The 57,671-nt window shown below is 66.0% G+C and carries 44 protein-coding genes; 27 read left to right on the forward strand and 17 right to left on the reverse strand.

Annotated elements, in window-relative coordinates; genetic code table 11:
• Positions 1–116: 116 nt before the first annotated feature.
• The 8 genes from yegQ to glyA form a co-directional block, all read right to left on the reverse strand.
• Complete coding sequence (gene yegQ / locus ACIPK7_RS27965; RefSeq protein ID WP_401091530.1) at positions 117–1,517, reverse strand: tRNA 5-hydroxyuridine modification protein YegQ; 1,401 nt, start codon at positions 1,515–1,517, stop codon at positions 117–119.
• Positions 1,518–1,948: 431 nt separating this feature from the next.
• Complete coding sequence (gene fdhA, locus ACIPK7_RS27970; protein ID WP_192435456.1) at positions 1,949–3,148, reverse strand: formaldehyde dehydrogenase, glutathione-independent; 1,200 nt, start codon at positions 3,146–3,148, stop codon at positions 1,949–1,951.
• Positions 3,149–3,468: 320 nt separating this feature from the next.
• Positions 3,469–4,326, reverse strand: coding sequence for a formyltetrahydrofolate deformylase (locus ACIPK7_RS27975; protein ID WP_081519116.1), 858 nt, complete (start codon positions 4,324–4,326; stop codon positions 3,469–3,471).
• Positions 4,327–4,421: 95 nt separating this feature from the next.
• A complete protein-coding gene (locus tag ACIPK7_RS27980) occupies positions 4,422–5,057 on the reverse strand; it encodes a sarcosine oxidase subunit gamma (RefSeq protein WP_192435455.1) in 636 nt (211 codons plus the stop codon).
• Positions 5,058–5,229: 172 nt separating this feature from the next.
• On the reverse strand, positions 5,230–8,250 hold the full coding sequence (locus ACIPK7_RS27985) for a sarcosine oxidase subunit alpha (protein ID WP_401091533.1): 3,021 nt from the start codon (positions 8,248–8,250) through the stop codon (positions 5,230–5,232).
• Positions 8,250–8,576, reverse strand: a complete 327-nt coding sequence (locus tag ACIPK7_RS27990) for a sarcosine oxidase subunit delta (RefSeq protein WP_138213629.1) — start codon at positions 8,574–8,576, stop codon at positions 8,250–8,252. Before ACIPK7_RS27990 ends, ACIPK7_RS27985 begins: the two co-directional genes overlap by 1 nt.
• 13 nt (positions 8,577–8,589) lie before the next feature.
• Positions 8,590–9,840 (reverse strand): sarcosine oxidase subunit beta, encoded by a 1,251-nt coding sequence (locus ACIPK7_RS27995; RefSeq protein WP_401091535.1) that lies wholly within the window; start codon positions 9,838–9,840, stop codon positions 8,590–8,592.
• 114 nt (positions 9,841–9,954) lie between these two features.
• The gene (gene glyA / locus ACIPK7_RS28000) at positions 9,955–11,208 is read right to left on the reverse strand and encodes a serine hydroxymethyltransferase (protein WP_184595105.1); all 1,254 of its coding nucleotides are present in this window, start codon (positions 11,206–11,208) and stop codon (positions 9,955–9,957) included.
• A 237-nt stretch (positions 11,209–11,445) separates the two neighbouring features.
• Here glyA and ACIPK7_RS28005 point away from each other — a divergent pair, with 237 nt between their 5' ends.
• The 3 genes from ACIPK7_RS28005 (at position 11,446) to ACIPK7_RS28015 (ending at position 13,868) form a co-directional block, all read left to right on the forward strand.
• Positions 11,446–11,973: a hypothetical protein gene (locus ACIPK7_RS28005; protein WP_401091537.1), complete on the forward strand. Its 528-nt coding sequence runs from the start codon at positions 11,446–11,448 to the stop codon at positions 11,971–11,973.
• 64 nt (positions 11,974–12,037) lie between these two features.
• Entirely contained in the window at positions 12,038–12,718 is a 681-nt protein-coding gene (locus ACIPK7_RS28010; RefSeq protein WP_401091539.1) for a hypothetical protein, read from the forward strand.
• 106 nt (positions 12,719–12,824) lie between these two features.
• Complete coding sequence (locus tag ACIPK7_RS28015) at positions 12,825–13,868, forward strand: low specificity L-threonine aldolase (RefSeq protein WP_401091541.1); 1,044 nt, start codon at positions 12,825–12,827, stop codon at positions 13,866–13,868.
• Positions 13,869–14,097: 229 nt separating this feature from the next.
• On the opposite strand, the gene ACIPK7_RS28020 is transcribed toward ACIPK7_RS28015, so the two are convergent.
• A complete protein-coding gene (locus tag ACIPK7_RS28020; protein WP_138523208.1) occupies positions 14,098–14,415 on the reverse strand; it encodes a heavy metal-binding domain-containing protein in 318 nt (105 codons plus the stop codon).
• Between the two features lie 911 nt (positions 14,416–15,326).
• Between ACIPK7_RS28020 and fusA the strand changes: the two genes are divergently transcribed.
• Positions 15,327–17,375 carry an elongation factor G gene (gene fusA, locus ACIPK7_RS28025; RefSeq protein ID WP_401091543.1) on the forward strand — a complete coding sequence of 683 codons (2,049 nt, stop codon included), beginning with the start codon at positions 15,327–15,329 and terminating at the stop codon, positions 17,373–17,375.
• 235 nt (positions 17,376–17,610) lie between these two features.
• Here fusA and gbcB read toward each other — a convergent pair whose 3' ends face one another.
• On the reverse strand, positions 17,611–18,714 hold the full coding sequence (gene gbcB / locus ACIPK7_RS28030; protein ID WP_401091545.1) for a glycine-betaine demethylase subunit GbcB: 1,104 nt from the start codon (positions 18,712–18,714) through the stop codon (positions 17,611–17,613).
• A 426-nt stretch (positions 18,715–19,140) separates the two neighbouring features.
• Between gbcB and gbcA the strand changes: the two genes are divergently transcribed.
• From gbcA to ACIPK7_RS28075, 9 genes are all read left to right on the forward strand, one after another.
• Entirely contained in the window at positions 19,141–20,430 is a 1,290-nt protein-coding gene (gene gbcA, locus ACIPK7_RS28035; protein WP_401091547.1) for a glycine-betaine demethylase subunit GbcA, read from the forward strand.
• A 492-nt stretch (positions 20,431–20,922) separates the two neighbouring features.
• Positions 20,923–21,900, forward strand: coding sequence for a dipeptidase (locus ACIPK7_RS28040; protein WP_081519129.1), 978 nt, complete (start codon positions 20,923–20,925; stop codon positions 21,898–21,900).
• A gap of 125 nt (positions 21,901–22,025) precedes the next feature.
• On the forward strand, positions 22,026–22,556 hold the full coding sequence (locus tag ACIPK7_RS28045) for a DUF5943 domain-containing protein (RefSeq protein WP_401091549.1): 531 nt from the start codon (positions 22,026–22,028) through the stop codon (positions 22,554–22,556).
• 159 nt (positions 22,557–22,715) lie between these two features.
• On the forward strand, positions 22,716–24,776 hold the full coding sequence (gene dgcA / locus ACIPK7_RS28050) for a dimethylglycine demethylation protein DgcA (protein WP_401091551.1): 2,061 nt from the start codon (positions 22,716–22,718) through the stop codon (positions 24,774–24,776).
• Between the two features lie 183 nt (positions 24,777–24,959).
• Entirely contained in the window at positions 24,960–26,927 is a 1,968-nt protein-coding gene (gene dgcB, locus ACIPK7_RS28055) for a dimethylglycine demethylation protein DgcB (protein WP_401091553.1), read from the forward strand.
• A gap of 118 nt (positions 26,928–27,045) precedes the next feature.
• Positions 27,046–28,278 carry an electron transfer flavoprotein subunit alpha/FixB family protein gene (locus ACIPK7_RS28060; RefSeq protein ID WP_401091555.1) on the forward strand — a complete coding sequence of 411 codons (1,233 nt, stop codon included), beginning with the start codon at positions 27,046–27,048 and terminating at the stop codon, positions 28,276–28,278.
• A 108-nt stretch (positions 28,279–28,386) separates the two neighbouring features.
• Complete coding sequence (locus ACIPK7_RS28065; protein WP_401091557.1) at positions 28,387–29,163, forward strand: electron transfer flavoprotein subunit beta; 777 nt, start codon at positions 28,387–28,389, stop codon at positions 29,161–29,163.
• Positions 29,164–29,481: 318 nt separating this feature from the next.
• Positions 29,482–29,712, forward strand: a complete 231-nt coding sequence (locus tag ACIPK7_RS28070; RefSeq protein WP_138213642.1) for a hypothetical protein — start codon at positions 29,482–29,484, stop codon at positions 29,710–29,712.
• Positions 29,709–30,005 carry a cell division protein ZapA gene (locus tag ACIPK7_RS28075; RefSeq protein ID WP_192435442.1) on the forward strand — a complete coding sequence of 99 codons (297 nt, stop codon included), beginning with the start codon at positions 29,709–29,711 and terminating at the stop codon, positions 30,003–30,005. The genes ACIPK7_RS28070 and ACIPK7_RS28075 overlap by 4 nt, the downstream gene beginning before the upstream one ends.
• Before the next feature lie 285 nt (positions 30,006–30,290).
• Here ACIPK7_RS28075 and ACIPK7_RS28080 read toward each other — a convergent pair whose 3' ends face one another.
• Entirely contained in the window at positions 30,291–31,715 is a 1,425-nt protein-coding gene (locus tag ACIPK7_RS28080; RefSeq protein ID WP_081519137.1) for an aspartate ammonia-lyase, read from the reverse strand.
• Positions 31,716–31,926: 211 nt separating this feature from the next.
• On the opposite strand from ACIPK7_RS28080, the gene ACIPK7_RS28085 reads away from it, so the two are divergent.
• The 4 genes from ACIPK7_RS28085 to ACIPK7_RS28100 all read left to right on the forward strand — a co-directional run bounded on the left by ACIPK7_RS28085 (position 31,927) and on the right by ACIPK7_RS28100 (position 37,096).
• Complete coding sequence (locus ACIPK7_RS28085) at positions 31,927–32,841, forward strand: LysR substrate-binding domain-containing protein (protein ID WP_184597678.1); 915 nt, start codon at positions 31,927–31,929, stop codon at positions 32,839–32,841.
• 126 nt (positions 32,842–32,967) lie between these two features.
• Entirely contained in the window at positions 32,968–33,552 is a 585-nt protein-coding gene (locus tag ACIPK7_RS28090; RefSeq protein ID WP_401091560.1) for an RNA polymerase sigma factor, read from the forward strand.
• Positions 33,549–34,556 carry a FecR family protein gene (locus ACIPK7_RS28095; RefSeq protein WP_401091601.1) on the forward strand — a complete coding sequence of 336 codons (1,008 nt, stop codon included), beginning with the start codon at positions 33,549–33,551 and terminating at the stop codon, positions 34,554–34,556. The genes ACIPK7_RS28090 and ACIPK7_RS28095 overlap by 4 nt, the downstream gene beginning before the upstream one ends.
• A gap of 113 nt (positions 34,557–34,669) precedes the next feature.
• Positions 34,670–37,096: a TonB-dependent siderophore receptor gene (locus ACIPK7_RS28100; protein ID WP_401091562.1), complete on the forward strand. Its 2,427-nt coding sequence runs from the start codon at positions 34,670–34,672 to the stop codon at positions 37,094–37,096.
• A gap of 103 nt (positions 37,097–37,199) precedes the next feature.
• On the opposite strand, the gene zwf is transcribed toward ACIPK7_RS28100, so the two are convergent.
• Entirely contained in the window at positions 37,200–38,675 is a 1,476-nt protein-coding gene (gene zwf, locus ACIPK7_RS28105) for a glucose-6-phosphate dehydrogenase (protein WP_401091564.1), read from the reverse strand.
• Positions 38,676–38,765: 90 nt separating this feature from the next.
• On the opposite strand from zwf, the gene hexR reads away from it, so the two are divergent.
• Positions 38,766–39,650, forward strand: coding sequence for a transcriptional regulator HexR (hexR, locus tag ACIPK7_RS28110; protein ID WP_138213612.1), 885 nt, complete (start codon positions 38,766–38,768; stop codon positions 39,648–39,650).
• Positions 39,651–39,907: 257 nt separating this feature from the next.
• Positions 39,908–40,123, forward strand: a complete 216-nt coding sequence (locus tag ACIPK7_RS28115) for a PA3496 family putative envelope integrity protein (protein WP_192435437.1) — start codon at positions 39,908–39,910, stop codon at positions 40,121–40,123.
• Here the strand turns inward: ACIPK7_RS28115 and ACIPK7_RS28120 are convergent.
• Positions 40,077–41,012 (reverse strand): LysR family transcriptional regulator, encoded by a 936-nt coding sequence (locus tag ACIPK7_RS28120; RefSeq protein WP_401091603.1) that lies wholly within the window; start codon positions 41,010–41,012, stop codon positions 40,077–40,079. The two genes, ACIPK7_RS28115 and ACIPK7_RS28120, sit on opposite strands and share 47 nt — an antisense overlap.
• Before the next feature lie 226 nt (positions 41,013–41,238).
• Here ACIPK7_RS28120 and ACIPK7_RS28125 point away from each other — a divergent pair, with 226 nt between their 5' ends.
• The 3 genes from ACIPK7_RS28125 (at position 41,239) to ACIPK7_RS28135 (ending at position 45,284) form a co-directional block, all read left to right on the forward strand.
• Positions 41,239–42,654: an acetyl-CoA carboxylase biotin carboxylase subunit gene (locus tag ACIPK7_RS28125; RefSeq protein WP_024766119.1), complete on the forward strand. Its 1,416-nt coding sequence runs from the start codon at positions 41,239–41,241 to the stop codon at positions 42,652–42,654.
• An 11-nt stretch (positions 42,655–42,665) separates the two neighbouring features.
• Entirely contained in the window at positions 42,666–44,480 is a 1,815-nt protein-coding gene (gene oadA / locus ACIPK7_RS28130; protein ID WP_401091566.1) for a sodium-extruding oxaloacetate decarboxylase subunit alpha, read from the forward strand.
• 168 nt (positions 44,481–44,648) lie between these two features.
• Positions 44,649–45,284 (forward strand): c-type cytochrome, encoded by a 636-nt coding sequence (locus tag ACIPK7_RS28135; RefSeq protein WP_401091568.1) that lies wholly within the window; start codon positions 44,649–44,651, stop codon positions 45,282–45,284.
• Positions 45,285–45,417: 133 nt separating this feature from the next.
• Here the strand turns inward: ACIPK7_RS28135 and ACIPK7_RS28140 are convergent, their stop codons facing one another.
• Positions 45,418–48,390, reverse strand: coding sequence for an autotransporter domain-containing protein (locus tag ACIPK7_RS28140; RefSeq protein ID WP_401091570.1), 2,973 nt, complete (start codon positions 48,388–48,390; stop codon positions 45,418–45,420).
• A gap of 173 nt (positions 48,391–48,563) precedes the next feature.
• On the opposite strand from ACIPK7_RS28140, the gene ACIPK7_RS28145 reads away from it, so the two are divergent.
• Positions 48,564–48,905, forward strand: a complete 342-nt coding sequence (locus ACIPK7_RS28145; protein ID WP_192435433.1) for a zinc ribbon domain-containing protein YjdM — start codon at positions 48,564–48,566, stop codon at positions 48,903–48,905.
• Positions 48,906–48,972: 67 nt separating this feature from the next.
• Here the strand turns inward: ACIPK7_RS28145 and ACIPK7_RS28150 are convergent, their stop codons facing one another.
• From ACIPK7_RS28150 to ACIPK7_RS28160, 3 genes are all read right to left on the reverse strand, one after another.
• Positions 48,973–49,812 (reverse strand): acyl-CoA thioesterase, encoded by an 840-nt coding sequence (locus ACIPK7_RS28150; protein WP_401091572.1) that lies wholly within the window; start codon positions 49,810–49,812, stop codon positions 48,973–48,975.
• 78 nt (positions 49,813–49,890) lie between these two features.
• Positions 49,891–50,919, reverse strand: a complete 1,029-nt coding sequence (locus ACIPK7_RS28155; RefSeq protein ID WP_192435431.1) for a DUF5924 family protein — start codon at positions 50,917–50,919, stop codon at positions 49,891–49,893.
• A 323-nt stretch (positions 50,920–51,242) separates the two neighbouring features.
• Positions 51,243–52,151: a LysR substrate-binding domain-containing protein gene (locus tag ACIPK7_RS28160; protein WP_192435430.1), complete on the reverse strand. Its 909-nt coding sequence runs from the start codon at positions 52,149–52,151 to the stop codon at positions 51,243–51,245.
• A 204-nt stretch (positions 52,152–52,355) separates the two neighbouring features.
• Here ACIPK7_RS28160 and ACIPK7_RS28165 point away from each other — a divergent pair, with 204 nt between their 5' ends.
• The 4 genes from ACIPK7_RS28165 to ACIPK7_RS28180 all read left to right on the forward strand — a co-directional run bounded on the left by ACIPK7_RS28165 (position 52,356) and on the right by ACIPK7_RS28180 (position 57,628).
• A complete protein-coding gene (locus ACIPK7_RS28165; RefSeq protein ID WP_401091575.1) occupies positions 52,356–53,153 on the forward strand; it encodes a carbon-nitrogen hydrolase family protein in 798 nt (265 codons plus the stop codon).
• Between the two features lie 195 nt (positions 53,154–53,348).
• Positions 53,349–54,842 carry an aldehyde dehydrogenase gene (locus ACIPK7_RS28170; RefSeq protein WP_401091577.1) on the forward strand — a complete coding sequence of 498 codons (1,494 nt, stop codon included), beginning with the start codon at positions 53,349–53,351 and terminating at the stop codon, positions 54,840–54,842.
• A 172-nt stretch (positions 54,843–55,014) separates the two neighbouring features.
• Complete coding sequence (locus ACIPK7_RS28175; RefSeq protein ID WP_401091579.1) at positions 55,015–56,397, forward strand: aspartate aminotransferase family protein; 1,383 nt, start codon at positions 55,015–55,017, stop codon at positions 56,395–56,397.
• Positions 56,398–56,581: 184 nt separating this feature from the next.
• A complete protein-coding gene (locus tag ACIPK7_RS28180) occupies positions 56,582–57,628 on the forward strand; it encodes an ABC transporter substrate-binding protein (protein WP_401091581.1) in 1,047 nt (348 codons plus the stop codon).
• Positions 57,629–57,671: the final 43 nt, after the last annotated feature.

Below are 57,671 nucleotides of genomic sequence, written 5' to 3' on the forward strand. Positions count from 1 at the left end.
GTGCGACCAACACCGCGGACCTGCAGCTTGCCTCCCGTCGCTCTCACCTTCGAGCTTATCGAGCTTTGCAGACACAAGCGGACTCCGTCCGCGATAGCTTTCCGTCGGAGGCGGACTCAGCCGCCACACCCGCACTTTCCGCAATCGCTCCCGCAACCGCCGGCTGCCGCCGGTTCCCGGGCATCGCGGGTCGAGCCGCCCTTCAGGTTGCGCATCAGCAGCGCGTATTGCAGGTCCAGCTCCTCGGGCACCGGGAGGTAGACCACATGCCCGTCGCCGGGCGCAACGCTGATGGACTCGCCGCGGTTGCTCTCCAGCGCATCCAGGCGGAAGGTGCGGTTGCCCGCCGGGGTCATCAGCTCAACGCTGTCGCCCATCTCGAAGCGGTTCTTCACTCGCACCTCGGCGAGGCCGTTACGCCGTTCGCCGGTGAACTCTCCAACGAATTGCTGGCGCTCGGACAGCGAGTGGCCGTACTGGTAGTTCTGGTATTCGTCGTGCACGTGGCGGCGCAGGAAGCCCTCGGTGTAGCCGCGGTGGGCGAGGGACTCCAGGGTGTCCATCAGGCCGAGGTCGAAGGCGCGCCCGGCGACGGCGTCGTCGATGGCCTTGCGGTAGGCCTGGGCGGTACGGGCGACATAGTAGTGGGACTTTGTCCGACCCTCGATCTTCAGCGAATGCACGCCCATCTGCGTCAAACGTTGTACGTGCTGGATGGCTCGCAGGTCCTTGGAGTTCATGATGTAGGTGCCGTGCTCGTCTTCGTAGGCCTCCATCAGCTCGCCGGGGCGGTTGCCTTCTTCGAGCAGGACGATTTCCTTCGTCGGCGCGCCGATGCCCAGGGTCGGTTGGACGTCGCGCACCGCGTGGCCCAGCTCGTCCTCATGGGCGGCGTGGGTCTGGTATTCCCAGCGACAGGCGTTGGTGCAGGTCCCCTGGTTAGGGTCGCGGCGGTTGATATAGCCCGACAGCAGGCAGCGCCCGGAGTAGGCCATGCACAGCGCGCCATGGACGAAGACTTCCAGTTCCATGTCCGGCACGCGCTCGCGAATCTCGCCGATTTCCTCCAGCGACAGCTCGCGGGACAGGATCACCCGCTTGAGCCCCTGCTGGCGCCAGAACTCCACGCTGGCCCAGTTCACCGCATTGGCCTGCACCGAGAGGTGGATATCAACCTCGGGGAAATGCTGGCGAACCAGCATGATCAGGCCGGGATCGGACATGATCAGCGCATCCGGGCCGAGGGCGATCACCGACTCGACATCCTGCAGGAAGGTCTTCAGCTTGGCGTTGTGCGGGGCGATATTGACCACCACGTATAGGCGCTTGCCCTGAGCGTGGGCCTCGTGGATGCCGGTGGCGAGGTTGGCGTGGTCGAATTCGTTGTTGCGCACCCGCAGGCTATAGCGTGGTTGGCCGGCGTAGACGGCATCGGCGCCATAGGCAAAGGCGTGGCGCAGGCTCTTCAGCGAGCCGGCGGGGCAGAGCAGTTCGGGGGAAAACGGCGTGGGGAGCATGGCGGCGCAGCGGGTAGTGGGAAAAAGGCCGCCACTCTAGGAAATCCGGGGCTTGCGCGTGCTGAGCGAAGTCAACGGATGCGCTATCCGTTTCCCGCGACGTTTGCCGTCCTGCTCTTCATAAGGTGAGCCCGCTGTGATACCCATTCCTCGAATGGCGTTCCCGGGAAACTCGATATAGCAGCAAGTGCCTTCTCCTGATCGTTCGTGCCTTGGATTTCCCCCCTCACTTCGGAGCGGAGCGCGCAGCCAGGGCGGGGAAGAGCGCCGCCCCCGCGCAGAACTTCACCGGGGAGCGCGCCATGCCCGTGATCGCACGCATGGCGCGCTCCTCCAGGTCCATGCCGCGCGGGCAGAAAAAAAGGGAGCCTTGCGGCTCCCCTGGAGAGACGGCCGCGGAAGTGGAGCCGCGGCCGGGGGCGGGTGCGCCGTCAGGCGGCGCGGAACAGGTTGTGCGGGTCGATGACGAATTTCTTCGGAACGCCGGCGTCGAACTCGCCATAGCCTTTGGGCGCTTGGTCCAGGGTTATGACTTCCACCCCGACGACGTCGGCGATCTTGATGCGGTCCCACATGATTGCCTGCATCAGTTGGCGGTTGTACTTCATCACCGGGGTCTGGCCGGTGTGGAAGCTGTGCGACTTGGCCCAGCCCAGGCCGAAGCGGATGCTCAGCGAGCCCTGCTTGGCGGCCGCGTCCACCGCGCCCGGGTCCTCGGTGACGTAGAGGCCAGGAATGCCGATCTTGCCGGCCACCCGCACCACCCCCATCAGCGAGTTCAGCACGGTGGCCGGAGCCTCGTGCTGCGAGCCCGAATGACCGTGACCGCGGGCCTCGAAGCCGACCGCGTCGACCGCGCAGTCCACTTCCGGCTCGCCCAGCAGATCGGCGATCTGCTCGTGCAGCGGGGTGTCCTTGGACAGGTCGGCGATCTCGAAGCCCTGGGCCTTGGCGTGGGCCAGGCGGGTCGGGTTGACGTCACCGACGATCACCACGGCGGCGCCCAGCAGGCGGGCCGAAGCGGCGGCGGCGAGGCCGACCGGACCTGCACCGGCGATGTAGACGGTGCTGCCCGGACCGACGCCGGCAGTCACCGCGCCGTGGTAACCGGTGGGGAGAATGTCGGAGAGGCAGGTCAGGTCGCGGATCTTCTCCATCGCCGCGTCGCGGTTGGGCAGGCGCAGCAGGTTGAAGTCAGCGTACGGGACCATCACGTACTCGGCCTGGCCGCCGACCCAGCCGCCCATGTCGACGTAGCCGTAGGCGCCGCCGGCGCGAGCCGGGTTGACCGTCAGGCAGACGCCGGTGTGCTGCTCCTTGCAGGTGCGGCAGTGGCCACAGGCGACGTTGAACGGCACCGAGACCAGGTCGCCGATCTTCATGGTTTCCACGCCACGGCCGATCTCCACCACTTCGCCGGTGATCTCGTGGCCCAGCACCAGGCCTTCGGGCGCTGTGGTACGACCACGGACCATGTGCTGGTCGGAGCCGCAGATGTTGGTGGAAACGACGCGCAGGATCACCCCGTGGTCGATCTGCTTGCCTTGCGGGTCCTGCATTTTCGGATAGGGGATGTTCTGTACTTCGACCTTGCCCGGGCCGAGATAAACCACACCACGATTGCCAGACATACGCATTCCTCATTGTGTTTGTGGGTACAAAGGCGGGCCTTGCGGCTCGCGGTTCTGCACTGGGATGTCGTGTGTTGCGCGACAGGGCCGGGAATTGGCAGCCGGCGGTCTGTCGGTGTTGCTCGGTGCTTGGGAGCGGGCTCAGGACCCTCTCCCCAACCCTCTCCCTGAGGCGAGAGGGGGTTGTTCGGTACATCAGCTGGGCACCGGTTTCACCGGCCGCTCCAGACATGTAGGGCGGATGAGCTCCATCCATCCGCCGTTGGGGTGTCATGGCGGATAACGCCCGTGGCGTTATGCGCCCTACCGGGTCGGTGTCGTTACAGCACCACCGTCCGGTTGGCGTTCAGGAACACACGTTTCTCGATGTGGTAACCGACGGCCTTGGCCAGGGTCAGGCACTCCACGTCGCGGCCCTTGGCGATCAGGTCCTCGGGGTAGTGGGAGTGGTCCACGGGCTCGACGCCCTGGGCGATGATCGGGCCCTCGTCGAGGTCGTTGTTGATGTAGTGGGCGGTGGCGCCGACCAGCTTCACGCCCTTCTGGTAGGCCTGGTGATAGGGCTTGGCGCCCTTGAAACCGGGCAGCAGCGAGTGGTGGATGTTGATCGCCCAGCCGTCCAGACGGCGGCACAGCTCGGGGGACAGCACCTGCATGTAGCGGGCGAGAATCACCAGCTCGGCGCCGGTCTCCTCGATCACCTGCCAGACCTTCGCCTCCTGCGCGCCCTTGTCGTTGGGGTCGAGGGCGAAGTGGTGGTAGGGGATGCCGTGCCAGCGCGCCAGCGGTTCCAGGTCCGGGTGGTTGGAGACCACCGCCACCACGTCCATCGGCAGCTGGCCGATGCGCTGGCGGTAGAGCAGGTCGTTCAGGCAGTGGTCGGCCTTGGATACCATGATCACCACCTTGCTGCGGTAGCCCGGCGGGGTCAGTTCGACATTCATCTGGAAGGGCGAGACGCGGTCGGCGAGGCCGGCGCGGAAGGCGGCTTCGTCGAAGCCGTCGCCGGCGCGGAATTCGATGCGGATGAAGAAGCGCTGCGCCAGGCGGTCGTCGAAGGAGTGGTGCTCGGTGACGTAGCAGCTCTGTTCGAACAGGTAGCGCGTGACCACGTCCACCGTGCCCAGCAGGCTCGGGCTGTCGGCGGTGAGGATCCAGGTTTCGGGGGTGCGGCTCATGGTCAGGCTCCGAAGTTTTCCTCTCGCTGGAGAGGTTGGAGTGGGGCTTCCCTCACCCCGGCCCTCTCCCGGAGGGAGAGGGGGAAGCGCATTTCTTACGCCGCTACCTGCAGGCCGTACTCCGCACAGGCGTCCTGCAGCCACAGCCAGAAGTAGTCGGAGAAGCTGCGGCGCACCACCAGCTCCCAGGTGTGCTCGCCGGTATGGCGGATCACCAGCTGGGACTTGGCGAAATTGGTGCCCACCGCCTTGCCCACCGGGAAGTTGCTCGGGTGCACGTCGTACCCGGTGGACTTCATCAGCACTTCGCGGACCTTGGCACCTTCGAGCTCCAGCAGAGTCTGCCCGCCGCTGACGTTGATCACCGAGTAGTGCAGCTCTTCGCCCAGCGCCTCGCGCAGGCGCTGTTCAACGGCGAACTCCTCGCCGCCGGGGACAATCAGCAGCCACTCGTCCGGGCCGAGCCACTGCAGCGAGGTCTCGCCCTTGGCCACCAGGCCCAGGGCCACCGGCAGCTCCAGGCCCAGGGCCTTGTGCACGCCGCCGGCGAATGCCGGGTCGTGGGCGTCGCCACGCAGGGTCAGGTGGCCGAGGAATTTCTTCTCGCGCAGGGTCACGCCGGCGTTGGCCACCTTGCGTGCGGCGAGCTTGTCCAGCTCGGCGTGGTGCAGGGGCGATTCGGCCTGGATGCCGTCTGCGGGGCGCTGTTCGTAGAGATTGGCTTTGCTCATGTTCTGTTCACCTTGGGGGCGCTTATCGCCTGTTTCCCCTCACCCCAGCCCTCTCCCGGAGGGAGAGGGGCCCGAGCTGAGTGTGCTGTGAGTGTCGTGCTCGCCGGCGGCTCCGAACTGTCCCCTCTCCCTCTGGGAGAGGGTTAGGGTGAGGGCAGCCGGCGGCTCCGAATCAATCCACGTTCTGCCGTTCCCCTTTCGGGTCGTAGAACACCGAGCTGCAGATTTCCGCTTCGATCACGCGACCATCCGGCAGCGGGGCGTAGACCTTCTCGCCCAGGCGCTTGATGCCGCCCTTCACCACCGCCAGGGCAAAGCTGTAGCCCAGGCTGCTGCTCATGTAGCTGGAGGTGACGTGGCCGACCATGGTCGCGGGGATGCTGTGCTGCGGGGTGAACAGCAGTTGCGCGCCCTCGGGCAGCAGGTCCATCGGATTGGTGGGCTTGAGGCCAACCAGCTGCTTGCGGTCTTCGCGCTGGCAGTCGGCGCGGTTCATGCCGCGCCAGCCGATCCAGGAGAACGGCTTGGTGCGACCCACCGCCCAGCCCATGTTCAGGTCGTCCGGGGTGACCGAGGCGTCGGTGTCCTGGCCGACGATAATGAAGCCCTTCTCGGCGCGCAGGACGTGCATGGTCTCGGTGCCGTACGGCGTCAGGTTGTACTTGGCGCCGGCGGCGACGATGGCCTCCAGCACACCCATGGCGTAGTTGGCCTGGATGTTCACCTCGTACGACAGCTCGCCGGTGAAGGAGATGCGGAACACCCGCGCCGGTACGCCGGCGACCTTGCCTTCCTTCCAGGTCATGAAGGGGAAGGCGTCCTTGTCCAGGTCGATGTCGGTGACCTCGGCCAGCAGCTTGCGGCTGTTGGGGCCGGACAGGGTGAGGGTGGCCCAGTGGTCGGTGACCGAGGTGAAGTACACCTTCAGCTCCGGCCATTCGGTCTGGTGGTACAGCTCCAGCCACTCCATGACGCGCGCGGCGCCGCCGGTGGTGGTGGTCATGACGAAGTGGTTGTCGGCCAGGCAGGCGGTCACGCCATCGTCGAAGACCATGCCGTCTTCCTTGCACATCAGGCCGTAGCGGGCCTTGCCCACGTCCAGCTTGGTCCAGGCGTTGGTGTAGACGCGGTTGAGAAACTCGCGGGCGTCCGGGCCCTGGATGTCGATCTTGCCCAGGGTCGAGGCGTCCAGCAGGCCGACCGACTCACGCACGGCGCGGCACTCGCGGGCCACGGCGGCGTGCATGTCTTCGCCACGCTTGGGGAAGTACCAGGGGCGCTTCCACTGGCCGACGTCCTCGAACTCGGCGCCGTTCTTCACGTGCCAGGCGTGCAGGGCGGTGAAGCGCACGGGCTCGAACAGGTGGCCGCAGTGACGGCCGGCGACGGCGCCGAAGGTCACCGGGGTGTAGTTCGGGCGGAACATGGTGGTGCCGGTGTCGGCGATGCTCTTGCCCTGGGCGCGGGCGGCGATGGCCAGGCCGTTGATGTTGCCCAGCTTGCCCTGGTCGGTGCCGAAGCCCAGCGCGGTGTAGCGCTTGACGTGCTCGATGGACTCGAAGCCCTCGCGGCAGGCCAGTTCGATGGCGGCGGCGGTGACGTCGTTCTGGGTGTCGACGAACTGCTTGGGCGCGCGCGCCGTGGTTTTCTCGTGGGGCACCTGGAACAGCGCGAGGGTGGCGTCCTCGGCGCGCTCGGCAACTACCGGCAGCTCGCCTTCGACGGCCTTGAATCCGCCGTCGATAGCTGCCTGGCTGCCGGCCTGGTAGCCGTCGGCCAGGGCATCGGCGAGGCGGAACACGCCGTTCACCGCACCGGCGCAGATGCGCTTCTGGAAGGCCAGGCCGGGAACGAAGGCGAGGATGTCCTCGCGCCATTCCGGCTTGCCGCCCAGGTGCGAAGCCAGGTGCACCACCGGGCTGTAGCCGCCGGAGCTGGCGACCAGGTCGCAGTCCAGCCACTCACCGGGCGCATTGACCTTGTGGCGGAAGGTGTCGATGGAGGCGACCTTCGCACCGGTCACGCGCTTGCTGCCGCGTGCCTCGATCACTGCGCTGCCGGTGATGACGCGCATACCGCGCTTGCGCGCTTCCTCGACCCACTCGCCGCGCGGATTGGGGCGGGCGTCGGCGATGGCGACCACCTGCAGACCGGCTTCCTGCCAGTCCAGGGCGACGCGGTAGGCGTAGTCATTGTTGGTGGACAGCACCAGTTTCTTGCCCGGTGCCACGCCGTAGCGGCGTACATAGGTGGAGACGGCGCCGGCGAGCATGTTGCCCGGCACGTCGTTGTTGCCGTAGACCAGCGGGCGCTCGTGGGCGCCGGCGGCGAGCACCACGCGGTTGGCGCGGACCCGGTGTACGCGCATGCGCACCTGGCCCAGCGGAGCGGTTTCGCCGATATGGTCAGTGCGGCGCTCGTGAATGGTGAGGAAGTTGTGGTCGTGGTAGCCGTTGACCGTGGAGCGCGGCAGCAGGATCACGTCCGGGTTGCCTTCCAGCTCGGCGATGGCCTTGGCCACCCACTCCTCGGCCGGCTTGCCGTCGAGGGTCTCGCGGGTTTCGAGCAGGCTGCCGCCGAACTCTTCCTGTTCATCGGCGAGGATCACCCGCGCACCGCTGCGCGAGGCGGCCAGGGCGGCCGCGAGGCCGGCGGGGCCGGCGCCGACGATCAGCACGTCGGCGTGGTGGTTCATCCAGTCGTAGCTGTCCGGGTCCACTTCGGTGGGCGCACGGCCCAGGCCTGCGGCCTTGCGGATGTACTTCTCGTAGGTCAGCCACATGGACTGCGGGTACATGAAGGTCTTGTAGTAGAAGCCGGGCGGCATCAGTTTGCCGCCGACCTTGCCGAAGATCCCCATGAGGTCGTTCTGCACGTTCGGCCAGCCGTTGGTGGCGGTCGCCACCAGGCCGCTGTACAGGGCCTGCTGGGTGGCGCGCACGTTGGGCACCTGGGTGGATTCGCGCGAGCCGATCTGCAGGATGGCGTTGGGCTCTTCGGCGCCGGCGGCGACGATGCCGCGCGGGCGCGAGTACTTGAAGCTGCGGCCGAGGATGTCGACGCCGTTGGCCAGCAGCGCGGCGGCCAGGGTGTCACCGGCGAAACCCTGGTAGCTCTGGCCGTTGAAGCTGAAGGTGAGCGGCTTGTTGCGGTCGATGCGACCGCCACGGGACAGGCGATTGATCTGGCTCATTAGGCCTTCTCCACGGCGGGCTGTACGGCGGATTTCTTCTCGGATTCGGCGGTGATGCTCGGTTTTTCGCCGATCTTGTAGGTTTCCAGGATTTCGTAGGTCACGGTGTGGCGGGTGACGTTGAAGTACTGGCGGCAGCCGGCGGCGTGCACCCACAGCTCGTGGTGGATGCCGCGCGGGTTATCGCGGAAGAACATGTACTCGCCCCACTCGGCGTCGGTGCAGGCGGACGGGTCGAGGGGGCGCGGGATGTGCGCCTGGCCCTTGGCGTGGAATTCCTCTTCGGAACGCAGCTCGCCGCAATGGGGGCAGAAGATATTCAGCATGATGTGTGCCCTCTTAGTGCGCGACGGCAGCAGCGCCGTGTTCGTCGATCAGCGCGCCGGTGTGGAAGCGTTCGATGGAGAAGGGCGCGGCCAGCGGATGCGGCTCGCCCTTGGCGAGAGTGGCGGCGAAAACGTTGCCCGAGCCGGGAGTAGCCTTGAAGCCGCCGGTGCCCCAGCCGCAGTTGAAGAACAGGTTCTTCACCGGGGTCTTGCCGATGATCGGGCAGGCGTCCGGGGTGGTGTCGACGATGCCGCCCCACTGGCGGTTCATGCGCACGCGCGAGAGCACTGGGAACATCTCGACGATGGCTTGCAGGGTGTGCTCGATCACCGGGTAGGAACCGCGCTGGCCGTAGCCGTTGTAGCCGTCGATGCCGGCGCCGATGACCAGGTCGCCCTTGTCCGACTGGCTGATGTAGCCGTGCACGGCGTTGGACATGATCACGCTGTCGATGATGGGTTTCAGCGGCTCGGAAACCAGCGCCTGCAGCGGGTGTGATTCGATCGGCAGGCGGAAGCCGGCGAGCTTGGCCATGTGCCCGGAGTTGCCGGCGGTGACCACGCCGACGCGCTTGGCGCCGATGAAGCCGCGGTTGGTTTCGACGCCGATGACCACGCCGTCCTGCTTGCGGAAGCCGATCACTTCGGTCTGCTGGATCAGGTCCACGCCCAGGGCGTCGGCGGCGCGGGCGAAGCCCCAGGCCACGGCATCGTGACGGGCCACGCCACCACGACGCTGGACGGTGGAACCCATGACCGGGTAGCGGGCGCTTTTGGTGCAGTTCAGGTAGGGAATCTCTTCGGCCACCTGCTGGGCGTTGAGCAGTTCACCGTCCACGCCGTTGAGGCGGTTGGCGCTGACGCGGCGTTCGCCGTCGCGCATGTCCTGCAGGGTGTGGCAGAGGTTGTAGACCCCACGCTGGGAGAACATGACGTTGTAGTTGAGGTCCTGGGACAGGCCCTCCCACAGCTTCATGGCGTGTTCGTAGAGCAGCGCCGACTCGTCCCACAGGTAGTTGGAGCGCACGATGGTGGTGTTGCGCGCGGTGTTGCCGCCGCCCAGCCAGCCCTTCTCGACCACCGCGACATTGGTAATGCCGTGCTCCTTGGCCAGGTAGTAGGCCGTGGCCAGGCCGTGCCCGCCGCCGCCGACGATGATTACGTCGTAGACCTGCTTGGGCGTGGGCGTGCGCCACATGCGCTGCCAGTTCTCGTGGTGGCTCAGGGAATGCTTGAACAGGCCGAAGCCGGAGTAGCGTTGCATGGGGTGCTCCTGATTGTTCTTGTCGCCGTGGCTGCTCTTTGCAGGAGCGAGCTTGCTCGCGAATGAGTTGTCGGGATCGCGAGCAAGCTCGCTCCTACAGACGGCTGAAATTTCTCAACGGTAGACCGGGAAGTCCGCACACAGGCCGGCGACCTGGGTGGCCACCTTGGCCTCCACGTCAGCGTCGCCCAGGTGGTCGAGCACGTCGCTGATCCAGCCGGCCAGCTCGCGGCACTGTTCTTCCTTCAGCCCGCGGGTGGTGACGGCCGGGGTGCCGATGCGGATGCCGGAGGTGACGAACGGGCTCTGCGGGTCGTTCGGCACGGCATTCTTGTTCACCGTGATACCGACGCGGCCGAGGGCGGCGTCGGCTTCCTTGCCGGTCAGGCCCTGCTTCACCAGGCTGATCAGCATCAGGTGGTTGTCAGTGCCGCCGGAAACCACGTCGTAGCCGCGCTCGATGAACACCTTGGCCATGGCCTGGGCGTTCCTGATCACCTGGGCCTGGTAGTCCTTGAAGCCGGGCTCCAGCGCTTCCTTGAAGCACACCGCCTTGGCGGCGATCACGTGCATCAGCGGGCCGCCCTGGGCGCCGGGGAAGACGGCCGAGTTGAGCTTCTTCTCGATCTCTTCGTTGGATTTCGCCAGGATCAGGCCGCCGCGCGGGCCGCGCAGGGTCTTGTGGGTGGTGGTGGTGACCACGTCGGCGTAGGGCAGCGGGTTCGGGTACAGGCCAGCGGCAACCAGGCCGGCGACGTGGGCCATGTCGACGAACAGCAGCGCTCCGACCTTGTCGGCGATGGCGCGGAAGCGCGGGAAGTCGAGGGTCTTGGAGTAGGCGGAGAAGCCGGCGACGATCATCTTCGGCTTGTGTTCCACGGCCAGGCGCTCGACCTCGTCGTAGTCGATCAGCCCGGTGTCGGTGTTCAGGCCATACTGCACGGCGTTGTACAGCTTGCCCGAGGACGACACCTTGGCGCCGTGGGTCAGGTGGCCGCCGTGGGCCAGGCTCATGCCCAGGATGGTGTCGCCGGCATTGATCAGCGCCAGGTACACCGCGGAGTTGGCCGAGGAGCCTGAGTGCGGCTGGACGTTGGCGTAGTCGGCGCCGAACAGCTGCTTGGCGCGATCGATGGCCAGCTGCTCGACTTTATCCACATGCTCGCAGCCACCGTAGTATCGCTTGCCCGGATAGCCTTCGGCGTACTTGTTGGTCAGCCCGCTGCCCTGAGCCTGCATGACGCGCTTGCTGGTGTAGTTCTCCGAAGCGATCAGCTCGAGGTGGTCCTCCTGGCGCGCTTCCTCGGCATCCATCGCCGCGAGCAGTTCGTCGTCATAGCCCTGGATCTGGTCTTGCTTGCTGAACATCGCTGTCTCCCTGCGGCGCGGTGGAGCGCCATGGCTGGTGCGGGGCGAACTCACCCCCTTGGAAGCGATGGTATGACTGGCCCAGTCGGACCAGATGCCTGCGCACGCCGCGGGTAGGTGCGTTTGCGACATGCCGCGATGGGCGTGAAAGCGACCGGGTGCGTGGAATTGCACGCAACGGCTGGTCAGAATGCGACATGCCCGCGCCAGGACGGCGCGGCCTGCGGAGCTCTGCCAATGAAGCGCTTCTGTCTATTGGGTTCGCTGGGCCTTGCCCTGCTGCTGCAGACGCTGTCGGCCTCGGGCATGTCGCGTCTGTTCGACGGCGACGCGCGGGTCTGGGTGCAGGGGCGGACGCTGTGCTTTGGCGGCGCGGCGTTCAAGTCGCCCGGCCTGTTCTTCAACCGCACGCTGCAGGTGGATGCGCGGCAGGTGGCGGTGTACTCCATCGAAGTCGCGCGCGAGCCCTACGAGCCGTTCTGGGCGTCGGCCAGCATCGAACCCACCCAGGGCGTGTCGCTACGCAGCGACACCTGCTTCGCCTACGGCCAGGCGATTCCCGGTTTCCGCGAGAAAACCCCCGCGCGGCCTCTGCAGCCTGGTCTGTACAACGTCACCCTCGGCGGGCACGACAGTGCCGGGGACGGCCAGCGGGCGACCTTCATGAAGACCTTCTGCCTGGAAGCGCGCGGCGCCGGAGTGGCGGTGATCGATGCCGGCTACGACGACAGGCAGGGGCGCTGGGTCTGCAAACCTTCGCAATGAAGCTACCGATAGGAACCATCCGGCCAAGGGACTAAACTGCGCCTCTTCGAAATGCGAGGACGCCATGAACCGTTCCCTGACTCTGCTTTCCGCCCTGCTGCTCACCGCGACGCTGCAGGGCTGTGGTGACGACAGCAAACCCGCCAAGGCCGAAGCGCCCGAAGCCGCCAGCGCTGCCGCCGAGGCCACTCCGGCCGGCGACAGCTGCACCGGCCATGTGCTGGAGAAGGCGCTGCCGCCGACCAAGGCCGTCTACGGCTATCCCTACCTGTCCCGCGAGTGCGGCTACGACGACGCCACCATCGTCTACGGCAAGGCCGACGGCAGCCAGCGCCTGGTCGTGACCCTCACCGACACCGGTCTGCCGGCGCCGGGCGCCGACCAGCAGGGCGAGGCCGCCAAGCAGTACCTGGCCGCCCAGGCCAAGCTGCGCGATACCACCGCCAAGAACGTCTCGCTGCTCAACCAGGCCCGTCAGGCCGCGCTGCAGAACGGCACCGCCGCGCAGTTCGGCGGCGAGCAGTACCTGCCGGTGATCGAAAGCACCCGCATGGGCGACCCACTGGCGATCAGCGTGCCGGGCCCGGACGACAAGGCCGGCGAGTCCAGCCTGACCGGCCTGATCAAGGGCCGCTACGTGCTCAACATGATCTCGCCGGACAAGCCCAACGGCGGCACTGCCCAGTCCCTGCGCGAGCTGTTCGTGCCGATCTCCGAGCAGATGGCTCTGACCAAGCTACCCTGATCCCTCCCGCGGCCTCCCGTCAGCGGGAGGCCTGCGCCCTCCGGCGGCGGGCGACTATCCGTTGCTACGCTGCTGCCTGACGCACAACGTTTTCCGAGGCCGCACCATGACCGACAACACCCAACAGTTCGCCAGCGACAACTATTCCGGTATCTGCCCCGAGGCCTGGACGGCCATGGCCGAGGCCAACCGCGGCCACGAGCGCGCTTACGGCGACGATCAGTGGACCGCCCGCGCCTCCGACTACTTCCGCGAGCTGTTCGAGACCGACTGCGAAGTCTTCTTCGCCTTCAACGGCACCGCAGCCAACTCCCTGGCCCTGGCGGCGCTGTGCCAGAGCTACCACAGCGTGATCTGCGCCGAGACCGCCCACGTCGAGACCGACGAGTGTGGCGCGCCGGAGTTCTTCTCCAACGGCTCCAAGCTGCTGCTGGCGCGCACCGATGCCCAGGGCAAGCTGACCCCCGAGGCGATCCGCGAGATCGCCCTCAAGCGCCAGGACATCCACTACCCGAAGGCCCGCGTGGTCACCATCACCCAGGCCACCGAGGTCGGTACCGTCTACCGTCCGGACGAGTTGCAGGCGCTCAGTGCCACCTGCCGCGAACTGGGCCTGCACCTGCACATGGACGGCGCGCGCTTCTCCAACGCCTGCGCCTTCCTGGGTGCGAGCCCGGCCGAGCTGACCTGGAAGGCAGGCGTCGAAGTGCTCTGCTTCGGCGGCACCAAGAACGGCATGGCGGTGGGCGAGGCCATCCTGTTCTTCAACCGTGAACTGGCCGAAGGCTTCGACTACCGCTGCAAGCAGGCCGGCCAACTCGCCTCGAAGATGCGCTTCCTCGCCGCGCCCTGGGTCGGCGTGTTGCAGGACGATGCCTGGATGCATTACGCCAGCCACGCCAACCGCTGTGCACAACTGCTGGCCGAGCGCGTCGCCGACGTGCCGGGCGTTCAGCTGATGTTCCCGGTGGAGGCCAACGGCGTGTTCCTGCAGATGTCCGAGCCCGCGCTGGAAGCCCTGCGCCAGCTGGGCTGGCGCTTCTACACCTTCATTGGTGCCGGCGGCGCGCGCTTCATGTGCTCGTGGGACACCGAGATCGCCCGCGTCGAGGAACTGGCGGCCGACATTCGGCGGGTGATGGGCGCGTAAGTTGTCCCCAGGGGCTGGGGACGGTTGCTCGTGCAACCTGTCCCCAACCTGTGGATGAATGCTTGCAGGCCATGGGCGGCGTGGCTTGCAGGTTGCTGATCAAAACTTGATCACAGTGGCCCTGGTGTAGGAGCGAGCTTGCTCGCGAACATCCGTCCCTTCGCTTCACACCTTGGGGGCAGGCGGAATTCGGTTCGCGAGCAAGCTCGCTCCTACAGGCTCAGCACCGCTAGATGCGCACCGCCGTCCCGCTGACGCTGACCATCAGCATGCTGCCGTTCTGGCCCACCACTTCGTAATCCAGGTCGATGCCGACCACGGCGTTGGCGCCCAGCTCCTCGGCGCGCTCCTGTAATTCCTCGAAGGCAATCTCCCGCGCCCTGCCCAGTTCCTTCTCGTACGCACCGGAACGCCCGCCAATGATGTCGCGCAGGCCGGCGAACAGGTCGCGGAACACGTTCGCGCCGAGGATTGCCTCGCCGACCACGATGCCGCGGTATTCCTGGATGGTCTTGCCCTCGATGGTGGGCGTAGTGGTCAGGATCATGGGACTGGCTCCTCTGCTGGGGAAATCCAGCATAGCCCCGCACCCCGCTGAAGGCCGCGCCGGCTGTGTTTCAGCGTTTGGCGAAAATCCGGGGGCAACCTTGTGATAAAGCTGTGGACAACCTGGTGGAAAATGCCTGCGGCGTGACACTGCCGTGAACTGCGCCATTTCATCGCTAATTCTCATGGAAGTCCCGCTATTCCTGGCTCTCAGGGGTGATGAAAGGGGTTGTGAAGATCTCCACAGCCGCTGTGGAGGCAAGCTTGTCCAACCTGTGGAAAAACTGTTGGGAGGTGCCTGCGAAGCTGATGGTGCGTGGCTTGCGGAAAGCTGGCTATTTTCTGATCATGCTTGCCTTTTCAATCACTTGCGAGCCTGTGTATCGATTGCGGCGATTTTTCTGTGCACGATCCTTCCACCGCTATCCCCGGTTTATGTTGACCCTCCTGTGCGCCTCCTGTGGAAAACATCGCCAACCGCATGTCCTGCGAGGCTTCCAGGGGGTTGTTCAAAGAGTGATCAGCGCAGCAGGCAAGCGACTGATCCACTGCTACTTTTCCCCAGCCGCGCGGGCTGCACGAAACTTTCCACAATGCCTGTGGGGCGAATCCCGCAGAAGGTGTGGACAACCTGTACCCAGATCGCTGGAGGCCACGTGGGGCGCGCCCCAGTCGTTGCAGTACGTTTTTTGATCAAATGGCGAAAGTCGCGCCATGACTGGCTTTCAGCGGATTCTGTGCTGGGTTTTCCACATCGGCTGTGCAGCGTTCTGCCAGGAACTTGTGGGTGGGTTGTGGATGGATCGCTGCATGCCGCAGTACCACTGGCTCGCGCGTGGCTGATCAATATTTGTCCAGAGGCACAGGGGCTGCTGCCTATACTTCAATCACCCTGGGGGCGGGAGATTCAGCATGTCCAGTTACTCGGTGGAACAGATCCGCACTGTGGCCCTGGTCGGCCACGGCGACAGCGGCAAGACCCTGCTTGCCGAAGCGCTGCTGCAACACAGCGGCGCCATCCCCAGCATGGGCTCGCTGGAGCGCGGCGACACGCTGTGCGACTCCGACCCCATGGAGCGCGAGTACCACCATTCTCTGGCGGCCGCCCTGGTGCACTTCGAGCACGAAGGCGCGCACATCCGCTTGATCGATACGCCCGGTTATCCCGACTTCATCGGCCACGCGTTACCGGCCCTGGCGGCGGTGGAAACCGCGCTGGTGGTGATCAACGCGCAGAACGGCATCGAGCTGAGCACCCGCCGCATGATGGACTGGGCGGGTGAGCGCGGGCTGTGCCGGATGCTGGTGGTGAACAAGATCGACGCCGAGCGCATCGATCTGCCGGGCCTTCTGGCGGGTTTGCGCGAGTCGTTCGGCAAGGAGGTATTACCCATCAACCTGCCGGCCGAAGGCGGTGCCCGGGTTGTGGATTGTTTCTTCAATCCCGACGGCGAGGCGGATTTCTCTTCGGTGGCCGAAGCGCACCAGGCGCTGGTGGACCAGGTGGTGGAGGTCGACGAGGCGCTGATGGCGCACTACCTGGAGGAGGGCGAGGTGGCGCCCGAGGCGCTGCACGAATCCTTCGAGCGCGCGTTGCGCGAAGGCCACCTGATCCCCCTGTGTTTCGTCTCCGCCCGCACTGGCGCCGGTGTTCCGGAGCTGGCGGATATCCTCGCGCGCCTCGCGCCCAATCCCACCGAGGGCAACCCACCGCTGTTCCTGCGCAGCGACAGCAAGGGCGCGGAGCATCCGGTGACCTGTCAGCCGGATCCCAAGGCCCATGTGCTGGCCCATGTGTTCAAGGTGGTGATCGACCCCTTCGTTGGCCGCCTGGCCGTATTCCGCGTGCACCAGGGCACGATCCGTCGGGAAATGCAGCTGTTCGCCGGCGATGGACGCAAGCCGTTCAAGGTCGGCCATCTGTTGCGCCTGCAGGGAAAGAAGCACGAAGAGGCGCCGTGGCTGATCCCCGGTGACTTCGGCGCGCTGAGCAAGGTCGACGAACTGGAGTACGGCGTGGTGCTGCACGACTCCCACGACGAGGACCGCATCCACCTCAAGCCCCTGGATTTCCCCACACCCATGCAGGGCCTGGCCATCGAGGCGAGCCGCCGCGGCGACGAACAGCGCCTGGCGGAAATCCTCCAGCGCCTGCAAGCCGAAGACCCCTGCGTGCGCCTGGATTACAACGCCTCCACCCAGGAAACCGTGCTGCGCGGCATGGGCGAGCTGCACCTGCGCTATCTGCTCGAGCGCATGGCCGGGCAGTACAAGCTGGAAGTGCAGACCCGCGCGCCCAGCGTGCCTTACCGCGAAACGGCGACCCGCAGCGCCGAAGGCCACAGCCGGCACAAGAAGCAGACTGGCGGGGCGGGGCAGTTCGGCGAGGTCTACCTGCGCATTGAGCCAATGCCGCGCGGCGAAGGCTTCGCCTTCGTCGACGCGATCAAGGGCGGGGTGATTCCCGGCAACTTCATTCCCTCGGTGGAGAAGGGCGTGCGCTCGGCGCTGGCGGCCGGGCCGCTGGCTGGTTTCCCGGTGGAGGACGTGAAGGTCACGGTGTTCGACGGCAAGAGCCACTCGGTGGATTCCAAGGACATCGCCTTCCAGGCCGCCGGGCGCAAGGCCATGCTCGATGCGCTGCGCAATGCCGGCGGCATCGTGCTGGAGCCGGTGATGCAGATCGAGGTGACCACGCCGGATACCCACCTGGGCGACATCACCGCCGACCTCACCGGCCGCCGGGGCCAGGTGCTGGGCACCGAGTCGCTGTCGGCGAGCGTCGCGCTGGTGCGCGGGCAGGTGCCGCTGGCGGAGCTGGACGGCTACGCCAACCGGTTGAAATCCATCACCGCCGGCCAGGGGCTCTACAGCCTTTCTTCCAGCCATTACAGCGCCGTCCCACAGGACGTGCAGCAACGCCTGTCGAGTGGCTACAAGGCGGTCCCGGAAGAAGACTGAGCGAATGTGGATATTCGTCGCAGCCGCTGCCCGAAAAGGCCTGTGGTTGGGCCTTGGCGCGCGCCTGTCCGGCGTGTCTGCTGGAAAGGCGGAAGCCACGTGGCATGCGGGTTGCAGACGGGATCGATGCGGCCAGTCGAGTCGGCCAGAGGTGTCTCCGAGCTTACCTCGGGATACCTCCAGCCTGTGGATAACTCAGTGGGTAACATGTGTGGCAGGTGGGGGCAGGCTGTGATCAGTATTCGATCACCACGTCGCCCTTGGGCACGCTGCAGCAAGACAGGATGTAGCCCTCGGCGACGTCTTCGTCGGTGATTCCGCCGTTATGTTCCATCTCCACCTCGCCGGAGCGCTTCATCACCTTGCAGGTGCCGCAGATGCCCATGCCGCAGGCCTTGGGAATGTGCAGGCCGAGTTGCGCGGCGGCGGCGTGGACGGTCTCGCCCGGCGCCACGCGGATGCTCTTGCCGGTTTCGCAGAATTCCACCAGGTTCTGCTCGGCCAGGGGCACGGCCGGCGCCTCGGCGGCTTCGGCGGCCAGTTCCTTCACGTCGGCGCGGACTTCCGGCGGGGTCGGGCCGAAGGCCTCCTCATGGTAGCGCGACATGTCGTAGCCCTCGGCATCGAGCAGGCGCTTGACCGCGTGCATGTACGGCGTCGGGCCGCAGCAGAAGACTTCGCGCTCGAGGAAGTCCGGCGCCATCAGCTGCAGCATCGCCTTGTTCAGGAAGCCCCTGTAGCCGGCCCAGGACTCGCCCATCTCGTACTTCTCGCAGACCAGGTACAGCTTGAAGTTGTTGATCCGCGAGTTCATGTGCTCCAGCTCGCGGTGGTAGATGATGTCCTTGGGCGTGCGCGCGCTGTGTACGAAGACCATGTCGACGTTGCCGTTGGTGTCGAAGAACCAGCGCGACATGGACATCACCGGGGTGATGCCGACGCCGCCGGAGAGGAACAGCACCTTCTCGGCCGGGAAGTCGATGGCGTTGAAGTTGCCCACCGGCCCGTGCACCGGGATCTGGTCGCCTTCCTTGAGGTTGTCATGCAGCCAGTTCGAGACCTTGCCGCCGGGCACGCGCTTGATGGTGATGGAGAAGCTGTAGGGCACCGAGGGCGAGCTGGAGATGGTGTAGGAGCGCATGATCGGCTGGCCGTCGATCTCCAGCTCCAAGGTGACGAACTGCCCCGGTTTGAAGAAGAACATGATCGGCGCGTCGGCCATGAAGCAGAAGGTGCGCACATCCCAGGTTTCCTGGATGGCCTTCACGCAGCGCACCAGGTGGCGCCCGTTGGCCCAGGTCTGGGTGTTCACCGGATTGAGGAAGTTGTTCGTCGACATGCTGTCTCTCCGCGCACGCGGGCCGTGCTGGGCCTGATGGGGCAGCGCCGGGGCCCGCTTGCCTACGTTGTCTGAGCGTAGAAAGCACGGGGCCTGTCGGCATGCCTGATGGAGCGGATTGTGTGCACGAGGATGGCCGCTGCATTTACCTGCCAGCGACATTTGCATGCTTATCGCGACCTGCCGCCTGGCGCGTGCCCTTGCGCGTCGGGAAATGATCTGGCCGTGTCGCCCATGGATAAGGGTAATTCGGGGTTGCGGCCCCACACTCAGCTCCATGCCGAGCAACCCCCAAGGTTGAGCGAGACGGCGGGAAACGGCGCACTCGGCGCGCCTGGCACTCGCCGCACATGCCCTGCGTGGCAAACCGTATCAGCCACTTATTTCCGCCTGCAGCCCGACCGGGCTGCGGCATGAGGACTAGCAATGGACGTCACCACTACCCTGAGTCTGGGCGACCCGCTGGAACCGGCCCGCAAGGCCACCGCGGAGATGCTGCGCAGCCGCGACCACAGCTTCTCGCTGCCGCAGCCCTTCTACAACGACGAGCGCCTGTTCCAGCTGGACATGCAGGAGATCTTCCACAAGGAGTGGCTGATCGCCGGCATGACCTGCGAGATCCCCGCCAAGGGCAACTTCCTTACTCTGCAGATCGGCGACAACCCGGTGATCGTCCTGCGAGGCGCCGAGGGCAAGATCCACGCCTTTCACAACGTCTGCCGCCACCGCGGCTCGCGCCTGTGCGTCAGCGACAAGGGCAAGGTCGCCAAGCTGGTCTGCCCCTACCACCAGTGGACCTACGAGCTGGACGGCCGCCTGCTGTTCGCCGGCACCGAGATGGGCGCCGACTTCGACATGAAGAACTACAGCCTCAAGCCGGTGAACGTGAAGACCGCCGGCGGCTACATCTTCATCTCGCTGTCGGAGAACCCGCCGGCCATCGATGACTTCCTGCGTACGCTTGAGCACTACATGGAGCCGTACGACATGGAGAACACCAAGGTCGCGGTGCAGACCACGCTGATGGAAAAGGCCAACTGGAAGCTGGTGCTGGAGAACAACCGTGAGTGTTACCACTGCAACGGTTCGCACCCTGAGCTGCTGAACACCCTGCTGGAGTGGGACGACGTCACCGACCCGCGCGCCAGCCAGGCGTTCAAGGACCAGGTCGCCGCCTGCACCACGGCCTGGGAAGCCGAGAAGATTCCCTATGCCCACGAAAGCTTCGGTCTGCGCAACCGCATCGTGCGCATGCCGCTGCTGCAGGGCACCGTGTCGATGACCATGGACGGCAAGCAGGGCAGCAAGAAGCTCATGGGCCGCATCCAGAATCCGGACCTGGGCTCGATGCGCATCCTGCATCTGCCGCACTCGTGGAACCACTGCATGGGCGACCACATGATCGTCTTCACCGTGTGGCCGATCAGCGCGCAGGAAACCATGGTCACCACCAAGTGGCTGGTGCACAAGGATGCGGTGGAAGGCGTCGACTACGACGTCGCTCGCCTGCGCGAAGTCTGGGACGCCACCAATGACCAGGACCGTCGCCTGGCCGAAGAGAACCAGCGCGGCATCAACTCCACCGCCTACCAGCCGGGGCCCTACTCCAAGACCTACGAGTTCGGCGTGATCAATTTCCTCGACTGGTACAGCGAGCGCCTGCTGAACAACCTGGGCGAGCAGTCCGCTCACGCCCGCCTGGTCGCCGAGAAGTAAGCCCCAGCCAGCTAGCGCCCCCGTCTTTCGGGGGCGTTGTCGTTAAGGAGGAAGCTACGTGGACGCCCTGCTCTTCTACAGCAGCTCCGCTTTCGTCACCGGTTTGGTGGCGTGGAACCTCTTTGTCTGCTGGCGCAAGCGTTGACGCCTGTCGCGTGACTTGCCCCTTGTAGGAGCGAGCTTGCTCGCGAACCTCTCCCCGGCGGGCTCCTTGCCGCCGCCGATTCACCCTCTTGCGCCGTGCCTGCAATGAAGAGCGTTCGCTAGCAAGCTCGCTCCTTCATCCCCTGCGCACCCCTAATTCGCGGCCACCATCCCCCCGCCTTCCCCATCGCGACGCAAACGCTGTCGCCCATGTCGTCGCCTTGACGCTTTCGGTTCGACCCTGGTCGCTTTCGAACCGGGTCTTCTCGGGGTGCAGGGATATCCTGCCTGCAAAGCGTCGGCACAAGTCCCGCCGCACCAGCCTTGCCTGAATAGAGAGACGCCAAGATGAGCCCAGCCGAACTTCACGCCGACAGCATCGTCATCGATGGCCTGATCATCGCCAAGTGGAACCGCGAGCTGTTCGAGGACATGCGCAAGGGCGGCCTGACCGCCGCCAACTGCACCGTGTCGGTGTGGGAAGGATTCCAGGCGACGGTGAACAACATCGTCTCCAGCAGCAAGCTGATCCGCGACAACAGCGACCTGGTGCTGCAGGTGCGCACCACCGCCGACATCCGCAAGGCCAAGGAGCAGGGCAAGACCGGCATCCTCTTCGGCTTCCAGAACGCCCATGCGTTCGAGGACCAGCTGGGCTACGTCGAGGTGTTCAAGCAGCTGGGCGTGGGCATCGTGCAGATGTGCTACAACACCCAGAACCTGGTCGGCACCGGCTGCTACGAGCGCGACGGCGGCCTCTCCGGCTTCGGCCGCGAGATCGTCGCGGAGATGAACCGCGTCGGCATCATGTGCGACCTGTCCCACGTCGGCTCCAAGACTTCCGAGGAAGTCATCCTCGAATCGAAGAAGCCCGTCACCTATTCGCACTGCCTGCCGTCCGGCCTCAAAGAACACCCGCGCAACAAGTCCGACGCGGAGCTGAAGTTCATCGCCGACCACGGCGGCTTCGTTGGCGTGACCATGTTCGCGCCCTTCCTCGCCAAGGGCATCGACTCGACCATCGACGACTACGCCGAAGCCATCGAGTACGTGATGAACATCGTCGGCGAGGACGCCATCGGCATCGGCACCGACTTCACCCAGGGCCACGGCCAGGACTTCTTCGAGTGGCTGACCCACGACAAGGGTTACGCCCGCCGCCTCACCAACTTCGGGAAGATCGTCAACCCGCTGGGCATCCGCACCGTGGGCGAATTCCCCAACCTCACCGAGACCCTGCTCAAGCGCGGCATGCCCGAGCGCGTGGTGCGCAAGGTCATGGGCGAGAACTGGGTGCGCATCCTCGGCGAAGTCTGGGGCGAGTAAGCCGCTTTTCCCCTCTCCCGCCGGGAGAGGGCTGGGGTGAGGGCCAGCCGCGCTCACCCGTAGAACCCCTCACCCCAACCCTCTCCCCCAGGGAGAGGGAGCCAAAAGAATTGGAGCGAAACCCCATGGCCAAACACGCCCCCGAACTGCCCATCGAAGTCGACAGCGAAACCGGCGTCTGGACCTCCGACGCCCTGCCGATGCTCTACGTACCGCGGCACTTCTTCGTCAACAACCACATGGGCATCGAGGAAGAGCTGGGCGCCGAGCGCTACGCCGAAATCCTCTACAAGGCCGGCTACAAGTCCGCCTGGCACTGGTGCGAGAAAGAAGCCGAGTGCCACGGCCTGGTCGGCGTGGAAGTCTTCGAACACTACATGAAGCGTCTGTCCCAGCGCGGCTGGGGGCTGTTCCAGATCGAGCAGATCGACCTCGACGCGGGCACCGCCCAGGTCCGCCTGAAGCATTCGGCCTTCGTCTACGTCTACGGCAAGGTCAATCGCAAGGTCGACTACATGTTCACCGGCTGGTTCGCCGGCGCCATGGACCAGATTCTCCAGGCACGCGGCAGCGCGTTGCGCACCGTGGCCGAGCAGGTCTACAGCGGCGCCGAGGAAGGCCACGACGACGGCCTGTTCGTCGTCAAACCCCTTTAAACGCCCCTTAACCCCATTGAGATTGAAAACGTAGCGAGCGAAGGGTAGGCGAGGCGGAGGCTGAATCGAAAAGCGGAGTTTACGAGTAGTAAATGAGCATTTTCGATTCAGCCTCCAACGCTGCATAACCGAGCGCAGTAGTTTTCAGAGGATGCCGCAATGGCTTTCGAGTCTATGTTCCAGCCGATTCAGATCGGCAAGCTGACCATCCGCAACCGCGTGCTCTCCACCGCCCACGCCGAGGTCTACGCCACCGACGGCGGCATGACCACCGAGCGCTACGTGAAGTATTACGAGGAGAAGGCCAAGGGCGGCATCGGCCTGGCCATCTGCGGCGGTTCCTCCGTGGTCGCCATCGACAGCCCGCAGGAATGGTGGAGCTCGGTGAACCTCTCCACCGACCGCATCATCCCGCACTTCCAGAACCTGGCCGACGCCATGCACAAGCATGGGGCCAAGATCATGATCCAGATTACCCACATGGGCCGCCGCTCGCGCTGGGACGGCTTCAACTGGCCGACCCTGATGTCGCCCTCGGGTATCCGCGAACCGGTGCACCGCGCCACCTGCAAGACCATCGAGCCGGAAGAGATCTGGCGGGTGATCGGCAACTACGCCCAGGCGGCACGCCGGGCGAAGGAAGGCGGCCTGGACGGCGTCGAGCTGTCCGCCGTGCACCAGCACATGATCGACCAGTTCTGGAGCCCGCGCGTCAACAAGCGGACCGACGAGTGGGGTGGCACCTTCGAGGGCCGCATGAAGTTCGGCCTGGAAGTGCTCAAGGCCGTGCGCAAGGAAGTCGGCGACGACTTCTGCGTCGGCATGCGCATCTGCGGTGACGAGTTCCACCCGGACGGCCTCACCCATGACGATATGAAGCAGATCGCCAAGTACTACAGCGACACCGGCATGATCGACTTCATCGGCGTGGTCGGCTCGGGCTGCGACACCCACAACACCCTGGCCAACGTCATCCCGAACATGACCTACCCGCCGGAGCCCTTCCTGCACCTGGCCGCCGGCATCAAGGAAGTGGTCAACGTACCGGTGCTGCACGCGCAGAACATCAAGGACCCGAACCAGGCCACGCGCATCCTCGAAGGCGGCTACGTGGACATGGTCGGCATGACCCGCGCGCACATCGCCGATCCGCACCTGATCGCCAAGATCAAGATGGGCCAGGTCGACCAGATCAAGCAGTGCGTCGGCGCCAACTACTGCATCGACCGCCAGTACCAGGGCCTGGACGTGCTGTGCATCCAGAACGCCGCCACCTCCCGTGAGTACATGGGCGTGCCGCACATCATCGAGAAGACCACCGGCGTGAAGCGCAAGGTCGTGATCGTCGGTGGCGGCCCGGCCGGCATGGAAGCGGCGCGCGTCGCCGCCGAGCGTGGCCACGACGTGACCCTGTTGGAGAAGAAGGACCAGCTCGGCGGGCAGATAACCACCGCTTCGAAAGCCCCGCAGCGCGACCAGATCGCCGGCATCACCCGCTGGTACCAGCTGGAGCTGGCGCGGCTGAACGTCGACCTGCGCCTGGGCACCGGCGCGGACGCCGACACCATCCTGGACCTGCGTCCCGACGTGGTGGTGCTGGCCAACGGCGGCCATCCGTTCCTCGAGCAGAACGAACACTGGGGCGCCGCCGACGGGCTGGTGGTCAGCAGCTGGGACGTGCTCGATGGCAAGGTAGCGCCGGGCAAGAACGTGCTGGTCTACGACACCATCTGCGAATTCAGCGGCATGTCGGTGGCGGACTTCCTCGCCGACAAGGGCGCCCAGGTCGAGATCGTCACCGACGACATCAAGCCGGGCGTGGCCATCGGCGGCACCACCTTCCCGACCTACTACCGCAGCATGTACCCCAAGGAAGTGATCATGACCGGCGACCTGATGCTGGAGAAGGTCTACCGCGAGGGCGACAAGCTGGTGGCGGTGCTGGAGAACGAATACACCGGCGCGAAGGAAGAGCGGGTGGTCGACCAGATCGTCGTGGAGAACGGCGTGCGCCCGGACGAAAGCCTCTACTACGCGCTCAAGCAGGGTTCGCGCAACAAGGGCCAGATCGACGTCGAGGCGCTGTTCGCGATCAAGCCGCAGCCGTGTCTCAGCGAGCCAGGCGACGGGTATCTGCTGTTCCGCATCGGCGACTGCGTGGCCCAGCGCAACACCCACGCCGCGATCTATGACGCGCTGCGTCTGTGCAAGGACTTCTAAGACACACCTCGTGATGTCCGGTAGGCACGGATAGCCCCCTCTCCCGTCAGGGAGAGGGTTGGGGAGAGGGTGGTGGGCCAAGTGACCGAGCCGACCGGAAATACCCTCTCCCCCCGCCCTCTCCCGCAAGCGGGGAGAGGGGGCTTGTCGAGTGCCCCCTGAGGTCCCGTAGGGAGACCAGAAATGCTCAACATCATCCTCCCCATCCTGCTCTTCAGCGCCCTCGGCCTCGCCGTGCTGGGCGCCGTGAAGCGCTTTTCGATGTGGCGCCGTGGCCGACCCGCCCAGGTCGACTGGATCGGCGGCCTGCTGAAGATGCCACGCCGCTACCTGGTGGACCTGCACCACGTGGTCGAGCGTGACAAGTACATGTCCAAGACCCACGTGGCCACCGCTGGCGGGTTCGTCGCCGCCGCGCTGCTGGCCATCCTGGTGCATGGTTTCGGCCTGCACAGCCGTATCCTCGGCTTCGCTCTGCTGGCTGCCACCGCGCTGATGTTCTGCGGCGCGCTGTTCGTCGCCAAGCGCCGCCTCGACCCGCCGTCGCGCCTGTCGAAAGGCCCGTGGATGCGCCTGCCGAAGAGCCTGCTGATGTTCTCGGCGAGCTTCTTCATCGCCACCCTGCCGGTGGCGGGCATCCTGCCGGAAGGCTTCGGCGGCTGGCTCCTGGCTGCCGTCCTCGCCGTTGGCGTGGCCTGGGGCGTGTCCGAGCTGTTCTTCGGCATGACCTGGGGCGGCCCGATGAAGCACGCCTTCGCCGGCGCCCTGCACCTGGCCTGGCACCGCCGCGCCGAGCGCTTCGGTGGCGGTCGCTCCACCGGCCTCAAGCCGCTGGACCTGGCCGACCCCATGGCGCCGCTGGGCGTGGAGAAACCCACCGACTTCACCTGGAACCAGCTGCTCGGCTTCGACGCCTGCGTGCAGTGCGGCAAGTGCGAGGCCATGTGCCCGGCCTTCGCCGCTGGCCAGCCGCTGAACCCGAAGAAACTCATCCAGGACATGGTCATCGGCCTGGCCGGCGGCAATGACGCGAACTTCGCCGGCTCCCCGTATCCGGGCAAACCGCTGGGCGAACACAGCGGTGGCCCGCACCACCCGATCGTCGCGCTCGATGGCAAGGCCCTGGTGGACGCCGAGACCCTGTGGTCCTGCACCACCTGCCGCGCCTGCGTCGAGGAGTGCCCGATGATGATCGAGCACGTCGACGCCATCGTCGACATGCGCCGCCACCTCACCCTGGAAAAGGGCGCGACCCCGAACAAGGGCGCCGAGGTGCTGGAAAATCTCATCGCCACCGACAACCCCGGCGGCTTCGCCCCCGGCGGCCGACTGAACTGGGCGGCGGACCTGAATCTGCCGCTGCTGGCCGACAAGCAGCAGGCCGACGTGCTGTTCTGGGTCGGCGACGGCGCCTTCGACATGCGCAACCAACGCACCCTGCGCGCCTTCGTGAAGATCCTCAAGGCCGCCCATGTCGACTTCGCCGTGCTCGGCCTGGAAGAACGCGACAGCGGTGATGTGGCCCGTCGCCTGGGCGACGAGGCGACCTTCCAGACCCTGGCCAAGCGCAACATCGCCACCCTGGCCAAGTACCGCTTCAAGCGCATCGTCAGCTGCGACCCGCACAGCTTCCACGTGCTGAAGAACGAGTACGGCGCCCTCGGCGGCAACTACCAGGTACTGCACCACACCACCTTCATCGACGAGCTGGTGCAGAAGGGCTCGCTGAACCTCGGCCAGAGCAAGGCCGACAGCGTGACCTACCACGACCCCTGCTACCTCGGCCGCTACAACGGCGAGTACGAAGCGCCGCGCAATGTGCTCAAGGCGATCGGCATCGAGGTGAAGGAAATGGAACGCTCCGGCTTCCGCTCGCGCTGCTGCGGCGGTGGCGGCGGTGCGCCGATCACCGACATCCCCGGCAAGCAGCGGATTCCCGACATGCGCATGGCCGACATCAAGGAGACCGGTGCCGAGCTGGTGGCCGTGGGCTGCCCGCAGTGCACCGCGATGCTCGAAGGCGTGGTCGCCCCGCGTCCGGAGATCAAGGACATCGCCGAACTGGTCGCCGAGGTCCTCATCGAGGCCACCGAGGTGCCGGCAAAAAAGCCCTCGCTGGCGCGCCGTGAAGAAACGGCGGAGGTGCACTGATGAACGCGCCGGATGCCTTCGTAGGGCGCATAAAGCCAACGGCTTTATCCGCCGTCTCGACGTCATCGGCGGATAACGCTGCGCGTTATTCGCCCTACACCTGCCTGGAGCATCGAGCATGAGCGACATCATCCGCCGCGATCCGCGCGCCGAGTGGATCGCCCGCAACCGCCTGCATCCGCTGCACGCGGCCATGCAGTCCGCCCAGGGCGGCGAAAGCCGCTGGATGGGCCCCAATGGCGTGATCCGCAAGAATCCGCATGCGGTCGGCTTCATCGGCCCCAACGGGGTCAAGCGCATCGACCGTTCCGGTGGCCAGCAGGGCACCGGTGGCAAGCGCAGCAGCGCGCCGGAAGTGGTGCAACTGCCGCTGGTGACGATCGAGAAACCGGCCTTCCTGATCGTCGTGGTGCCGGACATGGTCGGCGGCCGCCTTTCCAGTCATGACCGCGACCTGCTGGGCCTGGCCCGCAAGCTCGCAGGAAATGACGGCGCGGTGCTGGCCGTGATCTTCGGCGAACACAAGGAACCCGCCTTCGATACCGCTGGCGTTGACCGCCTGCTGCAGATCGCGGGCAACGAGTATGACGGCTACGCCCCTGAACAACGGGTGCTGGCGCTGCGCTCGGTCAACAGTCAGTTTGCCCCGCGCCACTGGCTGCTGCCCGACAGCCGCAGCGGTGGCGGCGAATTGGGCCGCCGGTTGGCCGCGAGCCTCGGCGAACGCCCGGCGACCCGCGTCTGGCAGGCCGAAGGCGAGCGCTGCGTCGGCCGTGCTGGCGCCGGCCAGCAGGACCTGCATCGCGATCTGCCGCGCCTGATCCTGGCTGCCGCCGAGTGCGCCGAGCCAGTCAGCGAGACCCGCCATGAAGCCCGTGCTGTCGAGCTGGAAAGCAACGTCGCGCGCAATCTTCCGCGCATCGAAGACCTCGGTCCGGTGGCCGTCGACCCGGCGCAGATTCCCATGGCTGAGGCGGAGTTCATCCTCTCCGGCGGCAACGGAGTGAAGGACTGGGACCTGTTCCACCGCGCCGCCGTCGCGCTCGGCGCCACCGAAGGCGCATCGCGCGTGGCGGTAGACGACGGCCACATGCCTCGCGCCCGCCAGGTTGGCGCGACTGGTACCTGGGTCACCGCGCGGGTCTATCTCGCCGTAGGCATCTCCGGGGCGATCCAGCACCTGCAGGGCATCGGCTCCTGCGACAAGGTGGTGGCGATCAACATGGACCCGGGCTGCGACATGATCAAACGCGCCGACCTGTCGGTGATCGGCGACTCCACGGCGATCCTCAAGGCACTGATGGCTCTGGCCGAAGCCCACCGCAATGGAGCGGCGCGCGATGCGGCTTGATGCATCCGGCTTCTTCGTAGGGCGGATAAAGCCGCAGGCTTTATCCGCCGCCATCGTCACAACGGCGGATAACGCTGCGCGTTATTCGCCTTACGTCGAGATTGCAGCATGAATGACCTGAACATCGTCGCCCTGGTTTCCATCGGCGCCCACCCGGCTTCCGGCCGTGCGCGCCGTGCCGAGCAGGATGCCCGCGCGGTGGAGCTGGGCATGAGCCTAGCCGGCAAGCGCCTGCGCGTGGTGCATGCCGGCGATGCCGCGGAGGAAGCGCTGCGCGGCTACCTCGGTATGGGCCTCGACGAACTGGCGGTGCTGGAACAGCCAGCTGGTGCCGACGCCTTGCCGGCGCTGGCAGCCTATCTCGGCGACAGCGATGCGCAACTGGTACTCACCGGCACCCAGGCGGAAACCGGTGAAGGCTCCGGCATGCTGCCGTTCCTGCTGGCCGAGCGGCTGGGCTGGCCGCTGGTGGTCGGTCTGGCGGAGGTGGAAAAGGTGGAAGGTGGCAGCGCCCAGGTGCTGCAAGCCTTGCCCCGCGGCCAGCGGCGCCGGCTGAAGGTGCGCCTGCCCTTCGTCGCCAGCGTCGACAATGCCGCGCCGGTAGCCCGGCAGAGTGCATTCGGCCCGGCACGTCGCGGCTACCTGGAAGCCCATGAAGTAGAAGTAGTGGATGACCCGCTGCTTGCCGAAGGCAATCTTCAACCGGCGCGCCCGCGTCCCAAGCGCCTGAAGGTGATCAAGGCGAAGACGGGTGCCGAGCGCATGAAGGCCGCCACCGCCAAGGCATCCGGCGGTACCGGGCAGGTGCTCAAGGACGTCACGGCTGAAGCGGGCGCCGAGGCGATCTTCAAGCTGCTGCGTGAAGAAGGCGTGATTCGTATCTGACGGCTCTTCGTAGGAGCGAGCTTGCTTGCGAACGGATTACCCGGCCGTTCCGGCGTCAAGCGGTTCGCGAGCAATAACGAGGGCGTCCCCCTCGCTCCTACCGGTTTGCTTCACCGTCGGCGTGGCAGCGAACCTTGCGGGCGATGTTCCGGTCCAAATCGCGCTGGTAGCCGGAAATCATTGAAATGACACGAGAATCATCTCGTAAGCTATTGAATTGACAGTATACGGCTTGTCAGAAGAATCCCGTTTCTGCTGGCCCCGCCGCGCCCCTTTCTTTATCCTCCGCACCCTTTGAAAGGCTTTGCGGAGGCTCCCATGCTTGATTCCACCCTCGAACAACTTGAACAGCTGGTCGCCGAACTGCTGCAGCAGAACGAAGTGCTGGTGCAGGACAACGCCGCTGTGCGTGAAGAGCTGCTCAAGGCCCGTGAGGAAAACGACAGCTTGCAGCTGTCCCTGATGGAGCAGGAAGAGAAGCACAACGCCACGGCCACCCGCCTGCAGGCGCTGATCCGCCGCGTCAGCGATAGCCGCGCCCACGCATGAGTGGCGACGGCGTCCGCGTCCTGCGCATCCTCGGACGCGAATACAGCGTCCGGGCGCCGGTCGGTGAAGAGCGCCGGCTGCAGGACGCGGCCGCGCTGTTGCAGGCGGAGATCACCGCCAGCAAGAAGAAATTCCCCTACGTCACCAGCAACGAGCTGATGGTGCTTTCCGCGCTCAATCTCTGTGCCCGCCAGCTCGGCGCGCAGGACGAGGAGTGCGACGAGGCGGACGCCGTGGAGCGTATCGCCGCCCTCAACCGGCGGATTCTCGACCACCTGCAACGGCAGGATTGATCCCGCGCGTCTCTTTTGTACATGCAGGGCATCGCGGACGACGTTCGCGGTGCGCTTTGTCGTACCCGAAACGCAGGCAAAAAAAAGGGGACACCGGGGTAAGCGGTGTCCCTTCTAAAGGAGAGTGGGCCAGGAGGCCCCTCAACCGGTGAGACGTGGTGCTTCGGACAAGTCCGCCGCGCCGGGCATAAAAGAAGGGAGTGGGGGTAACCAATCCCTGAAAGGTGAGGGAGGAATACTCCCCCTCAACCGGTGAGACGTGCCCGGCTCGCGCCGGGCGGGTGATCAGGCGCGCAGCGGAATCAGGCGCGGGGCGATCATGTTTTCTGGCAGCAGGATGTCGGCCAGGGTGGCTTCGTCCAGCAGCTGTTCCTCGCGAACCAGTTCCAGTACGCCGCGGCCGGTTTCCAGCGCGATCTTGGCGATGCGGGTGGAGTTCTCGTAGCCGATGTACGGGTTCAGCGCGGTGACCAGGCCGATGCTGTGCTCCACCAGTTGGTGGCAGCGCTCGACGTTGGCGGTGATGCCGGTGATGCAATGCTCGCGCAGCATGTCCATGGCGCGCTGGAGCAGGCGGATCGAGTCGAAGATCTTGTAGGCGATCAGCGGCTCCATCACGTTCAGCTGCAGCTGGCCGCCTTCGGCCGCGATGGTCAGCGCCAGGTCGTTGCCCATGATTTCGAAGGCGCACATGTTCACCGCCTCCGGGATCACCGGGTTGACCTTGCCCGGCATGATCGAGCTGCCCGGCTGGCGCGGCGGCAGGTTGATCTCGTTGATGCCGGTGCGCGGGCCGCTGGACAGCAGACGCAGGTCGTTGCAGATCTTCGACAGCTTGACCGCGGTGCGCTTGAGCATGCCGGAGAACAGCACGAAGGCGCCCATGTCAGAGGTGGCTTCGATCAGGTCGGCGGCCGGGACGACCGGCTGGCCGCTGATTTCAGCCAGGCGCTCGACGGCCAGCTTCTGGTAGCCGGGGTCGGCGTTGATGCCGGTGCCGATCGCGGTGCCGCCGAGGTTCACTTCGGTCAGCAGTTCCGGCGCCAGGCGACGCAGGCGGTCGAGGTCTTCGCCCAGGGTGGTGGCGAAAGCATGGAATTCCTGGCCGAGGGTCATCGGCACCGCGTCCTGCAGCTGGGTACGGCCCATCTTCAGTACGCCGGCGAACTCGACGCCCTTGGCGGCGAAGGCCTGGATCAGGCTGTCGAGGCTGGCCAGCAGGGTGTCGTGGCCGAGCAGCAGGCCCAGGCGGATGGCGGTCGGGTACGCGTCGTTGGTCGACTGCGCCATGTTCACGTCGTTGTTCGGGTGCAGGTGCTTGTACTCACCCTTGGTGTGGCCCATGGCTTCGAGCGCGATGTTCGCGATGACTTCGTTCGCGTTCATGTTGGTCGAGGTGCCAGCGCCACCCTGGATCATGTCCACCACGAACTGGTCGTGGAAGTCGCCACGGATCAGACGGGCACAGGCTTCGCTGATGGCGGCGTGCTTGTCTGCCGGCAGGTGGCCGAGCTTGTGGTTGGCATCGGCTGCCGCCTGCTTGACCATCGCCAGGGCGACGACCAGTTTCGGGTAGTGCGAGAGCGGCACGCCCGAGAGGCGGAAGTTGTTCACAGCGCGCAGGGTCTGAATGCCGTAGTAGGCGTCAGAAGGTACTTCGAGGGTGCCGAGGAGGTCTTTCTCGATGCGGAACGATGCAACAGGGGACATGACAGGGATTGTCTCAAAGGAACACGGCCAGTGCCGCGATGCCCGGTAGACTAGGGATTTCGCCTTTCGTCGGCCAATGCTATTAAAGGCTGCCTCATGCACGAACGGCATAATGTACCCTGTGACGAATTGATGACGGCGAGCGTGCGACTGTGCTACGCGCGCCCGGCTCCTGACCAATCGATCAGCGCGTGACAGCGTTGGAGTTGACGTGAACCTCGAGACCAAATGGCTGGAAGACTTCAGCACCCTGGCCACCACCCGCAGTTTTTCCCAGGCGGCTGAAAAGCGCTTTGTCACCCAGCCCGCGTTCAGCCGGCGCATCCGTAGCCTGGAGGATGCCCTCGGCCTGACCCTGGTGAACCGCCAGCGCACGCCCATCGAGCTGACCGAGGCTGGCCAGCTGTTCCTGGTCACCGCCCGCGCGGTAGTCGAGCAGCTCGGCCAGGTGGTGCGTCACTTGCACCACCTGGAAGGCGGGCAGGGCGAGGTGCTGCAGTTCGCTGCTGCGCACTCACTGGCGCTGGGCTTCTTCCCGGCGTGGATCGCGCGCCTGCGCTCCGAGGGCCTCAACATCGCCAGCCGCCTGGTGGCCACCAACGTCGGCGAGGCGGTGCACCTGCTGCGCGAAGGTGGCTGCGACCTGATGATGGCCTTCTATGACCCGGACGCCGCGCTGCAGATGGACCCGGAAGTCTTCCCCTCGCTGCACCTGGGGCGCACCGAGATGTTGCCGGTGTGCGCGGTGAACTCTGCTGGCGTGCCGCTCTACGACCTGGATAGCGGCCAGAGCGTGCCGCTGCTGGCGTACAGCGCCGGCGCCTTCCTCGGGCGCGGCGTGAACCTGCTGCTGCGCCAGCGCAACCTGCGCTACACCACCGTCTATGAAACGGCGATGGCCGACAGCCTGAAGAGCATGGCGCTGCAGGGCATGGGTGTGGCCTGGGTGCCGCGCCTGAGCATGGAGTCGGAGCTGGCGCGCGGCGAGCTGGCGCTTTGCGGCGGCCCGCACTGGATCGTCCCGCAGGAAATCCGCCTGTACCGCTGCGCCCTGGTGCGCAAGGCGCAGATTCGCCTGCTCTGGCGCAAGCTGGAAGGCGGCCTGGGGCTGGACGAGACGCCCTGATCCGCCGCGCGGAGGCGGACGACCGGGGCTGTTCTGTTTATTTGATAAGCATTATCATTTGCGGCTTTCCAGGGTCTTCCCCTCGCGCCGGCTTCGGTGCGGACCGCTGGCGAGCCGCCATCCCCGATGTCCCATTCCGACCGCCCGGCCGATTCCCGTGCCGCGGACGCCCCGGCGCCCGCCGAGGCGCTGCCGCGCGAGGATTTCCTGCGGGTATTCCTCTCCCAGCGCCCGCGGATGGAGGCCCTGGTGCAACGCCGTGTCGGTTGCCGCGCCACCGCGGCGGACCTGGTGCAGGACCTTTTCCTGCGCTTCTGGAAGCGCCCGCAGGCGCCAGTGGAAGAACTCGGAAGCTATCTGCTGCGCAGCGCGCGCAACCTCGCCATCGACCACCTGCGTGGCGAGGACTCGCGCGGCCGCACCCTGAGCGCGCTGCTGCCCGATGACGACGATGCCCAGCCTTCGCCCGAACAAGCGGTGCAGGCCGGCGCCGACCTGGCCCTCATAGAAGATGCCCTGCGCCAGTTGCCCGAGCGCACCCGCCATATCTTCCTGCTCAGCCGCGTGCATGGCCGCACCTACGGCGAGATCGCCACCGCCATGGAGCTTTCCCAGAGCGCGGTGGAAAAACATATGATGCGCGCCCTCGATGCCTGCAAGGCGAGCCTGATGCCCGCCGCGCCGGCCAATCGCCGTGGAGCCGCCGACTGATGAAGCCCGACATCGCCACCTCGCCCGAAGATGCCCAGCGTCAGGCGCGCCAGTGGTTGCTGCGCTTGCAGGATCGCGGCGGCGAAGCCTGGTTGGGTGCTTTCCAGGCCTGGCTGGCGGCTGATCCCCGGCACGCCAGCGCCTATGCCGAAGTCGATGCGCTCTGGCAGGCCAGTGCCGCGCCGGCGCAACGGCTGGCGATGGAGGAGGGCGACGCCTTGAGCGCCTATCTGGCGCAGATGGAGCGCCCCGCGAATCGTCGCGCGCAACCCAATCACCGACGCTGGGGCTATCCGCTGGCCAGCGCCGCGTGCCTGCTGCTGATGCTCTGGGCCGGTGGTTGGTGGTCGCCGGGCAACTGGCTCACCGACCTCTCCGCGGACTACGTCAGCGCACCGGGCAAAGTCCGCAAGATCACCCTGGACGACGGCTCGCGCCTGACCCTGGATGCCGACAGCGCCGTCGCCGTCTCCCTGGATGGCGAGCAACGCCGCGTCGAGCTGTTGCGCGGCGCCGCCTCCTTTGCCGTAAAGCACCTGCCGAAGCCCTTCGTAGTGCGCGCGGGCGAAGGCGAAGCGCGGGTGCTGGGCACCGAATTCGAAGTCCGTCGTCTGGGCGGGCAGACACGCGTCACCGTCGCCGAAGGCCGCGTCTCGGTGCGTGGCAGCCACGCGGTTGGCGGACCGGAAGTGGTGCTCGGGTCTGGCGAACGTATTGAAATCGACGGCACGAAGCTGGGTGAGGCACAGCCCGACGACGCACAGGCCGCGCTCGCCTGGCGCCAGGGTTGGCTGACCTTCTACCGCGCGCCGCTGGGCGAGGTGCTGGAGCGCCTGGGCACCTACTACCCGGGGCGCATCGTACTGCTCGACCCGGAGCTGGCGCAGCGTCGGGTCAGCGGTAGTTTCCGCAGCGCCGACCCGCAGGCCGCGCTGGATTCGCTACAGGCAGTGGTGGGTTTCCGCCAGCAACCGCTCCTCGGGCGCTTCGTGCTGATTCGCTGAACGCGAAAATATTTTCGAAAAAGGGTGAGGTACCGCGGCGGCTGCTCCGTGTAGTGGTCATGAATGCGATTTATTCGCATGTGAAGTCGACCTTTCGAGCAAGTGAGCCCCCGATGACCCCGCTGCGCCGCGCTGTCCCCGAACTGTCCCTGAAACCGCTCGCCGCCTTCGTGCTCGGCACCGCTCTGGTCGCCGCGCAGGCACCGGCCGCAATAGCCGACGAAGCCGCCGCCAGTTCCGCGCTGCAGGCGAAATTCGCTTTCGACATCGCCGCCCAGCCGCTGCCCCAGGCGCTCAGCGAGTTCAGCCGGGTGAGCGGCCTGAGCGTGGTCTACACCGATGACGCACCTTACGACCTCAAGGCCCCGGCGGTCTCCGGTCAGCTCAGCGGCAATGACGCGCTGAACCGTCTCCTCGCCGGTTCCGGTTACCGCTTCCGCGCCCTCGATGGTCATACCCTGACCCTGGAGCGCCTGCCCGTCGACACCCTGAGTCTCAACGACACCACCGTCACCGGTCAGACTGCTGCCACCAGCTACCAGCCAGCGCCGGTGGCCTCCATCGGCCGCACGGACACGCCGGTGCTGGAAACCCCGCAGAGCATCGTCACCGTTCCGGCGCAGGCGCTGCGCGACCAGAAGCCGCGCAACCTCGACGACGCGCTGGGCAACGTCAGCGGCGTGACCCAGGCCAACACCCTCGGCGGCACCCAGGACGCGGTGATGAAGCGCGGCTTCGGCGACAACCGCGACGGCTCGATCATGCGCGACGGATTGCCCTCGGTGCTGGGCCGCAACCTCACCGCCACCGCCGATCACGTCGAAGTGCTAAAAGGTCCGGCCTCCGTTCTCTACGGCATCCAGGACCCGGGCGGCGTGGTCAATGTGGTGAGCAAGAAGCCGCAGCTGCAGCAATACAACGCCGTCACCCTGCGTGGCTCGACCTTCGCCCACGGCAAGCAGGGCAGCGGCGCGCAGATCGATACCACCGGCGCGCTGGGCGAGAGCAACTTGGCCTACCGGCTGATCGTCGATCACCAGGACGAGAACTACTGGCGCAACTTCGGCCAGCAGCGCGAAACCCTCGTCGCGCCATCGCTGGCCTGGTTCGGTGAGGACACCACGATCAACCTCAGCTACGAGCACCGCGAGTTCAAGACGCCGTTCGACCGTGGCACCGCCATCGATCCACGCACCAACAGGCCGCTGGACATCCCGCGCAGCCGCCGGCTGGACGAGCCGTTCAATATCACTGAAGGCCGCTCCGACCTGAGCCGCCTGGACATCGAGCACCGCCTCGACGACGCCTGGAAGGCGCACTTCGCCTACGGCTGGACCCGCGAGACCTACGACGACAACCAGGCGCGGGTGACCAAGGTCAACGGCAACGGCACCGTCACCCGTCGCGTCGACGGCACCCACGGTGCGGTGAGCAGCGACAGCTTCGCCACCGCCAGCCTGAACGGCGACCTGCAACTGGGCGGCTTTCGCCACGAACTGGTGGTCGGCGCCGACAGCGAGAAGCGCAAGATCTATCGCGCCGACCTGATCCGCGACACCAAGAACACCACCCTGAACTACCTCGATCCGGTCTACGGGCAGATTTCCCCGGCCACCCGCGTCAGCCCGTCGGACAGCGACCAGACTGACAAGCTGCGCAGTGATTCGCTGTTCCTGCAGGATTCCTGGCATCTGGACGACCACTGGATCCTGGTCGCTGGCGGGCGCTACCAGATGTACGACCAGTACGCCGGGCGTGGCCGGCCATTCAAGGCCAACACCGATATCAGCGGGCAGAAGTGGGTGCCACGCGCCGGGGTGATCTACAAGATCAACGACGAGATGTCGCTTTACGGCAGCTATACCCAGTCGTTCAAGCCCAACTCCACCATCGCGCCGCTCTCCACGGGCGAGGTGATCGACTCGGCGATCCAGCCTGAGGAGGCGTCGTCCTGGGAAATCGGCGGCAAGCTCGATATGCCCGGCCGCGTCACCGCCAACCTGGCGTTCTTCGACATCCGCAAGCGCAACGTGATGGTCACCCAGCTCGACGCCAACGGCGACAGCCGCGTCAGCACCGCCGGCAAGGTGCGCTCCTATGGCGCCGAGCTGGATGTCACCGGCCAACTGACTGACAGCTGGAGCCTGCTCGGCAGCTACGCCTGGCTAGATGCGGAAGTGACCGAGGATCCGGAGTTGGAGGGCAACCGACTACAGAACGTGGCGAAGGAAACCGCCTCGCTGACGGCGGTGTACGACGCCGGCTCGCTGCTCGGCGGCGACGACCTGCGCCTGGGCGGCGGCGCGCGTTATGTGGGCAAGCGCGCGGGCGATCCGTCCAACTCCTTCGAGCTGCCGTCCTACACCGTGGCCGACGCCTTCGCCAGCTACGACACCAAAGTGGGCGGGCACAACGTCGGTTTCCAGTTCAACGTGAAGAACCTGTTCGACCGCACCTATTACCCGTCGGCGGCGAACAACCTCTACGTGGCTATCGGCGAGCCTCGGCAGTTCGAGTTTTCGACCACGGTGGAGTTCTGATCCGGGGGACTCGTGGCGGGCACGCACGGCAATTGCGGGATGGGTATCGCTGTGCTCCTCGCCATCCCAGGAGGCTTTCATCCGGTGAAACCCGCGCGGTGCATCACTCCAGCCAGCGCCGCCCCTGCAACTCCAGCAGCGTCTGCGCCTGCTCCGGCCCATTGCTGCCGGCGGGGTAGGGGCGCGGGCTCAGGTAATGCTCGTGCCAGCCCTTGATGATCGGGTCGATCCAGCTCCAGGCCGCTTCTACCTCGTCGCGGCGCATGAACAGCGTCGAGTCGCCCTCGATCACGTCCAGCAGCAGGCGTTCGTAGGCGTCCCAGCGGCGCTTGTTAGTGTTGAAGGCTTGGGCGAGGTTGAGGTCCAGTTCCACCGGTTCCAGTTGCATGCCCTTGCCGGGGGCCTTGGCCATCAGCTGCACGCTGATGCGCTCCTCCGGCTGCAGCCTTATCCACAGGCGGTTGGCCGCGCCGGCGCCGCTGCCGATCAGGCTGTTGGGCACCGGCTTGAATTGAATGACGATCTCCGAGCATTTCTTCGCCATGCGCTTACCGGTGCGGAGGTAGAACGGCACGCCGCCCCAGCGCCAGTTGTCGATCTCGGCCTGAACGGCGACGAAAGTCTCGGTATCGCTGTCGTTGTCGACATTTTTCTCGAACCAGTAGGCCGGCACTTCCTGCCCGCCGATGTGCCCGGCGGTGTACTGGCCGCGCACGGTCTTGTCCTGCACGTCCTGCCCGGAAATCGGCCGGAGCGCCTGGAGGATCTTCACCTTCTCGTTGCGCACCGCCTCGGCGTCGAAGCGCACCGGCGCCTCCATGGTCACCAGGCAGAGCAGTTGCAGCAGGTGGTTCTGCACCATGTCACGCATGGCCCCGGCATGGTCGTAGTAGCTGCCGCGGTTCTCCACGCCCAGGGTTTCGCTGACGGTGATCTGCACGTGGTCGATGTGCCCGTTGCGCCACACCGGCTCGAACAGGGTGTTGGCGAAGCGCAGGGCCATCAGGTTCTGCACGGTTTCCTTGCCCAGGTAGTGATCGATGCGGAACACCCGCGACTCGTCGAATACTTCACCGATGGCCTGGTTGATCGCCACCGCCGACTCCAGCGAATGCCCCAGCGGCTTCTCCAGCACGATGCGCGCCAGCGGCCCGGCGAGGCCGGCGATCTTCAGGTTCTGCGCAATCGGCGCGAACAGGCTCGGCGCGGTGGCCAGATAGTGCACCAGCACGCGGCCTTCCGTGCGCTTGAGGGCCTTGGCCACACGGGCGAAGTCGGCGCTCTGCGAGGCGTCCATCGCCACGTATTCCAGGCGCTGGGCGAAACTGCGCCAGGCCTCGGCGGAAAAGTCGCTGCGCGCCACCTGGGCGCGGCAGTTGCGTTCGGCCAGGGCGAGGTAGGCGGCGTTGTCGCGCTGGCTGCGGGCCAGGGCGAAGATCCGCGTGTCGGCCGGCAGGCGATTCTCCCGGTGCAGGTGATAGAGCGCCGGCAGCAGCTTGTGCAGCGCCAGGTCACCGCTGCCGCCGAACACCAGAATGTCGCAGGAGCTGGGAAGACTAAGGCTGGCGGGCGTATTCAAGACTTATTCCCTGGGCGTGGCGGTTAGTTTTGTAGTATAACTACAACAAGACTACATAAATTTCAGACAACTATCACCGAGCCTATCCCTGTGAACCTTTTGCAGCACATTGCCCAGTCGCGTCATCTGCTCCGCAAGTCGGAGCTCAAGGTTGCCGATCACGTGATGCAGGACCCTGCATCGGTCATGCACAGCTCCATGGCGGACCTCGCCCACAGTGTTGGCGTCAGCGAGCCGACCATCGTGCGCTTCTGCCGCGCCATTGGTTGCAGCGGCTTCCAGGACCTCAAGCTCAAGCTGGCGCAGAGCCTGGCCGCCGGCGCCAGTTTCGGCCAGTTCTCGATCAACGAGAGCGACTCGGTGGCGGACTTCAGCCTGAAGATCTTCGACACCACCCTGCACTCGCTGATGGAAGTGCGCGAGAACCTCGACACCCACGCGCTGGAACGCGCCATCGCGGCCATCGCCCACGCCCAGCGCGTCGAGTTCTACGGTTTCGGCGCCTCCGGCGCGGTGGCGGCGGACGCCCAGCACAAGTTCTTCCGCCTGCTCCTGTCGGCGGCGGCATACTCCGACCCGCACATGCAGGCCATGTCGGCGGTGACCCTGAAGCCCTCGGACGTGGCAATCTGCATCTCCCAGTCCGGCCGTTCCAAGGACCTTCTGGTGACCGCCAACCTGGTGCGCGAAGCCGGCGCCACGCTGATCACCCTGTGCCCCAGCCAGACTCCGCTGGCGGACCTGGCCACGGTCAATCTGGCGGTAGACGTGCACGAAGACACCGATATCTACACCCCGCTAACCTCGCGTATCGCTCACCTGGTGGTGATCGACGTGCTGGCGATGGGCGTAGCCATGGCCCGCGGCCCGGACCTGGTGAATCACCTCAAGAGCGTGAAGCGCAGCCTGCGCAGCCTGCGCCTGTCGCCGAAGGTGGTGAAGAACCACGAAGAGCGCCCGGAAGAGGCGTCCTAAGACAGTACCTGTAGGCGAGAGAAGGCTTTTCTGTAGGAGCGAGCTTGCTCGCGAATAGCGTCGACTGGGAACTCTGACGGCGGGCGGTTCGCGAGCAAGCTCGCTCCTACGAAGATCAAAGGCTCCTCGGGTTATCCGAAATCGCCCCGATGCCAACCGCCCGTCGGCGTCACCGGCGCTTCATTCCCGCGTCGTCAAACGGTCATCCATCGTCAGCATGCTGGCGTCTCCAGCCCTCAGGCCTTGGGAGATGCGAGATGCCCCGCCATATCGACGACACCCAGCTGCAAGTGGATAGCAAGACCCGCCGCAAGCTCGAAGACCAACGACGCATGCAGTTCCGTCGCGCCATCGAGGATCGCATGGAGGCCCAGCGCCTCGCCCTCGAAACCTCCGATTACCCCGACCTGATCGCCGCCGTCTACCTCACTTCGGCGAGGCAGGGCCGGCGAAGCGTTCGGCCAGCTGGCTGATCAGCGCCCGCTCTTCACGGATGAAGGCGACGAACGCCTGGGCCACCGGGCTCAGGCGCTTGCCGCGGGCGTGCACCAGACACCAGCTGCGGTAGAGCGGCAGCTCTTCCACCGGCAGCTCGTGGAGCAGCCCGGATTGCAGTTCGCGGCTCACCGCGTGGCGCGGCAGCAGCGCCAGCCCCAGACCCGCCAGCACCCCTTCGCGTGAACCCTCCAGCGAGGCGAATTCCAGCGTCTGCGGGAAGTGTGCGCGCTTCTGCTGGAAGTGTTCCTCACAGGCCTTGCGCGTGCCCGAGCCGGGCTCGCGGACCAGCAGCGGGTAGGGTTCCAGGTCCTTCAGCGAAAGCTTCGCGGCGTTGCACAGCGGATGGTCCGGCGGCGCCACCGCAACGATCGGGTTGTTCAGGAAGGGCAGGAATTCCAGCGCCATGTCCTGCGGCACCAGGGACATGATCACCAGGTCGTCGCGGTTGTCCGACAGGCGCTTGATCACCTGCGCGCGGTTGACCACGGTGAGGTTCAGGCTGACGTCCGGGTGTTGCTTGTGGAAGGCGGCGAACAGGTGCGGGGTGATGTACTTGGCACTGGATTCCACCGCCAGGCGCAACTGGCCCTGCAGCGAGCCCTTGAGGTCGGAGAGGTTCATGTCCAGCACTTCCAGGCGCTGGAAGATGTCGTTGGTGGCGCGCAGCAGGGCGTCGGCGGCATCGGTCTGGTAGAGCTTCTTGCCGATGTACTCGAACAGCGGCTGGCCGACCAGTTCTTCCAGCTGGCGGATCTGCAGGCTGACCGCCGGCTGGGTCAGGGCCATTTCCTCCGCGGCGCGGCTGTAGGAACGGCTTTCGCACACCGCACGAAAAACCTGCAGCTGGCGAAGGGTCATACGCATCAATGACTTACGCATAGAACTCGGCCTGATCGCGACATTTTCAATCAACTATAAAGCATTCTTTATGGCTACCCCAATAATTATTGATTTTGGTTAATCCTCCCTCCCGCGCTAGGGTAAAAACACGCCGGAACTCGCTCCGGTCGAGAACAGCCAGCTGCCGACACCGGGGCTGCCGATGGGTTTACGCCGGGGTCCAAAAGGCCCGGGCCGAGGGAAAGCCGCAGTGATCAAGAAAATCCTGATCGCCAACCGTGGGGAGATCGCTGTCCGGATCGTGCGCGCCTGCGCCGAGATGGGCATCCGTTCGGTGGCCGTCTATTCCGATGCCGACCGTCACGCCCTGCACGTCAAGCGCGCCGACGAAGCCCACAGCCTGGGCGCCGATCCGCTGGCGGGTTACCTGAACCCCCGCGCCCTGGTGAACCTGGCGGTGGAAACCGGTTGCGACGCGCTGCACCCGGGCTACGGCTTCCTCTCCGAGAACGCCGAGCTGGCCGATATCTGCGCCGAGCGCGGGATCAAGTTCATCGGCCCGTCGGCGGAAGTCATCCGCCGCATGGGCGACAAGACCGAAGCGCGCCGCAGCATGATCGCCGCCGGCGTGCCCTGCACCCCCGGCACCGAGGGCAACGTCGCCGACCTGGCCGAAGCGCTGTCCGAAGCCGAGCGCATCGGCTACCCGGTGATGCTCAAGGCCACCTCCGGTGGTGGCGGCCGCGGCATCCGCCGCTGCAACAGCCGCGAAGAGCTGGAGCAGAACTTCCCCCGCGTGATCTCCGAGGCCACCAAGGCGTTCGGCAGCGCGGAAGTCTTCCTCGAGAAGTGCATCGTCAACCCCAAGCACATCGAGGCGCAGATTCTCGCCGACTCCTTCGGCAACACCGTGCACCTGTTCGAGCGCGACTGCTCGATCCAGCGCCGCAACCAGAAACTGATCGAGATCGCCCCCAGCCCGCAGCTCACCCCCGAGCAGCGTGCCTACATTGGTGACCTCTCCGTGCGCGCGGCGAAGGCCGTGGGCTATGAGAACGCCGGCACCGTGGAGTTCCTGCTCGCCGACGGAGAGGTGTACTTCATGGAGATGAATACCCGCGTGCAGGTGGAACACACCATCACCGAGGAAATCACCGGCATCGACATCGTCCGCGAGCAGATCCGCGTGGCCTCCGGCCTGCCGCTCTCGGTCAAGCAGGAAGACATCATTCACCGCGGCTTCGCGTTGCAGTTCCGGATCAACGCCGAAGACCCGAAGAACAACTTCCTGCCGTCCTTCGGCAAGATCACCCGCTACTACGCGCCCGGCGGCCCCGGCGTGCGCACCGACACGGCGATCTACACCGGCTACACCATCCCGCCGTACTACGACTCGATGTGCCTGAAGCTGGTGGTCTGGGCGCTGACCTGGGAAGAGGCGCTGGACCGCGGCCTGCGTGCGCTGGACGACATGCGCGTGCAGGGCGTGAAGACCACCGCGGCCTACTACCAGGAAATCCTCAAGAACCCGGAATTCCGTAACGGCCAGTTCAATACCAGCTTCGTTGAAAGCCACCCGGAACTGACCCAGTACTCGATCAAGCGCACCCCGTCGCACCTGGCCATCGCCATCGCTACCGCCATTGCCGCCCACGCTGGCCTGTGAGGAATTCGTCCATGACCGTTTCCAAGAAAGTCACCGTCACCGATACCATCCTGCGCGACGCTCACCAGTCGCTGCTGGCGACCCGGATGCGCACCGAAGACATGCTGCCGATCTGCGACAAGCTCGACCAGGTCGGCTACTGGTCGCTGGAAGTCTGGGGTGGCGCCACCTTCGACGCCTGCGTGCGCTTCCTCAAGGAAGACCCGTGGGAGCGCCTGCGCAAGCTCAAGGCCGCGCTGCCCAACACCCGCCTGCAGATGCTCCTGCGCGGGCAGAACCTGCTGGGCTACCGCCATTACAGCGATGATGTGGTCCGTGCCTTCGTCGCCAAGGCGGCGGTCAACGGCATCGACGTGTTCCGCATCTTCGACGCTATGAACGACGTGCGTAACCTGCGCGTTTCCATCGAGGCCGTGAAGGCCGCCGGCAAGCACGCCCAGGGCACCATCGCCTACACCACCAGCCCGGTGCACACCATCGATGCCTTCGTTGCCCAGGGCAAGGCCATGGCCGACATGGGCGTGGATTCCATCGCCATCAAGGACATGGCCGGCCTGCTGACCCCTTACGCCACCGGCGAGCTGGTCAAGGCGCTGAAGGACGCGCTGCCGCTGGACGTGGTCTTGCACTCCCACGACACCGCCGGCGTCGCCAGCATGTGCCAGCTGAAAGCTGTGGAGAACGGCGCCGACCGCATCGACACCGCCATCTCCAGCATGGCCTGGGGCACCAGCCACCCGGGCACCGAATCCATGGTTGCCGCCCTGCGCGACACGCCGTTCGACACCGGCCTGGACCTGGAACTGATCCAGGAAATCGGCATGTACTTCCACGCCGTGCGCAAGAAGTACCACCAGTTCGAGAGCGAGTTCACCGGCGTCGATACCCGCGTGCAGGTCAACCAGGTTCCGGGCGGGATGATTTCCAACCTGGCCAATCAGCTCAAGGAGCAGGGCGCGCTGAACCGCATGGCCGAAGTGCTCGCGGAAATCCCGCGGGTGCGCGAAGACCTCGGCTTCCCGCCCCTGGTCACCCCGACCTCGCAGATCGTCGGCACCCAGGCGTTCTTCAACGTGCTGGCTGGTGAGCGCTACAAGACCATCACCAACGAGGTGAAGCTCTACCTGCAGGGCCGCTACGGCAAGGCGCCGGGCAAGATCAACGAAGCGCTGCGCCGCCAGGCCATCGGCAACGAGGAAGTCATCGACGTGCGCCCGGCCGACCTGCTCAAGCCGGAGCTGAACAAGCTGCGCGAAGAGATCGGCAGCCTGGCCAAGTCCGAAGAAGACGTGCTGACCTTCGCCATGTTCCCGGACATTGGCCGCAAGTTCCTCGAGGAGCGCGCGGCCGGCACCCTGAAACCCGAAGAGCTGCTGCCGATCCCCAACGGCAAGGGCGTTGCCGCCGCTGGTGGTGAGGGCGTACCGACCGAGTTCGTGGTCGACGTGCACGGCGAAAGCTACCGCGTGGATATCACCGGTGTCGGCGTGAAAACCGACGGCAAACGCCACTTCTACCTGTCGGTGGATGGCATGCCCGAGGAAGTGGTGTTCGAGCCGCTCAATGAATTCGTCGCCGGTGGCGGCAGCAAGCGCAAGCAGGCCAGCGAGCCGGGCCATGTCAGCACCACCATGCCGGGCAACATCGTCGATGTGCTGGTCAAGGAAGGCGACAGTGTGAAGGCCGGCCAGGCCGTGCTGATCACCGAAGCAATGAAGATGGAGACCGAAGTGCAGGCAGGCATCGCCGGCACCGTGAAGGCCATCCACGTAACCAAGGGCGACCGGGTCAATCCCGGTGAGATCCTGGTTGAAATTGAAGGCTGACCAAGGACAGACGGGTCTTTAAGGTTCAGTCCCACGGGGGAGCACGATGCTCCCCTTTTTTTTGCGTGCCGGTTCGCTTTTGCTCAGACCGATTGGTTGATCCAGGTCGGAAATTTCCTTCAGAAACCCATTAGCGTCGACCCTGGGAAAACTGACCAGGGTGTGGTGATGGGGAGAGTCGTTCTGTTGTGGGTGCTGCTGTGCGGGGCCTCCCAGGCCTTGGCGCAATCATCGGAGATGATGGATCGGCTCGCTGCGCTGGAGCAGGATCCGGCCAAGCGCGAGCAGGCCTATGCCGCCGCGCAGGAGCGCATCCTGCTGTGCAGCAAGTGCCACGGCAAGGATGGCAACAGCAAGCGCGACTACATCCCCAACCTGGCCGGGCAGAATCCGCAGTACCTCTTCGATGCTTTCGAGAAGTATGTCGACGGCCAGCGCACCGACTTCGTGATGAACCAGGCGGCCAAGCTGCTGACCATCAACGAGCGGGTCAACATCGCCTACTACTTCAGCCAGCAGAAGGTTCTGCCACGCACGGAGGCGGCGCCGGAGAGGGCGTTGGTGGAGCAGGGCGCCCAGCGCTTCGCCACGGTCTGCATTACCTGCCACGGCGAGAAGGCCATGGGGCGCGATGGCTTCCCGCGCATTGCCGGCCAGCCGCAGGTCTATCTCACCCATGCTCTGCAGCGTTACCGCGACAAGGACCCGAGCCGCGCGGATTCGCCAATGCTGGCGGTGGCAGCGTTGCTCAATGGCGACGATATCCCTGCGCTGACCGCCTACCTCAGCCAGCTGCAGCCCTGATAGCAGCCAGCCGCCCTGAGGCGGCTGGCTGTTGTGCTGAGCGGCGGGTGCTTACTGCTGCTTGTCGTCGGCCGGCTTGGCTGTTTCGACGGCCCGTTGGGCCGGAGCGGCAGCTTGTTCCGCCGGGTCGCGATCAGAACGTCATCCGCCACTGCGCGATCAGGGCGTGGTTCTGCGCATTGCTGCCCATCTGACCGCTGTAGCCGATGCCGACGGTATTGCGCGCCGACACGCCGACATCGAAGCCGACGTCCAGCAGCAGGCTGTTGCGATCCAGCGCGGTGCCCTGAACGCTGAAGGCGTCGCCGCCGGCGATGAAGGACTGGCGGGTTTCGCTGTCGATGTCGCCGAAGGTGTGGCGCCAGCCCAGGCCCAGGCGCGGGGTGAAGCTCATGCCGTTGCTCAGGGTGTCGAGGCGCGCGATGCGCAGGCCAAGGGTGCTGCTCAGGTTGTCCTGGTCCTGGGAATCGACGTGCAGCGCAGCGGCGCCGCCTTTCTCGTCGTACGAATCGCGCTCGTAGCGCTGGTAGTCCAGGCGCGCGTAGGGCTCGGCGCTCAGGCGGCCGCTGCCCATGGCGTAGCCAGTCTCGGCGAACGCCTGCCAGCTGTCGGCGTCGTAGTCGCCCTTGGGACGATCGCTGAAGCCGTCGAACTCGACCCGGCGTTTGCTCTCGCCGTCGTGGCTGCTGTAGGCCGCGCCCAGGCGCACTGCCAGCGGGCCGCTCTGGTGCAGCGCATAGGCGCCCAAATGCCAGCTGTCGATGTCGCCGGAGACGCCGCCGCTGCCGTCCAGGTCGGTGTGCGAGTAGCCGCCGAGCACGCCCAGGCGCCAGTCCGGAGTCACCGCCCAGTCGGCGCCGAGCAGGGTGCCGCCGGTGTTCTGTTGCAGGTCGCCGCTGTTGTCGTGTTCGTCGAGCTTGCCGTGGCTGCCGATACCCTGCACCCAGAGGCGGCCGGCGGCGTTCGGGTCGTTCAGGTTGCGCGCTGCGCTGGGCACGCCGGTGGCGGCGAGCATCGGCGTGTCGCTGCGCTCGGTGGCCGCCAGCAGGCTGCTGCTGCCCAGCTGGCGCACGGCATTGAGCATGGCGCTGCCGACCTGCTGGCTGCCGGCGATGGTCGCGGCGGCCAGGCTGGCGTTGCTGGCGCCGGCCAGTTGCTCCAGGGCCGCCGTGGCGTTGCCCGCGTCGCTGGTGATCAGCGCGTTGTACAGCGCGCCGCCGTTCTGGCTCTGCAGGGCGGAGGCGGCGTTACGGCCGTTGCCGCTGCTGGCCAGGTCGCCGAACTGCACATCATTGCGGGTCAGTTGCAGGTCGACGCTGTTGGCGCTGTAGCTCAGGGTCGGGGTGAGGAAGGCGAAGTTGCTCTTCACGTCGGCGAACTGGCCGCTTACGCCGCCGGTGGAGCTGATCACCTGTACGCTGCTCTGCCACGGCCAGTTGCCGCTGCCGGCCTGCACGGCGAGGTGCGAGCCGTCGATGCGGGTGCTGCCGTCCACCAGCACGGTGGCGTGGGCGCCGCTGGGCTCCACGCCGAAGGCCAGGGTCGAGCCGCTCTGCAGGTTCAGGTTGCCGGTCACCTGGGCGGCACCGGTTGCCGGCGAGGCGACCAGGGTACCGGCGACGTTCAGCCCGCCGACGCTGCCGCTGCCCGAGTAGGTGGCGCCCTGGTCGATCTGCAGGGTGCCGAGGAGGCTGCCGGTGTTGTTCAGGCTGGCGCCGCTGAAGACTTCGCCGCCTTCGCTGAAGTCGTCGGTGCTGGAGAGCGTCCAGCTGCCCTGTTTCACGTCCAGCCATTCGAAGTTGGCGCTGTTGCCGAAGCTGCCGCCGGCGGCGTCATCGAAGGTCACGGTGTCGCGGCCGCTGCCGCCGTCCACCAGACCTTCGAAGCGGCTGCCGGAGAGCAGCACCAGGCTGTCGTTGCCGCCACCCATTTCCAGGGCCACGCCGTTGCCGCCGTGGATCAGACCGTCGTTGACCACGGTGTCGTCGAGGTCGCCGGACAGGGTCACGCCGGAGAGCTTCTCGCCGGTGATGCTGCCGTGGTTCTCCAGGTAGGTGGAGCTGAAGCCGCTGTTGCCGTTGCCGTCGTCGACCAGGATGCCGCGGTCGACGCTGCGGATGATCGCGCCGGCGTAGTTGATGATGGTGCCACCGCCCATGGCGATGCCTTCGCTGCCATTCGGCGAGCCGTCCTTGGAGCCGGCGGCGCCGGTGCCTTCGATGATGCCGTGGTTCTCGATGTGGCCGGTGTAATCGATGTCCACACCGTCGCCGTCGCCATCCGGAACCAGCCCGTTGTAGGAGCCTGTGATGCGCCCGTAGTTGATCACGGTGCCATCGCCGTCGGAGCCGAAGCCCGAGCCATTGCGGCCGACGATCACGCCGTCGGCGTAGTTGATCAGGGTGGCGCCGACATCGGTGGTGATGCCGTGGCGGCCGCCGCTGATGAGGCCGTGGTTTTCCACGTAGCCGCCCGAAGCGCCCTGGAAGTCGATGCCGTCGTTCTTGGTGTCGGCGGTGATCATGTCCGAGCTGCTGATCTCGCCATAGTTGGTGATCGTCGCGTTGCCGCCGGGGCGGATGCCGTCGTTACCATCGCTGTGGATGATCCCGCTGGCGCGGTTGATCAGGGTGACAGTGGCGTTGCTCTGCAGCTTGTCGAAGTCCAGCGCCTGGCCGGTGGCGGAATAGATGGTGCCGGCGTTGTCGACCAGCACGTTGCCGGCGCTGAACGGGTTGTTCATGCGAATTGCGTCGTCGTAGCCGAGGATGCGCCCGCCTTCGCGGTTGACGATCTGGTAGAAGCGGGTGGTGCTGTCGCTGCCGGAAGTATCGACCACGCGGCCGGTGGTGGACTGCATCAGGCCGCTGTTGTCGATGACCACACCGGTGCCGGTGGCTGCGCCCTTGAGGTCCACGCTCTTACCACTGGTGACCAGGCTGCCGGTGCTGGTGACGGTCAGGGTGTCCTGGTTGGCCAGGGTCCGGCTGCCAGTCTGCGCGTCGCTGATGATGGGCGACACCGGAACGGCAGCGACGGTTTCAGCGGCGAGGCTCGCCAGCACCAGGGTGATGCTCAGCGCGAGCGGGGAGGGCTTGTGCAGCATGGCGTGGCGTCCTTTTTCTTATCGAAGAGGCCGCCTTTTATAGCGATGGATTATGAATGTTCTGTAACGGTGCTGGCGCTTTGCCGCTCTTTGCCAACTGGGTCGCCGGGCAGGAAAGGGAGAAACCTTATATACTCTGCGGTCTTTTTACCGCTTTCATTGTGAGAACCGCCGTGAGCCAGCTGCCGCCTTGCCCCAAATGCAACTCCGAATACACCTACGAAGACGGCGCCCAGCTGGTCTGCCCCGAGTGCGCCCATGAGTGGTCGGCCGCCGGCTCGGGCGAGACCGACAGCGATGCCCGCGTGATCAAGGACGCGGTCGGCAACCTGCTGCAGGACGGCGACACTGTCAGCGTGATCAAGGACCTCAAGGTCAAGGGTTCGTCCCTGGTGGTGAAGGTCGGCACCAAGGTGAAGAACATCCGCCTGGTGGACGGCGACCACGACATCGACTGCAAGATCGATGGCATCGGCGCGATGAAGCTGAAGTCGGAGTTCGTGAAGAAGGTCTGAGCCTTCTCAGCGCTAACAAAAAGCCCGGCCATGTGCCGGGCTTTTCATTGGGTTCCCCCTGCAGGAGTCATTCCTTGTAGTAAACCACCTGGTTGCTGGTCGCCAGCAGTGCGCCGGACTGGCTCCACAGCTGGGCACTCTGGTCGAAGAAGCCGTTGCGGAATTCCTGGGCGCGGGCGTCGCCGAGCAGGTAGCCGGCACCGACTTCGGCCATCTGCGCGGCGTCGGTGTGGAAGTAGGTGGTGATCGACACGGTGCCGGCCGGCACCGGGGTGGCGCGGCGCAGCCAGATGCGCGGGTAGAAGATGTCACTCATCGCCGCCAGGGACAGGAAGTCCAGCGGACGGTCCTGGGCGTCGCGCAACCAGATCTGGCTGCGGCTGGTCTCGCCGCTGCCGTCCCATTGGGTGGGGAAGGCACCAGAGACCGGGCGCATCTCATATTGCTTGGGCCAGGCCACACCCTTGGCGGCAGGGCTCATCGGCTCGAAGTCGCTGGGCGGGGCGAGGTCCGGCGCGGGGATGTCGGTCAGGCTCCAGGTCTCGCGGCGCAGCGCGGTGACCAGGGTAGCGGTGGTGGTGACCTGCTGCTCGCCGGCCTCATCGGCCTGGGTCAGTTGCAGCAGCCAGTGCTGGGTGGAGCGGTTGGTGCGCACCGGCACGGCTTCGACCTGGAAAGCGCCGGCCACCACCGCTGCCGCATAGTTCACCGTCAGCGACACCGGGCTGCCGAGCAGCTGCGGGTGGCGCAGCGCGCCCTGCAGCAGGACCGCAGCGGTGACGCCGCCAAAGGGACCGACCATGTTCCAGTAGTCCTGGCTGGTGTGGCCATCGTAGAGGTTGGGCTGGTCGGCCACGGGTTGCAGGGCCACGGCGCGGTCGAACGGGTGCAGGGTGGTATCGGTCATGACTGTCTCGGCGCTTTTTGTTCTGGGGATAGGGTCTTGTAGGGGAAAGCGCCGCGTTGGGTCAAGGATACCGAGTGGTCAGGGCGTGACCTCGAACCTCAATGTGCCGATGACTTGCCCGGCCTCGGTAAGCACCTGCACCTGCCAGTCGCCGCTTGGGTCGGTGGGGAAGTTCTGCTTGTGCGTCCAGGCGCGATAGCCAGCCTCGCGGCCGCCCTTGATGTCCAGCGCGATGCGGTCAACTTCCTGGCCGTTCAGCCGCCAGGCATGGTAGATGCGCTCGTTCAATCCGCGCGGGGCGTTGATCGCGGTGTAGGCGTAGAGACCCTGGGATTTGATCTGCGCAACGCTGACCGTCTCCAGGCTGTCGCCGGGGGTGCGTTGGGCGTTGTCGAAGCTCTCGGTCACTGCCATTTCGGTCATCCACAGGGTCGACGGCGGCACCCAGGCGCGAGCGAACCAGCCCACCGCGCCAATGGACAGCGTCAGGCCGACGAGGGCGAACCAGCGCCACCATTTGTGGATCTTCACCGTCACCGCCAGGCTCGGGAAGGACAGCAGCACGGCGATGCCCAGCGCCGCCTGGTAGCTCTGCGGGGTGCTCAGGTGGAGGATGATCGGCAGCGCGGTGAGCAGCACCGCGAACAGCGTCAGGGTGTGGTAGCCGAGGAAGGTCCAGCGCCGCACCGATAGCCACTTGTAGTAGATGGGGTCGGTGATCGCTGCCAGCCCTGCGAGAGTCAGCACGCCGGTGAACAGGGCCTGGCCGCTGTTCCAGGTGGTGGTGACGAAGAAGAATGGCAGGCAGAAGAACAGGCTTTCCTGGTGGATCAGCTGGGTCGCGTAGCGCAGCAGGCCCGGCGGGACTTCCCAGCCGAAGCGGCTCTTGAAGCGCTTGGTCAGCAAGTTCTCCAGCATCAGCCAGATCCAGCTGACCAGCATGACGATGGCCATGGCGCGGGCGAAGCCGGCACGGTGGCGGTCGACCATGATGAAGCTGAACACCCCGGAGCAGAAGCCGAACAGGGCGATGACGCGCGGGTACTTCTGCAGCAGGCCGACGACGAGAGTGATGAGGCGCTGCACGCGCTCTTTCCAGATGGGCATGGGGGGAAGGCATTGCGGATTGGGGGCGAGATTGTAACCCCGGATGTCGGCGCGGGGCACGGGGAGTGACGGGAGGGCTCGGTGTTTGGGCTTTTCCCTCACCCCAGCCCTCTCCCGGTGGGAGAGGGGGCCGTCCGCAGGGCTGGGTCGTTTATGGAGTCAGCCGGCGAGCGCCGAGCTTTCAGAGCCTGCCCAATTGTCCCCTGTCACTCTGGGAGAGGGTTAGGGTGAGGGCAGGCCATCGCACAGGAGGTTGGGTGATTCGCGAGCAAGGACTAGGTGTCCCCCTCGGTCCTACGAAAAGCGAAAGGCGAAAAGCAGCCTCAGTGCTTCCCGCTCAACTCCTCCCGCGCAAAGTCGACGAACAGCTGCGCCGGCTTGGTCAGCTGGGCGCGCTTGAGCCACGCGGCGACCAGGCCGGAGGTGCTGACCTCTTCGGCGACGTCCACCGTCACCACCTTCTTGCCGTCGTAGGTGCACTCGGAATGCGGGCGGGTGACCAGCAGGGAGAAGCCGAAACCCTGGCCGACCATGCCGCGCACCATCTCGATCGACGGCGAGCTGAAGGCGATGTGCGGGTTCAGCCCCAGTTCCTCAAAGATGCGCACGAAGTAGGTGCGGCTGGGCTGCACGTCCAGCAGGATCATCGGCTCCAGCACCAGGTCGCGCAGGGAAACCTTGTCCTGCTTGGCGAAGCGGTGGTTCTCCGGCAGCAGTGCGTAGGGGCGCTGGGCGGGCATCAGCGGGTCGGTGGAGATGGTGGCGTCGAGGTCGTGCTCGTAGAGCAGCGCCAGGTCGAAGCGGCCGGCGGTGAGGCCCTGCACCAGCTCCTGCTGCTCGCCGTCGCTGATGCGGATTTCCACGCCGGGGTAGCGCTCGCGGAAGCCCGAGATCAGGCGCGGCAGGTAGAGCGGGGCGACGGTCTCGAAGCAGCCGATGTCGATCTGCCCGGCCACCACGTCGTTGTCGGCGAGGGCGTTCTGCTCGAACTCGTGGGCCATGCGCAGCAGTTCCTGCGCCTTGCGGTAGAAGCGCGCGCCGCTGGGGGTGAGCGACACGCCCTGGGCGTGGTGGCGGATGAACAACTGCACGCCGAAGCTCTCTTCCAGCCCCTTGATCGCCGTGGAAATGGACGGTTGCGCGATGTACAGCTTGCGCGACGCCTCGGCCACGCTGCCGCATTCCACGGTGGTCACGAAATACTTCAATTGCCGCAAGGTATAGGAAGCCACTGCACGCCTCGTTGATGCTTTTTTATACAAGATACCGCGTTGGACCGGCCGACGGGGGCGGCCCATGGCGAAGATTTTCCTCGCCGGGGACCACATTTTTCATGGCCTTGGCCGCCTGCTGCGACCCTCCGGGCGCGGGCATACTCCAGCGCAGTGCGTGAAAACGCCCTGCAAATCCCGTACACGCAGCCTGGAGTAAAGCTCATGCGTATGGCCCTTTGGCAGACCTGCGGCCTCCCCGGCGATGTCGCCGGCAACCTCGACCAACTGGAGCGCCAGGCCGGCGCCGCGGCCGCCGCCGGCGCGCAACTGCTGCTCTGCCCGGAGCTATGGCTGGGCGGCTACAACGTGCCGCAGCGCATGAACGAGCTGGCCGAAGCGGCGGACGGGCCGTCGGCCGGGCGCATCGGCGAGCTGGCGCAGCGCTTCGGGCTGGCCATCGCCTACGGCTACGCCGAGCGCCATCCCCAGGGCGGCAAGCCTTACAACTCGGTGCAGGTGATCGGCCCGTCCGGCGCAGCGCTCGGGCACTACCGCAAGGCGCACCTGTTCGGTGCCATGGAGCGCGAGGTGTTCAGCGCCGGCGATGTGCTGGAAGCGCCGTTCGACTTCGCCGGCTGGCGCATCGGCCTGCTGATCTGCTTCGACGTGGAATACCCCGAGGCAGTGCGCTCCCACGCGCTGAACGGCGCCGGGCTGATCCTCATTCCCACCGCGCTGACGCCCGAATACGGAGCGGTGCCGGGCGTGATAGTCCCGGCACGGGCGGTGGAGAACCAGTTGTTCGTCGCCTACTGCAACCACTGCGGCGTGGAGGACGGGCTGGCCTTCCTCGGCGGCTCCTGCATCGTCGCGCCGGATGGTGAACGCCTGGCTGCCGCCGGGCCCGCGGAGAGTCTGCTTATCGTCGATCTGGACCCGCAGCAACGCGCCCGCCAGGCCGGCACTTTCCCCTACCTGCCGTGCCGTCGCCCCGAGCTTTACGACGCGCTGACCCACTGAATACGGGCCCTGCAGCGGTGCGCAGGCGTGCACCGTGATGGTGCGCCATGCGCCGGGCCGGTGCGTGGCTGCCCAGCTTTTTCATATATCCCGAAGACAAATTTAATAATTTTCCTTGGCAAGGCCTTGGGCGACCATCCAATCCACATTCGAACAACAACGTCCCTCGAGGGCGAGCGAAGCAGGAGTGCCCTGGTGTACGAGCTCAACGATTGGCGGCAGCGTGCTGCCCGGCAGACTTTCATCGACAGCGCGCTGATCGGCGGCCGCCGCGTGACTGCACAGGATGGCGCGACCTTCGCCGCCATCGACCCGGCGACCAATCGCCTGCTGGCCAATGTCGCCGCCTGTGGCGCGGCCGAAGTCGACGCCGCTGTCCGCGTTGCCCGTAAGGCCTTCGAGACCGGCCCGTGGGCGCGCATGGCGCCACGTGAGCGCAAGGCCGTTCTGCAGAGGCTCGCCGAGCTGATGATGGCGAATCGCGACGAACTGGCCCTGCTCGACACCCTGAACATGGGCAAGCCGGTGATGGACGCCTGGAACATCGACGTGCCCGGCGCAGCTGGCGTGTTCTCCTGGTACGCCGAAAGCCTCGACAAGCTCTACGACCAGGTCGCGCCGACCGCGCAGAACGCCCTGGCCACCATCACCCGCACGCCGCTGGGCGTGATCGGCGCCGTGGTGCCGTGGAACTTCCCCCTCGACATGGCCGCCTGGAAGCTGGCGCCCGCGCTGGCTGCCGGCAACTCCGTGGTGCTCAAGCCCGCCGAGCAGTCGCCGTTCTCGGCCCTGCGCCTGGCCGAGCTGGCGCTGGAAGCCGGCATCCCCGAAGGCGTGCTGAACGTAGTGCCGGGCCTGGGTGAAGCCGCCGGCAAGGCGCTGGGCCTGCACCCGGATGTGGACGCCCTGGTGTTCACCGGTTCGACCCAGGTCGGCAAGTACTTCATGCAGTATTCCGCGCAGTCCAACCTCAAGCAGGTCTGGCTGGAATGCGGCGGCAAGAGCCCGAACCTGGTGTTCGCCGACTGCCGCGACCTCGACCTCGCCGCCGAGAAGGCCGCCTTCGGCATCTTCTTCAACCAGGGCGAAGTCTGCTCGGCCAACTCGCGCCTGCTGGTGGAGCGTTCGATCCACGACGAGTTCGTCGAACGCCTGATCGCCAAGGCCCGCGACTGGGCGCCGGGCGACCCGCTGGACCCGGCCAGCCGCGCCGGCTCCATCGTCGACAACAAGCAGACCGCCGGCATCATGGCCTGCATCGAGCGCGCCCAGAGCGACGGCGCGCAGCTCGCCTGCGGTGGCCGCCAGCTGAGCTTCAACGGCTCGGACAACTTCATCGAACCGACCATCTTCACCGGCGTGCGCCCGGAGCAATCCCTGGCCCGCGACGAAGTGTTCGGCCCGGTGCTTGCAGTCATCCCCTTCGACAGCGAAGAAGAAGCCGTGCGCCTGGCCAACGACAGCATCTACGGCCTCGCCGCCTCCCTGTGGAGCGACGACCTGCACCGCGCCCACCGCGTGGCGCGCAAGCTGAACGCCGGCACCGTGTCGGTGAACACCGTGGACGCGCTGGACCCGGCGATTCCGTTCGGTGGCGGCAAGCAGTCGGGCTTTGGCCGCGACCTCTCGCTGCATTCCTTCGATAAATACACGCAGCTCAAGACCACCTGGTTCCAGCTGCGCGACTGAATGAAAGACAGGCCGCCGGGGTCGCGCCCGGCACCTGAGCAACACCCGAATTCCTAACCGAACCGTTCGAGACGGCCGGTGAGACTGCCTAGGTAAGTCCGTCGCCCTCGATCCCCTGAAGACCCCTCAGGCCGGCTGCCGGAGCACCGCCGAGGGATAGAGGAGAAAGTCGATGACCGACAAGACCCGCGCGCCACGTGATACCCGCGAATACCAGAAAGCGGACGCGGCCCACCACATCCATGCCTTCCTCGACCAGAAGGCGCTGAACGCCGAAGGCCCGCGCGTAATGGTGCGTGGCGAAGGCCTGCACCTCTGGGACAACGATGGCAACAAGTACATCGACGGCATGTCCGGCCTGTGGTGCACCAACCTGGGCTACGGCCGCAAGGACCTGACCGCCGCCGCCACCGCCCAGCTGGACGAGCTGCCGTACTACAACATGTTCTTCCACACCACTCACCCGGCGGTGATCGAACTCTCCGAGACCCTCTTCAGCCTGCTGCCCGACCACTACAGCCACGCGATCTACACCAACTCCGGCTCCGAGGCCAACGAGGTGCTGATCCGCACCGTGCGCCGCTTCTGGCAGATCGAAGGTAAGCCGCAGAAGAAGATCATGATCGGCCGCTGGAACGGCTACCACGGCTCCACCCTGGCAGCCACCGCGCTGGGCGGCATGAAGTTCATGCACGAGATGGGCGGCCTGATCCCGGACATCGCGCACATCGACGAGCCCTACTTCTTCGCCGCCGGCGGTGACCTGACCCCGGCCGAATTCGGCCGTCGCTGCGCCCTGCAGCTGGAAGAGAAGATCCTCGAGCTGGGCGCCGACAACGTCGCCGGCTTCATCGCCGAGCCCTTCCAGGGTGCTGGCGGCATGATCTTCCCGCCGGAAAGCTACTGGCCGGAAATCCAGCGCATCTGCCGTCAGTACGACGTGCTGCTGTGCGCCGACGAAGTGATCGGCGGCTTCGGCCGCACCGGCGAGTGGTTCGCCCACCAGCACTTCGGCTTCCAGCCCGACACCCTGTCCATCGCCAAGGGCCTGACCAGCGGCTACATCCCCATGGGCGGCCTGGTGCTGAGCAAGCGCATCGCCCAGGCGCTGGTGGAAGAGGGCGGCGTGTTCGCCCACGGTCTGACCTACTCCGGCCACCCGGTGGCGGCAGCGGTGGCGGTGGCCAACCTGCGCGCGCTGCGCGACGAGGGCTGGGTGAATGCGGTGAAGAACGACACCGGCCCGTACCTGCAGCAGTGCCTGCGCGAAGTCTTCGGCAACCACCCGCTGGTGGGCGACATCCAGGGCACCGGCTTCGTCGCCGCGCTGCAGTTCGTCCAGGACAAGGCGACCCGCAAGCGCTTCGACAACGAGAACGACATCGCCTGGCGCTGCCGCACCATCGGCTTCGAGGAGGGCGTGATCATCCGTTCCACCCTCGGCCGCATGATCATGGCCCCGGCGCTGGTCGCCGGCCGTGCCGATATCGACGAGCTGGTCGACAAGACCCGCCGCGCGGTCGACCGCACGGCCCAGGAAATCGGCGTGCTGTAAGGCGCCGGAGCCGACTGTAGGGCGCATAACGCGCCAGCGTTATCCGCCCTACGGCTCCACGAATACCTGATAACAACGCCGCGAGCGCAAAGACGCCCGCGCGATGGAACCCTTTTGCCCGGCTTCTGGCCGGGGGTACTGCCCAGCAACACAACAACGCCAATCCGGCTGTGGGAGTCGTTCCATGAAAGTGTCCTTGCTCACGCGCATCTCCATCACCTGTGCCCTTGCTGCCGCTGTCGGCAGCGTTAATGCACAGCCCCAAAGCATCACCGTCATCTCCTTCGGCGGCGCCACCAAGGCGGCCCAGGAGCAGGCCTACTTCAAGCCCTTCGAGGCCAGCGGCGCCGGCAAGATCGTCGCCGGCGAGTACAACGGCGAGATGGCCAAGGTGAAGGCCATGGTCGATGTCGGCAAGGTCACCTGGGACGTGGTCGAGGTGGAAAGCCCCGAGCTGCTGCGCGGCTGCGAGGAAGGCCTGTTCGAACGCATCGACCCGGCGGCCATCGGCGACGAGAAGAACTTCGTCCCCGGCACCCTCAGCGAGTGCGGCGTGGCCACCTATGTCTGGTCCATGGTCATGGCCTACAACGGCGCCAAGGTCACCAAGGCCCCGCAATCCTGGGCCGACTTCTGGAACACCACCGAGTACCCGGGCAAGCGCGGCCTGCGCAAGGGCGCCAAGTACACCCTGGAAATCGCCCTGCTGGCCGACGGCGTGAAACAGGAAGATATCTACACGGTGCTCGGCACCAAGGAAGGCGTCGATCGCGCCTTCGCCAAGCTCGACCAGCTCAAGGGCAACATCCAGTGGTGGGAAGCCGGCGCGCAGCCGCCGCAGTGGCTGGCCGCCGGTGACGTGGTGATGAGCGCCGCCTACAACGGCCGCATCGCCGCCGCGCAGAAGGAAGGCGTGAAGCTGGGCATTGTCTGGCCGGGCAGCCTGTACGACCCGGAATACTGGGCCGTGGTGAAAGGCACGCCGAACAAGGCGCTGGCCGAGAAGTTCATCGCCTTCGCCAGCCAACCGCAAACCCAGAAGACCTTCTCCGAGAACATCCCCTACGGCCCGGTGCACAAGGGCACGCTGGACCTGCTGCCGGCGGACGTGCGCGACGCGCTGCCCACCGCGCCGGCCAACCTCGAAGGCGCCCGCTCGGTGGACGCGGCCTTCTGGGTCGACCACGGCGAAGAGCTCGAGCAGCGCTTCAACGCCTGGGCCGCCCGCTGATCCTTTCCTGATCCAAGCCCGGCGTCCGCGCCGGGCCTGCCTT

This window comes from Pseudomonas sp. NPDC086581, from assembly GCF_044746165.1.
In the GTDB taxonomy this organism is placed as follows: domain Bacteria; phylum Pseudomonadota; class Gammaproteobacteria; order Pseudomonadales; family Pseudomonadaceae; genus Pseudomonas.

Coding starts and splice junctions, on each gene's coding strand:
- yegQ (WP_401091530.1), bottom strand. CDS start 1,517: ATGCTCCCCACGCCGTTTTCCCCCGAACTGCTCTGCCCCGCCGGCTCG.
- fdhA (WP_192435456.1), bottom strand. CDS start 3,148: ATGTCTGGCAATCGTGGTGTGGTTTATCTCGGCCCGGGCAAGGTCGAA.
- ACIPK7_RS27975 (WP_081519116.1), bottom strand. CDS start 4,326: ATGAGCCGCACCCCCGAAACCTGGATCCTCACCGCCGACAGCCCGAGC.
- ACIPK7_RS27980 (WP_192435455.1), bottom strand. CDS start 5,057: ATGAGCAAAGCCAATCTCTACGAACAGCGCCCCGCAGACGGCATCCAG.
- ACIPK7_RS27985 (WP_401091533.1), bottom strand. CDS start 8,250: ATGAGCCAGATCAATCGCCTGTCCCGTGGCGGTCGCATCGACCGCAAC.
- ACIPK7_RS27990 (WP_138213629.1), bottom strand. CDS start 8,576: ATGCTGAATATCTTCTGCCCCCATTGCGGCGAGCTGCGTTCCGAAGAG.
- ACIPK7_RS27995 (WP_401091535.1), bottom strand. CDS start 9,840: ATGCAACGCTACTCCGGCTTCGGCCTGTTCAAGCATTCCCTGAGCCAC.
- glyA (WP_184595105.1), bottom strand. CDS start 11,208: ATGTTCAGCAAGCAAGACCAGATCCAGGGCTATGACGACGAACTGCTC.
- ACIPK7_RS28005 (WP_401091537.1), top strand. CDS start 11,446: ATGAAGCGCTTCTGTCTATTGGGTTCGCTGGGCCTTGCCCTGCTGCTG.
- ACIPK7_RS28010 (WP_401091539.1), top strand. CDS start 12,038: ATGAACCGTTCCCTGACTCTGCTTTCCGCCCTGCTGCTCACCGCGACG.
- ACIPK7_RS28015 (WP_401091541.1), top strand. CDS start 12,825: ATGACCGACAACACCCAACAGTTCGCCAGCGACAACTATTCCGGTATC.
- ACIPK7_RS28020 (WP_138523208.1), bottom strand. CDS start 14,415: ATGATCCTGACCACTACGCCCACCATCGAGGGCAAGACCATCCAGGAA.
- fusA (WP_401091543.1), top strand. CDS start 15,327: ATGTCCAGTTACTCGGTGGAACAGATCCGCACTGTGGCCCTGGTCGGC.
- gbcB (WP_401091545.1), bottom strand. CDS start 18,714: ATGTCGACGAACAACTTCCTCAATCCGGTGAACACCCAGACCTGGGCC.
- gbcA (WP_401091547.1), top strand. CDS start 19,141: ATGGACGTCACCACTACCCTGAGTCTGGGCGACCCGCTGGAACCGGCC.
- ACIPK7_RS28040 (WP_081519129.1), top strand. CDS start 20,923: ATGAGCCCAGCCGAACTTCACGCCGACAGCATCGTCATCGATGGCCTG.
- ACIPK7_RS28045 (WP_401091549.1), top strand. CDS start 22,026: ATGGCCAAACACGCCCCCGAACTGCCCATCGAAGTCGACAGCGAAACC.
- dgcA (WP_401091551.1), top strand. CDS start 22,716: ATGGCTTTCGAGTCTATGTTCCAGCCGATTCAGATCGGCAAGCTGACC.
- dgcB (WP_401091553.1), top strand. CDS start 24,960: ATGCTCAACATCATCCTCCCCATCCTGCTCTTCAGCGCCCTCGGCCTC.
- ACIPK7_RS28060 (WP_401091555.1), top strand. CDS start 27,046: ATGAGCGACATCATCCGCCGCGATCCGCGCGCCGAGTGGATCGCCCGC.
- ACIPK7_RS28065 (WP_401091557.1), top strand. CDS start 28,387: ATGAATGACCTGAACATCGTCGCCCTGGTTTCCATCGGCGCCCACCCG.
- ACIPK7_RS28070 (WP_138213642.1), top strand. CDS start 29,482: ATGCTTGATTCCACCCTCGAACAACTTGAACAGCTGGTCGCCGAACTG.
- ACIPK7_RS28075 (WP_192435442.1), top strand. CDS start 29,709: ATGAGTGGCGACGGCGTCCGCGTCCTGCGCATCCTCGGACGCGAATAC.
- ACIPK7_RS28080 (WP_081519137.1), bottom strand. CDS start 31,715: ATGTCCCCTGTTGCATCGTTCCGCATCGAGAAAGACCTCCTCGGCACC.
- ACIPK7_RS28090 (WP_401091560.1), top strand. CDS start 32,968: ATGTCCCATTCCGACCGCCCGGCCGATTCCCGTGCCGCGGACGCCCCG.
- ACIPK7_RS28100 (WP_401091562.1), top strand. CDS start 34,670: ATGACCCCGCTGCGCCGCGCTGTCCCCGAACTGTCCCTGAAACCGCTC.
- ACIPK7_RS28115 (WP_192435437.1), top strand. CDS start 39,908: ATGCCCCGCCATATCGACGACACCCAGCTGCAAGTGGATAGCAAGACC.
- ACIPK7_RS28120 (WP_401091603.1), bottom strand. CDS start 41,012: ATGCGTATGACCCTTCGCCAGCTGCAGGTTTTTCGTGCGGTGTGCGAA.
- oadA (WP_401091566.1), top strand. CDS start 42,666: ATGACCGTTTCCAAGAAAGTCACCGTCACCGATACCATCCTGCGCGAC.
- ACIPK7_RS28135 (WP_401091568.1), top strand. CDS start 44,649: ATGGGGAGAGTCGTTCTGTTGTGGGTGCTGCTGTGCGGGGCCTCCCAG.
- ACIPK7_RS28140 (WP_401091570.1), bottom strand. CDS start 48,390: ATGCTGCACAAGCCCTCCCCGCTCGCGCTGAGCATCACCCTGGTGCTG.
- ACIPK7_RS28150 (WP_401091572.1), bottom strand. CDS start 49,812: ATGACCGATACCACCCTGCACCCGTTCGACCGCGCCGTGGCCCTGCAA.
- ACIPK7_RS28155 (WP_192435431.1), bottom strand. CDS start 50,919: ATGCCCATCTGGAAAGAGCGCGTGCAGCGCCTCATCACTCTCGTCGTC.
- ACIPK7_RS28165 (WP_401091575.1), top strand. CDS start 52,356: ATGCGTATGGCCCTTTGGCAGACCTGCGGCCTCCCCGGCGATGTCGCC.
- ACIPK7_RS28175 (WP_401091579.1), top strand. CDS start 55,015: ATGACCGACAAGACCCGCGCGCCACGTGATACCCGCGAATACCAGAAA.
- ACIPK7_RS28180 (WP_401091581.1), top strand. CDS start 56,582: ATGAAAGTGTCCTTGCTCACGCGCATCTCCATCACCTGTGCCCTTGCT.